Origin of the sequence: Candidatus Tisiphia endosymbiont of Myopa tessellatipennis (genome assembly GCF_964031105.1) — a bacterium.
Lineage (GTDB): Bacteria > Pseudomonadota > Alphaproteobacteria > Rickettsiales > Rickettsiaceae > Tisiphia.
Map to the genome: position 1 here is coordinate 115343 of NZ_OZ035005.1, position 57671 is coordinate 173013.

The following is a 57671-nucleotide window of genomic DNA, read 5'->3' on the forward strand; positions in this document are numbered from 1 at the left end:
TTGATGAAACCCATTTATATCAGGCTCTAGAATGGTTAGAAGAGAACCAAGAAAAGATCGAATTAAAATTATTTAAAACTTATCAAAAGAAAAATAACAAGCCGCCTGTTATGCTTTTATATGACGTCACTTCCAGCTATTTCGAAGGAACAGAGAATGAACTTGCGGAATATGGGTACAATCGGGATAAAAAGAAGGGTAAAAAGCAAATAGTGATTGGTCTATTAACTGATGATCATGGCGAACCTTTGGCTGTTAGAGTTTTTAAGGGTAATAGTGCTGATCCTTCTACCATTTATGAGCAGATTGAACTAGTAAAATCTAATTTTGGTATTAAGAATATAGTCTTTGTTGGTGATAAAGGAATGATTAAGGGGACAGGCAAAGAAGCCCTGACCAAAGAAGGGTGGGACTATATTACAACCTTAAGTAAAGTTGATATTGAAAGCTTAGAGAAAAGCGGAGTTTTGCAATATAGTTTTTTTGAAGAACAGCTATGCGAAGTAACCAGTAATGGTAAAAGATATATTTTAAGGAAAAATGGTTCTATAGCCCGAAAAGTTGAGTTTGATAGGAATACCCGAGTTGAAAAATTGGTTGCAAAGATTGAAGAGCGTAATATATATGTATCAACCCATAAGAAAGCAAAGCCAGAACTTGGTTTAAATAATATTCAAAAAATTGCCAAAGAATGGCGGATAGATAAATTTATCAACCTAAAATTAGATGGCAACCAAATAGTGGTTGAAATTGATCAAGATAAGAAAAAAGAGTTGTTTGCTCTTGATGGTTGTTATGCGATTGAAACACAGATTGAAATTAAACTGATGAGTAAAGAATTGGTTGATAAAGCTTACCATAATTTACATGAAGTAGAATCGAATTTTAGCAGTATGAAGACAGGATTACTCGAAGTAAGACCGATCTTTTTAAGGAAAAGCAACAGAACGAAGGGACATGTATTTGTTTGTATGTTGGCATTAAAAATATGGCACTATATGAAAAATAAGTTGAAACAAGGTTGCGGCGTAACCAAGGATGGTAAATATAATGTGACCATTGAGGAAGCATTAAGAGAGCTAGATAAAGTATGTTTTTTATATTACACAATCAAGGGTTGCAAAGTTATAAGATTACCAAAATTAAGCGAGTTTCAACAAAATTTATTCAATTTATTTGATTTAACGATGCCCCAAATGACAAAATCTGCAAAATGATAAAATAATGGTATGGACCTCCTGATATACAGAATGAAAAGCAGTTGCTAATCTTCTAAAGTTAATATTAAATATTAAAATAACAATCAGGAGGCTAAGATGGAAGTTACCACAATTGGTATAGATATTGCAAAAAGAATTTTCCAAATTCATGGTGTAGATAAAAATGGTAAGACGGTATTAAAGAAAAAATTAATGAGAGATCAAGTTTTAACATTTATGGCTAATTTACCAAAATGTTTGGTAGGGATGGAAGCTTGCGGCGGAGCTAGTTACTGGGCAAGAGAAATAACTAAATTGGGGCATATAGTAAAACTAATGGCTCCACAATTTGTCAAACCGTATGTTAAAACTAATAAAAACGATCAAGCTGACGCTGAAGCTATATGTGAAGCAGTAACAAGACCAAATATGAGGTTTGTACCAATTAAAACTGTAGAACAACAAGATATTTTGTCAATTCATCGGGTAAGAGAGAGATTGGTAAAAAACCGTACGGCACTTGCGAATGAAATTAGAGGATTATTACATGAATTTGGTTTTATTATTCCTCAAGGGATCAATAAGGTTGTAACAAAATTAACTGAGATTTTAGATGAAGGAAATTTGAGTCAGCTAGGTTACCAAACATTTAGTGAACTGAAAGAGGAATTTTTGGATAATGACAAAAAAATAAAAGAGATAGAAAAAAGATTAAAAATAATAGCTAGCAACTTAACTCAATATCAACGATTAACAGCTATACTTGGTCTTGGTTTAATTACTGCTACTGCTTTAATAGCATCAATAGGTAATGCTACAAGTTTTGAGAATGGTAGGCAATTATCGGCATGGCTTGGATTAGTGCCAAGGCAGCATTCCAGTGGAGGGAAAGATAAGTTGCTTGGAATTAGCAAGCGAGGTGATGTTTACTTGCGTACTCTATTGATCCAAGGAGCTAGAGCTGTACTAAATGCCAAGATAAGATTTACATCGGAAGAACAAAAATCTAAAAAAGATTTTAGCAAATTTACGCAGTGGATGTTTAATTTATCTGAGCGAAATGGACATAATAAAACAGTAGTTGCTGTAGCTAATAAACTGGCAAGAGTGGTGTTTGCAGTACTAAGGTCAGGGGATGATTATGTAGAGAGTAAAGTTTGTAGCACAGAGCTATTATAATTAACATAAAATAAAATAAATAGTGGTTTATTAATTAATAGGTAAACAAAGAATATGTAAGAGATTCCAACCCGGAATATGCGTGAGATAATAATATTGATGGTAAATAAGACAAACCTTAGCTTACAAAAAAACTGATGACTACAATGGCTCTTTGAAGCCGATAAAATGATAAGTATATAGTAAATTTGTAAGCCAGCGAATTCCATCAGGGCTGTAGGATAAATTACACATAATTTATTAACTATAAGCCGGATACATGTATGCATTTGCATTTTTGCTATTAGATGTTATTTTTTTCTTGCATTTTACAGGAGGTTCATACATGTAGTCAGTAACGAGAATTTAATTCTACACTCCACTCGTCGTATAATACTCACGTTCTATAGCATAATTTCTGCTCATATTTATCTCGAAGATGAGTCGCGATGACGATTACACAAAAAATGTAGGGTACTATGGTCATTCTCCTGCTTCGGTGCAGAGCCTAAAATAACTTAACACAACTTATCTTGGTCATTTTTTTAGATTCCGCACTGAAGCAGGAATGACAACGAAGGCTTATTAAAGGTTAAAATTTAAGCTTTGCACCAATAAGAGCAACTGTACCTTTGGTTTTTTTCTTAGGAGCTTCAATAAGGTAAACTGGCTTACCCTTAGCTTGGAAATAAGAGATTTCAGCATAAGGCAACAAGCCTGGGGTTATCTTATATTCAGTACCTAGGCTTACTGTATCCACCGTATTTTTATACTTTAGTGATTTAAAATAGGAAAGACTTGTTTTTATAGGACCTTGCCCATAGGCAATTGTACCATTATAATATTTCGTATCACGACCAACTTTATGGTAAGTTTTTGAAGTCAAACTTTTACCTAAACTACCATAAGAACCAGCACAAGAAATATTACCATAAGTTAAGACTGCACCTAAATTGTAAGCGTTTAGATCTGATAGCTTGTTGCTAGATAGTATCTTTCCATTAGGATCTAATACTATAAGTTTGCGAGCTGGTTTGGCATGTTCTCCTGTAACACCAACTTCTACTGCCATATCATCTAAAATCTCATACTTATAGGATATCCCTGCAGAAATCGCATCTTTGACATTGTAATTATAAATTACTGTATCACCTTTACCACCATCTATACCAGGTAGTTCTACTTCAGTTATACCAGTCTTTAATGTACTGCGACCCGTTTTACTATCTAAATTTTTTATATTACGATGACCACCAGTATTTGCTGAATCAGGAATATAAGAAATACCAAACTGAAAGCCTTGCATCTCTGGTGTATAATAAGATACTTTTCTAGCTGGCTCTGTTCCTTTATTTATGTCATCGAAGCCATTGGTAAATGAGTCTATGACAGAGGGTGGGACTACCTCAAATTGTGGCTTCATACCTTTATATTGCATACTGCTATCGTCTAGTGATACATACTTACTCCAACCAAAACCACAACTAGCTGCTGCAACTTTAGCACCACTAATACCCATCTTATTTGCAGCATCATAAGGAGAGCCTAGCTCTACTTTACCATAATCTGTCTCTAAGAATATGAAAGAGCCATTGACACTTGCAGAACCCTTTGGTTTAGTTGTTGGTAGTAAAACCATTTTAACTCCAGCTATTACATCATTAAATTCTTGCTTAGCAGTGGCAGAGAAAGCTGCTTCACTATAAAATCCAAGCTTTTTCTTATTATCAGTAATATATTTACTTTGTTCTGACGACAATTTGCCTTGAGTACTATAACCAGCTTGGAAACCAAAAAACCCTTCTAATTTTATTTCAGTATCTGAAGCAGCTTCAGCTGAAGGAGTAGAACTGCTAAAGGCTGTGCTAGACAAACAAGAGACACAAAGCAACATTATTAATTTTTTCATAGTAATACCAAAACTCTTTATTCATTATTCATTATGTTCTTTATTATGTTCTTTATTATGTAGTCGAGTTCATTGAACATAATACATTTCTATTTTAGAGTATTTATAGCAGAAGATAAACCATAATGTAACAAATTTTTGTAAATAACTATGATTTAGTCAGACAAATTTTATTATTTTAATGGTAAAATTACAACTAATATAACATTTTTTTTAATTGTTGCTAATATCATAAAAATATTGTATTCTAGCTTTGCGGGTTGAAATTTTTGTAAATAAAGTTGAAAAAACAAAGGTGGGGTTAACCCCACCTTTTTTATTAAAATCTTTAAATATTTATGTTGTAATGCAAACTATAGAGCAACAAATTATTGATGCGGTGCAAGATAACCTGAAAGATGTTGGTTTCGACTTAGTAAAAGTAACTTTAAAGGGTTCAACCCATAAAGTACTTGAAATATTAATAGATAGGTTGGATGGTGAAAAGGTTACTATAATAGATTGTCGGAATAGCAGTAGAATTATCTCATCCCTTTTAGATGTTGAAGATATAATTAGTGATAAATATTTTTTAGAAGTTTCTTCAGCAGGTATTGAACGCCCATTAATAAAATTTGAAGATTATACTAGATTCCTCGGTAGGGAGGCTACCATAAAATTAAAAGAATTATTAAATGGTCAAACTCGATATCAGGGAAAGATAGTTAAAGCTGAAGATAATAAAATTCATCTGAATAACCATGGTGAAGACATAGTGTTTTCATTTGATATGATAAAAAAAGCCTCTTTGGTATTAACAGATGAAATGTTTAGGAATTTAATGAATAAAAAATAGACTTCTTGGAGAATTTGCTTCTGCTAGGGAATTTGTAGGAGGATCAAAACCTCGACCCACAGCGTACTCAAATTCCGTTATGGATTCGAGTCTAGTATACTCAAATGATTTGAAGAATTGGATTTGAAAATAGACTTCCTGCAGAATTCGCTTTTGCTGAGAAATTTGTAGGAGACAGGGAATCTCGACCCGCAGCGTACTCAAATGTACGTGAGGAGCAGAGTACCGGTATCACGCACAAATTACCAGTAGCAAGTAGATGCAAGAAGTTTAACATTAAAAGGCAGTGAATTTATGATTAATATTGGTAACATAGAAATTCTGCAGATCATAGATTCTGTAGCTAGAGAAAAGAATCTTCCTAAGGAAGCACTACTTTCGGCAATGGAACAGGCTGTACAGATTGCAGGACGCAGAAAATATGGAAATGAACATAATATAAAAGCTGAGATTGATAGGAAAAATGGTAATATTAATCTTTTTAGAATCCTTGATGTAGTGGATGATGTGGAGAATTATTTTACTCAAATTTCTTTAAAGGATGCTGTTGAAAAGAAAGTCGATGCTAAAATTGGCGATGAGATTTATGAATTTTTACCGCCTATTGATCTTGGACGTGTTGCAGCTCAGGCAGCTAAGCAAATAATAATACAACGCGTTGGTGAAGCGGAAAGAGAAAAACAATATGAAGATTTTAAAGATAAGAAAGGTGAGATTTTAAACGGCACTGTTAAGAGAGTAGAGTTTAATAATATCATAGTTGACCTTGGTGGTCGTGCTGAAGCAATGATTAAAAAGGAGCAGCTCATTAGAGGAGAAAGCTTTAAGGTTAATGATCGTATTAAAGCTTATGTACAAGACGTAAGATTATCGTCTAAAGGGTCACAAATTTTTCTATCTAGAACTGACGACCAAATGCTAATAAAATTATTTGAATTAGAGATTCCAGAGATTTATGATAATATAATTGAATTGCGAGCTATAGCTCGTGATCCTGGATCAAAGGCAAAAGTTGCAGTCTTTGCTTCTGACTCCAGTGTTGATCCTATAGGTTCATGTGTAGGAATTAGAGGTAATAGGATTAAGGCTATTACTAATGAACTTAATGGCGAAAAAATAGATGTAATATTATGGAGCAAGAATATTGCCCAATTTATTATGAATGCACTTGCTCCTGCAGAAATTGCAAAAATTGTTATTGATGAAGATAAGAATATAGTTGATGTAGTTGTGTCTCAAGATAATTTGAGTCTTGCAATTGGTAGAAGAGGTCAAAATGTTCGTTTAGCCTCTAAACTTACTGGCTGGAATATTAATGTAATGACGGAAGATCAAGAATCCAAACGGAGAAATGATGAGTTTTGCTCTGCTACTGAGTTATTTATGGAGACCTTAGATGTTGAAGAAGTGATAGCACAACTGTTATCTGCACAAGGTTTTACCTCTCTAGAACAGTTAGCTTCCAGTAAAATTGAAACTTTAATGAATATTGAAGGCTTTGAAGAAGAATTAGCAACTGAGATAAGAGAACGAGCAATAAATTATGTAAATGCTAAAAATGAAAAAATTATTATTAAACTCGAAGCTTTAGGTGTTGAACAAGAATTAATTGATGTATTGGATTTACAACCAGAATTCATATTAAAATTAGCTGAGTATGGTGTAAAGACTATAGAAGATTTGGGAGAGTTGACAGTTAATGAATTTAAATCATTAGTGCCTAATTCTAACATGGTAGATGATGATATAGAATTATTGATTAGTACAGCTCGTACTCGTGAAGATGAATAAATTTAAGCAACCTCAGTATCAATCCTGACAGGGGATGCTACCACAACTGTTGAAAGTTAAAAAGCCGTCATCGCGATGAGCTTTGTAAGCCCTAAACCGTCATTGCGAGGAGTCGCTGTAAGCGACGACGTGGCAATCTTGTGAAGAAGAGCTTACTTCATGAGATCGCCACGGCGTCTATCGACGCCTCGCGATGACATTTTTTAACTTTCAACAGTTGTGGGGATGCTACCTAAACTACTTAAGTTGCCATGTGCGTAAACGAGGATCTAAAATGTTTAATTAGTTGTCAGTCAAAGCAAGAAAATTTTAAAAAATTTAGCATTAAGTATTAGTGCTAAGAATTTTATTGATATACTGAAGAACTACTAGCAAAATTAGCCATTTCTAATAACAGAAACTTGGTAATTTAATTTTGGGTAAAGAAAAAATTAACAATTCCCTTAAAAAAAATGGTATTATAGTGTAAGCATGAGATGCAAGTCAAGTGCAAGAGAAAATCTAATAGACCTCTTGCATCATTCTACTTCTACTGGTAATTTGTGTGTGATACCGGTACTCTGCTCCTCACGTACTCTAGAGTACGTTGCGGGTCAAGGTTTCGTGTCTCCTACAAATTCCCTAACAGAAGTGAATTCTACAAAAGGTCTAATGATAAATTAGAAATTTGTAAATTATTCGATATACTCAAATGATTTGAAGAATGGAGACAACAAACAAGGGGTGAGTGTACCTTACTATTCCCCACAAATATTTGCAGAAGCCAATTCTTTAAAGCAGAAGAGTATATCTGTTAATCATTAATCACATAGCAAAATTATTTAAAAAACTTTATCACAAATATAATTGCTATTTAAAGGTTTAATATTTATGACGAATAACCAAGAACCTAAACCAAAGAAACTAACACTTGGTGGTCCTAAACTATCGCTTAGTAAGCCAACCCAACCCACCAATGTTACTAGAGGTTTTGTTAGTTCTGCAAAAACAATTGTAGAAGTTAGGAAGAGTAGCACTCCAGCTAATACTTTGTCTTTTAACAAACTTTGGTCTAGTGGTTCTACTTCTCAAGGCGGCGAATCTACTGCTGGAGAAGAATTTAACAGACGCTTAACTATTTTAAAAAAAGCAGCAGAAGATGCAAAATCTCAGAGTACTGATAGTAAGATTAGCACTCTGAGTAAACTTGCAACTATCAATCAACCTGTGAAAAAAGACTATATAGACGATATTGAAGAAAATGTTCAGGATGAGTTACAAGATATCGAAAATGATTCTGAAATACCACCTACTACATTAGCACCTACATCTTCACAGGATAACAACCCATCCAAGTCTTTTGTTAGATCAACACTGATTGATTCTCAGAGTAATTTTGGCGTTGCACCTGAAGATGTTTTTGGGGTGGATAAGACTGGTGATAATAAAATAGTAGTACCAAAGGTTAAAGTTGAGGAGTCTAAAAAATTAAAAAAGGCAGATATCTTCAATATGCTTGACGCAGATGGAAGCGATAATACTGGTAGAACTAGAAGCCTTGCATCAATAAAAAGAGCTAGAGAAAAAGAAAAACGTAAAGCCGAGCAACAAACACCAAATAAAGTATACAGGGAAGTTATTATTCCGGAAGCTATTTCTGTAGGAGATCTAGCCAATAAAATGTCTGAGCGAGCCACAGATGTTATAAAAGAATTGATGAAGCTCGGTATTATGGCTACAACCATCCAAACAATTGATGCAGATACAGCAGAGCTTGTTGCTACGACCTTAGGGCATACAGTAAAAAGGGTTCAAGAGTCCGATGTTGAAAATATATTGATTAGTGAAGCTGATAAGGAAGAAGATTTAAAGCATAGGGCTCCTATTGTAACGATTATGGGACATGTCGACCACGGTAAAACTTCGTTACTTGATGCTTTAAAGTCAACTGATTTGGCAAGTCAGGAAACAGGTGGGATTACCCAGCATATTGGTGCTTATCGAGTTACCTTGGCTGATGGTAGGGCTATTACTTTCATTGATACTCCAGGACATGAAGCGTTTTCAGATATGAGAACTAGAGGGGCAAAGGTAACAGATATAGTGGTTATAGTAGTTGCTGCAGATGATGGAATAAAGCCGCAAACGATTGAAGCAATTAATCACGCTAAAGCGGCAAATGTTCCTATAATCGTTGCAATAAATAAGATAGATAAACCGGATATTAATCTTGACCGAATTAAAAATGATCTATTAATTTATGATTTAGTTAGTGAAGAGTTGGGAGGTGATACTATAATTGTACCAATTTCAGCTTTAAAGAAAACTAATTTAGATAAGTTAGAAGAGGCTATATTATTGGTTGCAGAAATGCAGGATCTTAAGGCTAACTTTAGCGGACTCACTGCTGGGGTAGTCATAGAGGCAAGAGTTGATAAAGGTAAAGGAGCGGTTGCTACTATATTGGTACAACGTGGTATTCTAAGAAATGGAGATATAGTAGTTGCTGGAACGAAATATGGTAGAATTAAGAGGATGAATAATGATAAAGGATTAGATCTTACCGAGGCAGAACCAACTTTACCAGTAGAGATTTATGGTTTAAATGAAGTTCCGCGAGCAGGAGATCAGTTTAATGTAGTGCAGAATGAAAAGCAGGCTAGAGATATTGTAGAGTATCGTGAACGCCTTGCAAAAGAAAAGAAAATTTCTGTTACCCAAAGATCAACTCTAGAAGAATTATTCCTAAAAGCCTCCGGTAATAGCGGTATGATAAAAGAGTTACCGATAATTGTTAAAGGTGATGTGCAAGGTTCAATTGAAGCAATTATCACTAGTCTATTAAAGTTGCCAAATGATGAAGTTCGTTTAAAGATTTTACATCATGCAGTAGGTGGAATATTGGAGTCAGATGTTACTTTAGCTAAAGCATCCAACGCTATTATTGTTGGTTTTAACGTTAGAACTAATAATAATGCTTTAGCTATGGCAGAAAAAGAAAAAGTGGATATTAGATATTATTCCATTATCTATAATTTGTTAGATGATATTAAATCAATAATGAGTGGTATGCTTTCACCAATTATTCGTGAACAATATATTGGTACAGCAGAGATTAGACAGCTATTCACTGTCTCAAAAGTTGGTAAAGTTGCAGGTAGTTATGTTACCAAGGGTACTATTAAAAGAGGTGTTGGAGTTCGCTTGTTACGAGATAATATTGTTATTCACGAAGGAAAACTTAAGACTCTAAAACGTTTTAAAGATGATGTCAAAGAAGTTCACGAGAATTTTGAATGTGGTATCGCTTTTGAAAATTATGATGATATAAAAGAAGGTGATATAGTAGAAGTCTTCGAAATTATTGAAGAAAAAAAACAATTATTGTAAATGCAAAAACTTTCTGATAAAGACAAGTCACAAAATAGGTCACAAAGGCAAAAAAAAGTGGCAATATTAATAAATGAAGCATTAGTGGAAGTACTAAGGCGTGGTAAGATGTTAGATGAACGTCTGATTAATTGTCCAGTAACTATTACTAAAGTCTTAGTTACTTCTGATTTAAAAGTAGCAGATTGTTACTTTTTACCATTTAATACTACTTTTAATGAGATACAACTTACTGAGTCTTTAAATAATTCGAAATATGCTATAAGAAACTTTATAACTGCTAAAATTAATTTAAAATATTCACCAGAAATTCGTTTTCATTATGATCACGGATTTGATAATGCTTACAAAGTTGAGGAGTTATTGAAGCAAGTTGAAACTAATCGAGTGAACTAGGATTACAATGAATCAAAACCTTACCCATCGCAAAGCCACAATTGCTGATTTAAGAACAATTGTTAACCTTCTTTTAGAAGATGAACTTGGACAAACAAGAGAACAGTTTTCAGCAGAATTGGATCAAGCTTATATTGATGCGTTCTACAAGTATAGATAGTGATCCAAATCAATATTTGATGATAGTTGAAATGAATAAAGAAATAGTTGGCACTTGCCATTTGACTATCATGCCATCGCTAACTTTCATAGGTTCAACTAGGATGCAAATTGAAGCTGTTCGTATCTCAGAAAAGTATAGAGGACAACATTTTGGTGAATGGATGATGAGTATTGCCATGAAATATGGCAAATCACAAAAGGTGTCTCGATTGTTCAGCTTACAACTAATAAAAAACGTCCAAGAGCCAAACAGTTCTATGAAAGACTTGGTTTTGAAGCAACACATGAAGGAATGAAATTATATAACTCTAATGAATAATAGTGTTATTATTTTAAATATTCACTTAAAAATCTCATGATTCCATAATTTTTTTAAAAACTCTTCTATTGGCAGTATATTTATTTCTCGATTATCTAGGCATATTTTCCTTGAATTATCTTCTAAGCAAACTACATATCCTTGATCCACTTGATGCTCTTCCATAAAAGATTTTATACTTTTTATTTCAGTTTTATGAACATTCGAAGATATTTTTACTTCAATTGGTAATGGCTTACCAGTAATAGTGCTAATTATAAAATCCACTTCTACGCCTGTCTTAGTACGCCAATAATTTATACGATGATCTAAATCATTTAGGTTTATATATGCTTGTAACTCAGTAAATACGTAATGTTCTAAAGCCCTTCCTGCTTCTGATCCTTTGGTATTATTAAAATGATTTTGGCTAATACTACTTGCAACGCCTACATCAAAAAAATAAAATTTAGGATTAGATGATATAATTTCTCTACTAATTTTTTTTTGATAGGGATAAACTAAATATCCTACCAAACTATCAACCAATATTTGGTAATATTCTTTAACTGTTTTAGCATCAATAGAACAATCGCGACTCATCTTCGAGATAAATATGAGCAGAAATTATGCTATAGAACGTGAGTATTATGCGACGAGTGGAGTGTAGAATTAAATTCTCGTTACTGACTACATGTATGAACCTCCTGTAAAATGCAAGAAAAAAATAACATCTAATAGCAAAAATGCAAATGCATACATGTATCCGGCTTATAGTTAATAAATTATGTGTAATTTATCCTACAGACCTGATGGAATTCGCTGGCTTACAAATTTACTATATACTTATCATTTTATCGGCTTCAAAGAGCCATTGTAGTCATCAGTTTCTTTGTAAGCTAAGGTTTGTCTTATTTACCATCAATATTATTATCTCACGCATATTCCGGGTTGGAATCTTTTACATATTCTTTGTTTACCTATTAATTAATAAACCACTATTTATTTTATTTTATGTTAATTATAATAGCTCTGTGCTACAAACTTTACTCTCTACATAATCATCCCCTGACCTTAGTACTGCAAACACCACTCTTGCCAGTTTATTAGCTACAGCAACTACTGTTTTATTATGTCCATTTCGCTCAGATAAATTAAACATCCACTGCGTAAATTTGCTAAAATCTTTTTTAGATTTTTGTTCTTCCAATGTAAATCTTATCTTGGCATTTAGTACAGCTCTAGCTCCTTGGATCAATAGAGTACGCAAGTAAACATCACCTCGCTTGCTAATTCCAAGCAACTTATCTTTCCCTCCACTGGAATGCTGCCTTGGCACTAATCCAAACCATGCCGATAATTGCCTACCATTCTCAAAACTTGTAGCATTACCTATTGATGCTATTAAAGCAGTAGCAGTAATTAAACCAAGACCAGGTATAGCTGTTAATCGTTGATATTGAGTTAAGTTGCTAGCTATTATTTTTAATCTTTTTTCTATCTCTTTTATTTTTTTGTCATTATCCAAAAATTCCTCTTTCAGTTCACTAAATGTTTGATAACCCAGCTGGCTTAAATTTCCTTCATCTGAAATCTCGGTTAATTTTGTCATAACCTTATTGATCCCTTGAGGAATAATAAAACCAAATTCATGTAGTAGACCCCTAATTTCATTAGCAAGGGCAGTACGATTTTTTACCAATCTCTCTCTTACTCGATGAATTGATAAAATATCTTGTTGTTCTACAGTTCTAATTGGTACAAACCTCATATTTGGTCTTGTTACCGCTTCACATATAGCTTCTGCATCAGCTTGATCATTTTTATTAGTTTTAACATACGGTTTGACAAATTGTGCTGCCATTAGTTTTACTGTATGCCCCAATTTAGTTATTTCTCTTGCCCAGTAACTAGCTCCGCCGCAAGCTTCCATCCCTACCAAACATTTTGGTAAATTAGCCATAAATGTTAAAACTTGATCTCTCATTAATTTTTTCTTTAATACCGTCTTACCATTTTTATCTACACCATGAATTTGGAAAATTCTTTTTGCAATATCTATACCAATTGTGGTAACTTCCATCTTAGCATCCTGATTGTTATTTTAATATTTAATATTAACTTTAGAAGATTAGCAACTGCTTTTCATTCTGTATATCAGGAGATCCATACCATTATTTTTTCACCTATGGAATTTTATAATAAAGAAATACTGATAAAAGTGTACTTTAATGACAAGAGTTTTTATTTGAAACAAAACAATGGTAATACACATAAGAAGCATTATGTTGACTAATTTTTAGTATGTCAAGTAGAAAAGTGATGTTTACATGACTACAAACTTCATGCCAAAACCACTGCAAACCTGATTCTTTAGACGTTTTAAGCACTTTTTTGTCTCGAAGATGAGTCGCGAGCTATGTTAGAATAATTCACTAGTTCGCCAGAGGAGAAAGCCGTGCTATCTATAAATCTACTAAACGCTGTAATATTTCTTACCAGTCCCTCAGCCCGAATCTCATTAGTTAAATAATCCTCAACATATGCTTTTAGTAATTTACGAGGATTATTACTGATAAAATGCGATGGAATTAAGCCATTATTAAATATTTTTAAAAGATCAAAATCCTCCTTCACCTCAGGGTATACTAATGGAAAAAAATTATATTTTATTGCTCTACCGCCTAATAAATTTGTACCATATGCTCTTAATTTTCTACTACTTGAACCACATAAAATAAAATAACTATCCGTATTTTCTATGAGCCAATGTATTTCATCAAGTAACGCTGGTACTTTTTGTATTTCATCTACTATTATAGGAAGATCAAGCTTAGCTGAGTGTAGTGCTAATACTTCTTCTCTAAAATTTGATGGTTGTTTTAGATACTTAAAATATAAGTCAGTTTTTAATAGATCATAATATATTGAATTAGGGTATAGGTTTTTTAAGTAAGTTGATTTTCCTACTTTTCTAGCTCCCCATAAGAAAGCTGTTTGCTTGTGATTTAAGTTTAATTTGAAATATCTTGTATACATATAGGTTTACTATTTAGGAGTAAAGTCCATATTTATTGATCAATCTTAATTTCTCTAATCTTTTATATCTTCCATTCTTGCAACTATACTCAAATGATTTGAAGAATTGGATTTGAAAATGAATGGTGAGAAGGCGTAGCGTACATATGGTATAGTTACGCATGCAAATCCATGATATTTTCAAAAAACAATTCGTAGGAGCAGAAGAGTATATCTGAATAATATAGTTGAATAAGACCACCGCTTTATCAAGAAACGAGCTAAACCAATGCTTGGTTTAAAATTTTTTGTTCTGCTGCGGTTACTATCACTGATATAGAAAATATTCGTATGATTCAAAAAAGACAAATTACTGGAGCTAATAATAATTTTTCTACTTTTGAAAATTTTGTTATGCTCATGGCATCATAATGTCCAAAATCTGAGGTTTTACGATTCTCGCTAGACCACGATTTACAGATGTGACAGAATCAACTGGGGTTAGTTAGTTAATGTTAATTATTTTTGTTCCTTGGTCTGTGGCGTAGTATTGCTAGAGCTAGTAAATACTTTACACTCGTCAAGTAGTGTTTTAAGATTGACATTTATGTCTTCTAACTGAAAGGTAGCATGTAATATATGATGTTCTTTCTTAACTGTACTATTAGCTAGCTCTGTACTCTTTTGATATAGAGCTACTATTTCATCTTGTGCTTTGATGTAGACGTTAGAAAAATTATTGCAAATAACCTTGATGTCACTACAGGTTGATCTGATTTGATTAAGCCATTTGACCGAGAGTAGTATTAATAATATCTGTCCGATGATTAGGCTAAATACTCCAATGACCAAGGCTAATATTTGGTAATTCATGTTCTACTTCCTTTATTTGCTAATGTTATGTTTGTCCGCATAGCCTGTTGTAAGCCTAGATAAGGTCGGCTGATTGATTGCTACTATAAATATTTATTTTAATCATTTAGTAAATCCTATTTATTACTTTACTTAATATTAGAAAAAATATTATTATAACTTTATAATCATAATTTCACGGTAAATAATAGTCTGATTTTTTACTGTGGAGTTATATACTGATGTATTAATTACTACAGTATTTTTTACGGTATTGATTTGAGTTGATTTTTTACATATTATTTATGTATAAAGTTAGTCATCCGATAATTAAAAAATAATTTTGAGGTATAATTATGGAATTTCAAGTACAGGATTTAAGAAAATGCTCTATGTCATATGCAACTGTTAGGAGTTTAATTAAAAAGTCATTCTTCTTTTTTGTTATAGTTTGGCTTGTACTTGCTTATAGTAGTGGAACATTAGCAGCAGGAAAAAATAATAATATAAAAGAATATGGGATTGTTATATTACTAGAAGAAAAATGTGTAAGAGTAGCTGAGAAACTAAATCAGGATATTGCAAAAATATTAAGTCATTTAACTAATGTTAAAAATTATTGGCATGTTACCTTATATCACGGAGCATATGAAACAAAAGATTTACAACAAATATATGACAAAATTAAAGGACTAAAACTCCAACCTTTTACCTTAAACTTTAGTAATATTTACTCTACTGCAGATAGGTGGATAGACTTAGGGGCAGAAAAAACTAAATATCTTCAGGAATTACACGCATCAATCGTTCATTTAGCTAGCCCTTTCCACAAACATCCGTTAGCTCGCTCTAAAGATGTTTATAAAGATATGTCAAATGTTCAACGTGAACAAGTCGATAATTATGGCGTTAGTGGAGTTTTGGAGTTATATAATCCTCATATGACGTTGTTTTACCAATACCCACCAAGGCTTGAATTACAGGATACTGCAAAGAGAGTAGCAGTCTCTTTCAAAGAAAATATGGTATGTAAAGCCTCCAAGATTATTATAGGAGAACTAGGATATAATGGTAATATTGAAAAAATAGTTTATAGTGTAGAGGTGTCCAACTAAGTGTCCAGCTAATTATAACAACAAAATATTCGTGTAACAAATTATGTTGAAGCCTGTCCAAGATAAAAGCTCAGTACAAAATACATCAATAATTTGTAGTAAACAAAACGATTTAAAATCTGAATTTGCTTCTATAGTAAATGTACCTAGCTTTGTTATCGCTAAAGACATCAATTCTAAGTATTCCGTTATTAGTAAAGATTATGCTCTACTACTGGGTTGGAAGAGTCCAGACCACTGCGTTGATTTAACAGATTTTGACATACCTTGTGAAGCCGTAAAAGCAGCTGAGCAATTTATAACCCTTGATCAGAAAGTTATCGAGACTGCTAAGGCAATATTAAGCGTATATATTTGCAATTATTCATCTGGCTGGAAAACCTTAATGAGTCATAAGATCCCCATACAACAAGAAGATGGGAAAATCACTGGGATATTTGGTCAAGTTATGGACATATCTAACACTAATATGTTTAATTGGTATCTAGCATTAAATCAATTTGATAAAAAATTTATAAATTCGCAGGATAAACCTATAATTTATATTTTAAATCAGGAGCATTCTCCTCTTCCTTTAAGCAAAAAACAACAAGAATGTGTATTCTTATTGTTACGTGGTAAATCCATGAAAGAAATCGCCACTATATTAAACCTGTCAGTACGTACTGTGGAATCATACTTTGCGATAATCAAATTAAAGTTAGGGTGCAGTAATAAATCTCAACTTATAGAAAAAGCAATTAATAGTGGTTTCCTACATTACATTCCAAATTAGTATTATTCTTGTGTCTAAAAAATAAGTTTCTATGAAAAAAATTGTTTTAACCTGTATGATTGGCAACGCATTGGAATGGTATGATTTTATTTTATATGCTCAGTTTGCTTATATACTAAAACAAAAATTTTTGCCAGATAGTTCTATTAGTGAAATACTGACTTTTGCAATATTTGCAGCTGGGTTTGTGGTAAGACCGCTTTGAGGAATTATTTTTGGTAATATTGGTGACAAATTTGGGAGACGTATTTCCTTGGTTATAGGTATTTTGACAATGGTAGTTCCCACTACCATAATAGGATTACTACCTAGTTATAATTCAATTGGTTTAGTTGCTCCAATAATTTTAACTATAGTACGGTTAGTTCAGGGATTTTCATTAGGTGGGGAATTTAGTGGTTGCGTTATTTACCTTACAGAACATGCACCAGCAAATAACAGGGGTATAATTGGAAGTATTGTATATATTAGTCAATGCTTAGGAATGTTGTTAGGGATAATAATTGCTTATTTACTCAGTTCCTTGTTATCAAAAGAAGATTTATGGTCTTTTGGGTGGCGATTACCTTTTATTAGTAGTTTTTTTGTTGGTATGATAGGAATGTACATAAGAAATAGCATTTCAGAAACCCCAATATATGCCAAGGTAAGAGATTGTGGACTAGTCTTACAATACCCTTTGCGAGAACTACTATTAAACTATAAGAAAAAACTTTGGTTAGCAATAGGTCTTTATATTAATGTTACAGCACCTTTCTATGCTGCAACTATTTTCATTCCAAACTACATGTTGTCCCTTGGATATAGCCAAACTGAATGCTCAACATTAGGAAGCTTAACTTTAGTTACCATGATCATTACTTTTCCTATTACTGCCTACATCTCAGATAAGATAGGACGCAAACCTGTAATTCTTTTTAGTTGCCTAGCACTTATAATACTCACCTACCCAATTTTTCTCATGATAAATACTAAATCTTATTATCTTGCAACTACAGCACAAATTTTATTTGCTGTAATAGTAGCATTTCATATGGGTGCAATACCAACGATTCTAGTGGAACTATTTCCAACTAGTGTTCGTTTTACAGGAGTAGCACTATCATGCAACATAAGTGCAGCAATATTTGGAGGGACAGTCCCTATGATTGGTGCTTGGATATATCAGGTTACAGGAGATAGATTAGCGATGTCTTATTATTTAACCTTCCTAGCTATTTTAGCTATTTTTATAATATTTTTTTACAAAGAAACATATAAAAATATAATATAAGTTTTAACGATACCGTCAAGTTAACTGAAAAACGCCAATTTTAACAAAATTTTCGGTCTGTAAGCAGCATAGTATCGTTCACAAAATACTCATTTTTTGTTAAATTCAAGTTAACTTGACGGTGGGTTCTGATACTGTCTTAAGAGTCAAGGGCTAAAATAGGATTAAAGATAGAATTATTTTTAATTATTCCAAAGACAATATGTAATAATTTACGCATAATAGCAACAATAATAACCTTAGTAGGTTTACCCTTACTAGATAGCTTTTGGGTAAATTGTTTAAATATAGGGTTATGATTTTTAGCTACTATAGCAGGAAAGTATAGTGCTTTACGTAGTTTAGCTGAACCAATCTTTGATATAGCACTTTTCCAAATACTCTATGTTTAGGTGTAAGTCCTGCATAAGTAGCAAACTCCCTAGTACTATCTAATTCTTTACTTTCATGAATTCTCACTAATAAATGATCATCAGGTATCATGCACCTTAAGCTAACTCTATCACAGCTCACACCTTCTTGATCAGATTTATAACCCTGCATCTTTACACCTGCATTTAAGCATAAAAATACATCTTATTTCTTATCTTAACTTTCTTCCACTCCTTCTTATGACTTTTTCAACAGCCCGGAGTTTAATCTTACATATTACTAACCATCATACCCTAAAACTAGACTAGAACGTTCTATGGATGGATCATCTATGGAATAGTTAGCGTTCTTGGTAACTTTGCAATTTTTACTTTTTTCCTAAAAATACCATCTGATTTAAAGCATTTCTAAAGTAACAAATTTTAAATCCATATAACAACTGTATCACTTCTTAAAACAGCCTTATGTTATGCCTTTCAACCAATAAACTAATTTTTTTAGCCAAATCCACCTATTTTGCTGAGCTATTTGGTGTTGATATATTTTGACTTGTTTGTTCTTTTAGTAGTTTACTTTTTTCTTCTATTGAATTAAGAAAGAAATAAGTGAAGGTTAGGAAAGCAACTAAAAGAGGTATAAATACAAAGAGAATTGCCTTTAGTTTCCTAGCTGATTCTTCACGATCCAGTCGTTTTTCTCTTTCTTCTTCTGTTTCAACAAATTTACTATCGGTATTTCTCCAGTATCTAAATTATCTTTTGACATTTCTATAATCTAAAAATCGCATTAGTTGTCTAGTATTATAACATAGTAGCATAATATTATTATTTTTCAAAATGTTTTCTACATTTTTTTTTGTTTATCCTAAAAAGCTGATAATATTTGTCTAGTCACTTATAGTTTATACAATATTCATCTTTTTCAAAAAAATATAATAAATTCCTAGTAATATTCTAATTTTTAGTTTAACTTATATATTTAAAATATAGAGTATGGTTTTTTTATGGAAGAAGAAGAAATCAATTATTGGGACAACTCAAAGTATGCACCTTGTCAATATGCTACTAGGTTACTGGATAAATTACGTAAGATGAATGAGGAAGTAAATAGGCCAATAGATATTGATGAGGTTAGAAAGGCTATTTATTACGCCAAGAAATATCATGGCAGCCAAATGAGGCAGTCTGGTGAGCCTTATTACTCCCATCCACTAGAGGTGGCTTATATGATTTCTGATTATCTTTTCCGCACTGACATTATTGTTACCAGCATACTGCATGATACCATCGAGGATACAGAACTTACCGAAAAGATGATTGCTTATATTTTTGGGGAGCAAGTTGCTAGTCAAGTAGAAGACTTAAGCAGGAACAAGCCTCACGACAAGATTAGCTCGGCGGAAACATTAGATATATTACTTCAACAAGAAAAATATGATGTGGCATTGATTAAATTATTTGACCGAGTTCATAACTTGCAAACTCTAGGAGTTAAATCACCTGAAAAAGCTAGGAAGATTATTGAGGAAACCATACAAGAATTTTTAGTTCTCTCTACATATTTAGGATTGTCAGAAATAAAATATCAACTTATGGAATTATGTTCTAAATACTCGACAGTTACATACCCTTCAACTTTGGATTTATATTCGTTGTTGTCTATGGATAATTTCCAGCCTCTTCTTCCAATTTTTCAAAATGATGCAGACCAAAAGTGTACCCTACAATTAATGGTATCATTATAACTAATAACCCATAATTACCAAAAGTCTTTACAAGATACACAGTGCCAAAAGATGTAACAATATACATAGAAGTATGTGCTATAGCATAGGTTACGTTGGCGTAAGTAAAGCGTTTAAAGACTGGAAAATGTTTAAAAAATATTGCCATCGCTGGTGTTTGAGAAGGCCCAAATACTATAGGTATCAATTGAATTAATAGTAGCACGAAAGGGCTTGTAATATTATTTAATAAATAAGGAGATATTAATATTGCTATAGAGAATATTATTAATTTAACTCTAAGAATTATTAATGGATATATTATGTAACTTAAATACACTAATATAAAGTAGCAAATTAATCCGACTATGGAAACAATAAAATTTTGATGAATAACTTGTTCAGCACTATAGTGAAAAGAATTTTTTAAAATATTACCACAATGTCATATAAGAAAAATAAAAACATATTGGCCATCCACATAGTGTAAAAAAATTAGCAAGAGCAGTTCGTATGTTAACTCTTTCTTGTACAAGAGTATTAGTTTTTAAAGAACCATCTAATTTATTTTTTTCTAAAATATATTTTATTTGACGTTTGGCATCCGCAAATTCCGGGGTTTCTCGAAGAGCTGTTCTTGCAAGAACACCAATCATTGCTATACCAGCACCGATCCAAAATGCCACACGCCAATTAAAACCATGCGAAGTTACAAGTGACGCAATAGCTAAAGCAAAAGTTCCTCCTGCAGTAGATAAACACCCAATTAAGGTTACAGCTGGATATTGTATTGGTGGTTTGGTTATCTCAGTAACATAAATACTAGCTCCTACTTTTTCTCCCATTGAGCTAATACCCTGCAATATTCTACATGCTGTAACTATCCAAACAGCCCTAATCCCAATTTCCTCATAAGTTGGTATACTAGCCATAATTACACAAGAGAGCGACATTAACACGGTGGTGATGATAACCGTAGATTTTCGCCCTATATGATCGCCCAACCAACCAAAAATAAAAGCACCAAGAGGTCTAAATAGATAGGTAGAACAAAAAGCAGCAGCAGATACAAACGCTGCCGTATCAGGATCAGTTTTAGGAAAAAACAGATCATTCAACAATACAGCCATATGTACATAAAGCATCAGATCAAAATACTCTAAGAATGTTCCTATTGACAGCAATCCAACGGCTTCTTTTTGTTCTCTCGTTAGACTGGTTTAGGGATGGATAACCCTGCCATCTGCTCGTACAAATTTGCTCATATTAGTATTTAAACCTTTACTTTATGTTATCAATATTTACCTATTATTACCTAACCTTTGTTGCCAAATCAATTTTTGGTTGAAAATAATTTTCTCTCTCCTTCTCCAACTTTTCAAAATGTAATAGACCGTATGCGAATCCTATATTTATAGGGATCATAATAATCAATAACCCCCAATTTCCAAAGTATCCAATAAGATAAGTGAATCCAAAAGCACTAATACCATAAACCATTGCACGTGACAGAGCATAAATAAAACTAACACTAGTGAAACGTTTGAACACTGGAAAATTTGCAAAAAAAATGGGAATAGCAGGACCATCATCATGCCAAAATAAAACAACAAAGGACTGAATTAAAAGTAACTCAAATGGAGAATGAAGATTATTCAGCAAATATGGATAAAATAAAACAAAAATAGAAAATATTACCAGCTTAATTTTAAGAATTAATAATGGGTACACCTTATAACTTATATATGTTAATAGCAACAAACCTAAAAATTGTACTATAGAAACAATAAAATTATGGTGAATAACTTCAGATGATGTATAACCAAAGTTAGTCCTAAGAATAGTGCCACAATGTACATAAATAAAATAAAAACTTACCGGTAAAGCACATTTTAATAAAAAGAGGGCTATAAATGTTTTCTTACTAACCTTTTCTTTCCAAATAGGATTTTTTTCTAATGTATTCGTATCTGTATTAGTTTTTGCAAAAACTTTTTTTAGTTGACGTTTGGCATCAGCAAATTCTGGTGTTTCTCTAAGTGTTGTTCTAGCAATAGAACCAATTAATGCCACTATTGCACCTAGCCAAAATGCTACACGCCAGTTAAAACCATAAGAAGTAACGAGTGTTGCCATACCTAAAGCAGCCATACCTCCTAAGGCAGAAAAAGCTACTATTAATTCCACACTTGCATATTGGGCTGGTGGGTTAATCGTTTCAGTTATATAAAGTTCTGCCCCTGTCACCTCTCCCATAGAAGATATACCTTGTATGATACGACAGATGGTTACTATCCAAGAAGCAGTAACCCCTATTTGAGCATAGGTAGGGAGATTAGCCATGACAAGACATGATGCAGCCATCATAAAAGTTGTGATGATAACAGTAGGCTTACGTCCTATATTATCGCCCAACCAACCAAATATTAACGCACCAACCGGCCGAAAAACAAATGTAGAGCAGAAGGCAAAAGATGTGATTAAATAGGTTGTATGAGAATCAGTGGTTTCAAAAAAAATCTCATTAAGAAGTACTGCCATATGAACATATAACATAAAGTCAAAAAATTCTAAGAAAGTACCTATCGAAAGTAACCCTATAACTTGTTTTTGTTCTCTCGTGAGACTGGTTTGAGGATAGATAACTCTGCCATCTGCTCGTACAAATTTGCTCATATTAGTGTTTAAACCTTTACTTTATGTTATTAACATTTACCTAATATTATCCAGCTTTTGTTGCCAATTTAACATTTGGCTGAGGATAATCCCCAGCCATTTTCTCCAACTTTTCAAAATGTAATAGCCCGTATGCGAAACCCACAATTATAGGAATCATAATAACCCATAATCCCCAATTGCCAAAATGGTTAACAAGATAAGTGAAGCCAAAAGCAGTAATAACATACATCGAAGCTCGAGATATAGCGAATGTCATACTAGCACAGGTAAAACGTTTAAATACCGGAAAGTTTTTGTAAAAAATTGGTATAGCAGGACCTAAGCATTCATGCAATAAAACTATAATAAATTGAATCAAAAATAACTCATAAGGAGAATGAAGATTATTCAGCCAATACGGACAAAATACTATAAAAATAGAACATATTATGAGTATAATTCTCAGGATTAATAACGGATACACCTTTAAACTTAAACGAGATAATATTAATACTGTCAAAAACTCTACTATACAGATGATAAAATTATGATGAATAACCTCGGATATTGTATAACCAAAGCTAGTTTGTAAAATATTACCACAATATAATATATAAATAAAATAAAAACATACCGGGGCAGCACATTGCAATAAAAAGAAAGCTAGTACTGTTTTTTTAGTAACTTTTATTGTCCAAATAGGATGGTTTTCTAAAGTACTGGTATCTGTATTAGTTTCTGCAAAAACTTTTTTTAGTTGACGTTTGGCATCAGCAAATTCTGGTGTTTCTCGTAACTTCGTTCTTGCAACAGAACCAATCAGTGCAATTACTGCACCTAGCCAAAATGCTAGACGCCAGTTAAAGCCATAAGAAGTAACAAGTGAGGCAATTCCTAAAGCACCTACCTCTCCTAGGGCAGCAAAAGCTCCTAATGATCCTACAGTTGCATATTGGGCTGGTGGGTTAATCGCTTCCGTTAAATAAAGTTCTGCTCCTGTCATCTCTCCCATAGAAGATATGCCTTGCACGATACGGCAGATGGTCAATATCCAAGCTGCCATACTGCCTATCTGAGCATAGGTAGGGAGATTAGCCATAACAAGACAGGATGCAGCCATCATGAAAGTTGTGATGATCACTGTTGACTTACGACCTATATTATCGCCTAACCAACCAAATATTAACGCACCAACTGGCCGAAAAACAAATGTAGAGCAGAAGGCAAAAGATGTCATTAAAGAGCTTGTATGAGAATCAGTGGTTTCAAAAAAGATCTCATTAAGAAAAGCCGCCATATGAATATATAACATCAAGTCAAAATATTCTAGGAACGTCCCGATCGACAGCAACCCAACAGCTTGTTTTTGTTCTTTAGTGAGACTGGTCTGAGTATATATAACTCTGCCGTCATCTCGTACAAATTTGCTCATATTAGTGTTTAAACCCTTAAGTTATATTGTCTAGAGTTGTATATAATTAATTGCTTACAAACTCACCTTACGCATAACCCCCACAACTGTCGAAATTTCAAAAATCGTCATTGCTAAGTGCTGTTGTAAGACTTAAATCGTCTATTAGCGAGCGAACGTACGTGAGCGTGGCAATCCATGAAGTTTGTCATATGGATTGCTTCGTCGGCTTATGCCTCCTCGCAATGACTCTAGGCTATTCTCCCTATGGCTTTTAAATGCCATGCGTAAGGTGAGTTACAAAGTAAAAACGAGGTCATTCCCGCGTAGGCGAGGATGACCTAGTATTGACCAGTTTAATACTACATAATTTCACAACATACATGCAGCTTAGTACTTCCACCTAGTGTTACATCTTCTTCCGACTCAAACGACGTATCAGGACAAGTGTCGTACGAATCATTAAGATGGGAAGAAGATGCTCCCTGATATGAATGAGATTGTTGACAATGGAATTCTAATTGTCCGTTAGCCCAAACTGTGTCTGCTGCAGAAATTTCTGCATCCTTGTTTGGATATCTTGTGGTGATGACTTGAATAGCTTTAAGCCATTTTGCAGCTTCCGAAGCAACATCTTTATGATCTCGTTGAGGCAGTAATTCTTTGCAAGATGGATCGCCTAACTTAGCCCCAATAGATACGTAAAGCTTGTCCTTATATTCACTCTTTTCTACTCCTAAGCCTTCGCGATAAAGATAAGCAAGTCCAGCCGCCGCTTCTGCTTTTCCAAAGAGTAAGGATTCATTCCAATATCTATAAACTATTTTATATATGCCAATCACTTGAGGCACTAAACCAAGCTGCTCTTTTACACTTTCTGCCTTATCAAATTGTTCAGAAGCATAATCATATAAATTATTACTCGTGCATAATATAGTTTTTTTTGAGTCTAAATAACTTTTTGAATAGTCTTGTGATTTTGCCATAATTTACCTATTATTTAATGATTACCTTTGTTTGTTATCCTTGTGTAGAGTAGTAAATTTGGGATTAGGAGTTGATACAGGTTTTAGAGGAACAGGCTTTGCCGCAGATAATCCCTTAGTAATATGCTGATCTAAGTGTTTTTCTGATACTTGATTCATTACTGCCACTTGGTCATCATATCCTAATTTTTGTATTATTTTATCCCCAAGCTTATGTGATGCGTCTTTTAGAGTTTTATTAAGATTGGTTGCTAGTGTTTTATCTTGTTCTTGGTCAATAGTTTTAGAATCTTGTGGTGTTTTATCATTTGCTACTTCAGTTAGCTTAGAGGGGGAAGATGGTGCGTTAGTTCCTGCTATTTCAGGTTCTAAATTTTCTGCATTTTTAGTTTTATCGGTAAATTCACTACGAAGTAATGTATCCTTAACTATTCCGTTGCCGGTAATAGCCTCTTCTTGATTTTTAAGCAAAGTAGTAAATTTATTTAATTTCTTATGTTTATCAGGATCTGTCTGTTGCAATTGTTTAACTAACTCATCAAAATCATCAATTTCCTTTGCATCATCTTGCTTTGCTTCTTTAATGGCAATAACCTTAGCATCCACTTCATCTTTCTGCTTTTGAGCTTGTGCCACAACTGGAGCAAAATCTGTAATTTTCTTATCCTGATGTTTTATTTTTTGTGTTACTGCTTCAAACACACTTGGTGAATGGATTTCTTTCGGTTTTTGTTTCTCTTTCTCAGCTTCCTTTTCTAACCTTACCTTCTCTGCTCTTAATTTTTTATCGTGCTTCATTACTCCATCGTAATGTTCATGTATTTCATCACGATGTTCAAGTAAATTTTTATATTCTGTATTTTGTTTTTTAATCTGATCTTCGCTTTTTACCAGCTTCTGCAGTTTACTTTCTACATCTTTGCCATCTTTAAGATCTTTAACCACATCATGCAACTGATTTGTCCAGCTTTCCCTTGCGGTTAAAAATGCATCAGCATTTTTGTTAAACTCTGTATGTTGTTCTTTTAATTTTATACTGTCTTGGTGAAATTGTGCTGACTGTTTAGCTTCTAGCCTTTCAGCCTCCTTTTCTAAAAACTCTATTTGTTCTTGCATCTTAGTTGCGGCTTCCGCTTCTTGCCTGTAAGTAATATTTTGTTCAGCACGCTGCTCTTCTTTGGCAACAGCAGCTTGTAAAGCTTCTAAACTTTTTAGTATTTCTGCTGGAAGATTACTAGCTAACAAACTGCTTATAGCACTATTGAGTCTCGCTAGCTCAGCTGGGTTAGTAGTATGCAGCTGAGATTTGATATCATTAATAACATTCTCAAACTGAGTAACATAAGCAGAGTCTTCTTTGCTCATATTCCCATCATCAAAATCATCAGCCATTTTATATTTTACCATGCTATTAGGTTGATTTACGTTGCCATAATTTAATTAGAATCAATTCTAAAATATTAGTCAACTTATTTTTAATAAAAATTAATTATTTTTTATAATATAAACAATATCCAATATTCTACTCACATAACTATATTAGTTCTGATATTTAACATCCTTTGATCTCAGCCTATATTTTTACCAATATCTCTTTTCCCCCTTCTAATTTGTTTATAGAATTGTGATATTGTTACAACCAAGATTTATTATTTCAATTTTCTATATTATTTTTTCTTGCTATCGTTCAACCAAATCATCAATAATCTATTAGTATTAATAAATATATTAAGGTGAATAAATGATAGGATATCAGCAGGAACAAAGAAGCCTAACGAAAGAGCAAAAAGAAGCGGTTGGATTGCTGTCCATAGGGACTTTTTTAGAATCTTTTGACTTGATGCTTTACATTCATATGGCAATATTGATGAATGAGTTGTTTTTTCCTCAAAGTGATCCGCATACTACAGCAATTTACTCTGCTACGGCTTTCTGTTCTAGCCTTATTTTTAGACCTGTTGGAGCGTTAATTTTTGGCTATATAGGTGATAATATAGGGCGTAAGAATACCGTTATTATAACGACTTTTATAATGGCTTTATCATGTATTACCATGGCTAATCTCCCTACTTATGCCCAAATAGGTATTACAGCCTCTTGGTTGATCACCATATGCCGTGTACTACAAGGAATGTCCGTTATGGGAGAGACAGTAGGAGCAGCACTTTATTTAACTGAATCTATAAATCCACCAGCCCAATATCCAGCTGTTTCGTCAGTTGCGATTTTTAGTACTTTAGGAGAAGTTGGCGCTTTAGGAATAGCATCTTTAGTGACCTCCTATGGATTTAATTGGCGTATAGCCTTTTGGATGGGAGCAGGCGTAGCATTGATCGGCACAGCAGCTCGAAAGAGTCTTAGAGAAACACCAGAATTTGCTGATGCCAAACGTCAACTAAAAAAAACTTTTCAGCAGCCTTCAAATGTTGGCAGCATAGATCTCAAAAAACTAGAAAATAATCCAATATGGAAGGAAAAAGCTAATAAAACAACAATTTTAGCATTGTTTTTAATAGAATGTATGTGTCCCGTATGTTTTTATTTTGCTTATATGCATTGTGGCAATCTTTTAAAAACTTCTTTTGGCTATAGTGCTGAACAGGTCATTCATCAAAATTTTATTCTCTCCATATTTTCCTTCTTAAGCACTTTGGTATTAACATATTTAAGTTATAAAATATATCCGTTAAAAATTGTAAAAACTTTGTTATTAATATTTTGTGTATTTGCTTTAGCTTGCCCTTATTTATTAAATAATGTTAATAGCTCATTTGATGTATTTTTAATTCAATTATTCGCTATGTTATTTGTACCTATCGGTCCTAACCTAGGACAGTCAATATATTATAAACATTTTCCTGTCTTTAAACGTTTTAGCTGTGCTAGTCTTACCTTTGCCATATCTCGTGCCTTAATGTATGTAGTTACCCCTTTTTCAATTGTTTACTTAACTGAATATTGGCATCATTGGGGGATAATGGGTATATTGCTTCCAGTTTGCATAGGTTTTGCATTCGGACTATTTCATTTTGAAAAGTTGGAGAAAGAGGCCGGGAATTATCCACAAAAGCATTATGTAGAGGTATAGATAAATGTTGACAACATAATGTAATAATTCGTTTTGTTACTGTTGGTATTTTTAAATGCATAGCTAAAGTTAAAAAATGTATTACAGTTTCTTCTACTATCTTTTTAGCTTTTTCTAGTGATTTAGCTCCTAGAGTTTCTAAATTATGAATTCTATCAAAAAGTTTAATCAATGCTACATCATATTTTTTTTGCTGGAATAGTAAATCTAGTGTTTCCGCCGAGCTAACCTTGCCATGAGGCTTAACCCTAGTCAGGTCTTCTACTTGACTAGCCACTTGACTGCCAAAGATGTAAGCAATCATCTTTTCGGTCAGTTGTGTATCTTCAATGGTATCGTGCAGTAACGCAGTCACAATAATGTCGGTTCTAAACAATCGTGGAATTTCTAGGGCTGTGTACTGGGCAAGCATATACGCCACTTCAATCGGATGGGAATAATACGGCTCACCAGACTGCCTCATTTGACTGCCATGATATTTTTTAGCATAGTAGATGCCCTTTTTGACTTCATACATGTCTATTGGTTGCTTTACTTTTTCATTTAGCAAAATTAACTCCTTAAGCAACCTCTCAGCATATGCACAATACTGGTATTTTGAATTATCCCAATAGTTATTAACATCTTCCATAAGAAACCATGATATTTTAATTATAATAAACTAAAATTTTGACTATTTAAAGCATTTATTGCTTTTTATTTTTAAAAAGATGCATATTTTCTAACCTATGTTGTATAAATTACAGTTTACCCGAATTCGCGTTATTGGACAATTTCATAAGATTAGTAAAAAATATCTTAAATATCTATTGTCGATGAGTTTTTTTTTGATATAATTAAAGGGATAATAATACTACTTTTGATTTGTTATTGAATAATTGTGTGATTTAATTATGAGCGAAGAACTTCTGCAACGAGATTTAATCAAGAATCCTCAAAAAATAGGGACTTGGAATTTTTATAATATTGGTGCAACAACTATTAGTGCTTTAAAACAAGCTGATATAATAAGAAGTATAGATTATGGGGATATATCAAAAAAGAGAGTTGATGCCATTATCACAAAACAAAAAGAAGTTATTGCTATTGTGGAATTTAAACTACCTGAAAACTTTAATACCAAGAATAAAAAAAATAATGCCATTTTGCAAGAAATTGAGGTTGCCAAAAAACTAAAAACAAAATTAATTATTGCAACTGATACCCAAGAAACAGTATGGATTAATGTTGCTACTGGTAATAACGTAAAAAATGAAAAAGGTGATGATTTTAAGTATCTTTTTAACTCCAAAGATACAAACTTGCAAAAAGTTATCAATGAAATAATACAATCAATAAATGAAAAGAATGATAGAATCTTACCAAAAAAACTAATCAATCCAACCGACTTAGCAAAACAAATATGGCAAGATGTTTGGAGTGTTAGTGGTGCAACCCCTGAGAATTGCTTATACACATTTGTTGAATTATTTATATTCAAATATCTAAGTGATTTAAAAATATTGCAAGGTACTTATAATTTTTATACTTTACTCAGGATGTATGAAGAAGGCAATGAAACTAACACAGTTTTGCAACATTACGCAAATATTATCAGACCACAAATAAAAGAACTGTTTCCTGAAAATGCCTTAGACAAGACCACCATAATAAATGGTAGCATATTTATCAGTAAAGAACAAAAAGCTGTTGATAGTTATGGAACAGTCTTTAGAAAAGTGTTACACAAGTTTAGAGATTATGGGAAACTTGAACATATTGACCATGATTTTAAAAGTAAGTTATTCGAAAGTTTTTTAAAAGAAAGTATCAGTAAAAAGGAATGGGGGCAGTTTTTTACTCCGATTAAAGTTGTTCGTGCTATCAACGAAATGGCAGAAGGTGAACTAAAAGATGGGATGACTATTTGTGATCCAGCATGCGTAGTGGGTAAATTTCCATTAGAATTTATAAAAGACAATCTTGATAAGCTGTTTAAAGTTGAAAACAATAAAATAATACAAAAAGTTAAAATAGTTGGTTTTGATAAAGGTTTTGACAAAGATGAACAAAAAACCATCATTTTAGCAAAAGCCAATATGCTTATTTATTTTTGTGAACTTATAAAAGGCAATATTGGACTAACTAAAGAATTTGCTAAAATATTTAATGATAGTTTCATTTTAAAAACAAACTCCATACTTGGTACGCTTTCTGAAGCAGAAGAAGAGAAATATGATTTAATTTTAACAAATCCCCCTTATGTAACAAGTGGAAGTAGTAATTTAAAAAAAGAAATATCTAAGAGTCTTACTTTAAAAAACCACTATAAAATCAATGCTATGGGTATTGAAAGGCTTTTTATGGAGTGGATCATTAAAGCTCTAAAAAAAGGTGGCAAGGCTTTTATAGTTGTACCTGACGGTATCTTTAATAGACAGAATGACAAAAAACTAAGGAAATATATTTTGGATAGTTGCTATATTGATGCAATTATTTCTTTGCCATTAAAGACATTTTTTACAACACAAAAAAAGACCTATATTTTAGCAATTACAAAAAAATCTGATATTTCTGATGTTCAAACTGATCCTGTATTCACTTATTTGGTCAGTGAAATAGGTGAAAGTAGAGATATCTACAGATTTGATATTGAGCAAGATGACTTAAAAGAAGCTGTTAATTTATATAATGCTTTTAAGGGCAATAAGAAGTATTTTGTAACTCTTAATCATGATAAGAGGTGTAAGATAGTTTTGATAAATGAATTTGACAGTGATAAAAATTGGTCTGTAGAAAGATGGTGGAGTAAAGAAGAAAAAATTGAATTAGGCATTGAAGGAATAGACCAAGTAGTTTCAATTAGTGAGTTTAGTGATATAATTAGCGATTTAGTAACGAGCTGCAATGAGTTTACTACATCTTTGCAAGATATTGGTTTTAATGTAACTCAAGAAAAAAAAGTACTTAGAAATACCTTTAAATGATTGTAGCTATTTTAAATTATTTATAGGTAAAAGAGTTTTAAAAAGGGATTTAATAAATATTAAAGCTGGCAATATACCCGCATATAGTGCAAATGTATTTAATCCAGTTGGTTTGATAAAAGATAGTAATATAAAAGATTTTGATAGTAATTTTGTTATATGGGGTATTGATGGTGATTTTAAATTTAATTTTATTAGAAAGTACATCCCATTTGCAACAACTGATCATTGTGGAACAATAAGAATATTAGAAGATACTATCTTGCCACAATATTTAATGATTGAGCTAGACAGAATTAAGGATGTTTATGGTTTAGGGGATTAAGAGCTTCTCTAAAAAATATGCAGAATATCATTATTAGATTACCTGTAGATGTCGATGGGAATCTTGATATTGACATCCAACAAGATATTATAGAAAAATATCAAGTAATCTCTGAAATTAAGCAAGAAGTTGGGGAATACAAACATAAAATAGATAAACTTGTTATCAAAATTGATGATGCAATCGAGTATTGCCAAAGTGTAAAAATAGAGGATATTTTTAATATAAAAAAAGGAATAGCAAAATACACTAAGACTTATATTAAAAAACATAAAGGTTCGTATCCTATCTACTCAGCAAACACAAAACAAGGTGGTGTTTTAGGTTATATAAATCATTTTGATCATGATGTTGAATCTATCCAGATTACTACCAATGGATATGCTGGCACAGTTTTTTATAGGTCAAAACATAAATTTAACATAAATGGAGATGCAAGATTGTATATCCCAAAATGTGATAACCTTGATTGTTTATATCTATCGTTTGAATTACAAAAAGTATTAGATAAAAATAACTTTAACTGGGAATACAAGCCAACCATAGAAAGAACAAGAAATATTGAAATCAAAATCCCAATTACTGCAACAGATGAATTTGATTTACCAAAACAAAAGGAGATAGCAGAAAAATATCGTAAAATCGAAGAAATAAAAAATAATATAAAAAGAGAACTTGAAAAAATAGAAAATATAAAAGTTGATATTGATAATTATATCAGAATCTGAATCGCAGTCTGACTCGTCATCAGTTGGAGTTGCCTCAGAGGAATTAGACCTCTTCGAAAATTCTACTTCTGCTGGTAATTTGTGCGTGATACCGGTACTCTGCTCCTCACGTACATCTGAGTCACACTACTGGACAAAAAGGTTATATTGGTTGCGCAAAGTGTAACTTAAGCAATTTTATGACTGGTGTAAAAGTAAAGACTTGATCTGACAGTTTGGAGTTGTTGGGTACGAAAATATGGAATAAAATCATACCCAGCAAATTTTAACAACCTCTTATTAAGGAGACTGTCAGATGACAACATATCAAGAAAAAATTATAAAACCAAGAATTGGTTTATTACAATTAGCAGAACAACTAGGAAACGTATAGCAAGCTTGTAAAGTAATGGGCTATAGCAGAGATACATTTTACCGCTATAAGGAACTGCATGAGCAAGGTGGAGCAGAATCTTTGTTTGAGATGACTAGAAAGAAGCCATGTTTGAAGAATCGTGTTCCATCTAATATCGAGGATGCAGTAGTTAATATAGCTGTTGAATTTCCTGCTTATGGTCAGGAACGTACTGCTAATGAATTACGTAGGAGAGGTATCGTTATCTCTGGAGGTGGAGTAAGGTCTGTTTGGCTACGTCATGATCTAGAGAATTTCAAAAAACGTCTAAAAGCATTGGATGCTAAAGTTGCAAATGATGGTATTATTTTGAGTGATGCACAACTTGCTGCACTTGAGAAAATCAAGAATAAACGTGAAGCAACTGGTGAGATTGAAACCATGCATCCTAGTTACCTTGGCTCTCAAGATACCTATTATGTTGGAAACATTAAAGGCATAGGACGTATCTACCAACAAACCTTTGTAGACACTTATTCTAGGGTAGCTATTTGTAAGCTTTATACCGAGAAAACAGCTATTACTACAGCAGACCATTTGAATGATAGGGTTATTCCATTTTTTGAAAAGTATAATATCCCTTTGCTTCGAATACTTACAGATAGAGGCACGGAATATTGTGGTAAACCTGAGAATCATGCTTATCAACTATATCTTGGTATTGAGAATATAGATCATTCTAGAACTAAAGCATATAGCCCTCAAACTAATGGTATATGTGAGCGTTTTCACAAAACTATGCAGGAAGAGTGCTATCACATTCTATTTCGTAAAAAGCTCTATAATACATTAGATGAGTTACAAGCTGATATAGATACTTGGCTTACAAATTATAATAACGAAAGGTCTCATTCAGGTAAACATTGTTTTGGTAAAACACCAATGCAAACTTTTAGAGATTCACTTTATATTGCTAAAGATAAAAATATTAGTAATATAGAGAGAATATCAGACAACTTGGCTATTACTTATCAAGCTGCCTGATTATTACTTATTGTCAGATTAAGTCGTAACTAGTACATAACTAGAAACTACCATTTCTTCTTACTATGGCAACTTTCTTTCCTCTTTCCTAACTACAATTTTTGTCAACAGAACCTAGCTCTTTCTCGAAAAAATGATAGCCTTCTTGTAATTCTTGTGTATTGTTGTAGCTATCAGTTTTCGTGCAAGAAACTATCAACGATAAAAGTTGACGAGACGTTTTACTTAATTGTTTACCACAATTATTGGTAAGATTTCGCCATTCAGGTGGGACAAAATTACCGACTATGTTATAAAAGATAATATCTTGATTTTCAACTATAGGGCGAGAAAAAGTTAACGATTCTGTCATATTTCCTTCCCTTGTAATAGGGTTAAAAATAGATTTTTTTGTAGGTTAAATTTGGGGAATTTTGCTAAAAAAACAGTATAGAAATTTTTTGAGAGAATCATAAGATTGCTGAAACGATAATATATATACGGGTGGAAGGAAATTTTTAAAACACTCTCTCTGCTCTTGCGAGGAGTGCGTAAGCACGACGAAGCAATCCAATGAATATGGATTGCCACGACCACTATGTGGTCTCGCAATGACGCCAATTTGCTATGGATAAATACTAACCTTGGTTAGCTATATAACAAATTACCAAACTGAAGGAGAGAATTTTGCAAAAAAAACATAATCTAATAAATTATGACTATAGTGCCTATAATACTTTAAGAAGGCTAATAGTTGATCATATAAAACCCTATCTAAAGCAGATCGGCATAGCAGTATTTTGTATGGTAGTTGCAGCTATGTGTGCTGCTTATAGCGTTAATTTAGTGCAACCAACTATTGATCAAATATTTTTAACAGGAAATCGTCAAATGTTATTATTTTTACCGTTAATGGTAGTAATAACATTTACTATCAAAGGGATAGCTGAATATTATTCAAATTATTTAATTAAATTTCTTGGTCAGAGGATTTTAACCGATCTGCAAATTAAGATGTATGAGCATCTATTGTTTGCCGACATTCTCTTTATTCAATCTCAATCATCGGGGCGTTTAATATCACGTTTTACTAACGATATTTCCATGATGCGTGGTGCTGTGTCAAATTTACTAGTAGGATGTGCCAAACATTTTTTAACAGTAATAGGTCTTATCATAGTGATGTTTAAGTTAGAACCTGGGTTGTCTTGTATTGTGTTTCTAGCATTTCCCCTAGCAATTTATCCAATACAGAAATTAGGGAAAAAAATTCGTAGAATATCAGGTCAAGCTCAAGAGGAATTAGCTAATTATACTTCTAGGTTAGATGAAACTTTTCAGTCAATTAAAATTGTTAAGTCTTTCTTAGGAGAGAGAATTGAAAGCAATCGAGCTTTATTGCTCTCTAGTAATATTTTACGTTTTCTAAAGAAAACTGCAAAACTGGATGCATTGGTTTCACCAATCATGGAAGTATTAAGTGGTATTACAGTTGGAGGGCTTATTTGGTATGGTGGGTTGTTAGTCATAAAAGGAGAAACTACACCAGGAGCATTTTTTGCTTTTATTACTGCATTTCTTGCAGCTTATAGACCTTTTAAAAGTTTGGTTTCTTTAAATGTAAACCTACAAGAGGGTATTGCTGCAACAAGAAGAGTTTTTAATATTCTAGATACTGAGCCTATTATTAAAGATAGTGTAAATGCTCAAAATGTTCAGTTAGTTAATCCACAAATAATTTTTAACAATGTCGAGCTAAAATTTAATAATAAAGTAGCTTTAAAGCTCATTAATCTAAAAATAATGCCAGGGAAAACTACAGCTTTTGTTGGACGTTCTGGCAGTGGAAAAACTTCGTTATCTAATTTATTAGTAAGATTTTATAACCCAACTAGCGGACAGATTTTAATTGATAATTATGATATTAAAGATATAAGGATTGACTCTTTAAGGCAGCAAATTTCTTTAGTAACTCAAGATACTACATTATTTGACACTAGTGTTGCAGAAAATATTGCTTATGGTAATCCAAATGCAACTCGTGATCAGATTATTATAGCAGCAAAATATGCTGATGCTCATCAATTTATCTCAAATCTGCCTGCAGGGTATGATACGATCATTGGTAATCAAGGTTCAACACTTTCAGGTGGACAACGTCAGCGTTTAGCGATAGCTAGAGCTTTTTTGAAATCAGCAGCAATTTTAGTTTGGGATGAAGCAACAAGTTCATTAGACCAAAATTCTGAGCGATTAATTCTAAATTCTTTAGTAAATATTCGTGAGAATAAAACCACCCTAATTATAACACATCGTTTATCGAGCATTAAGGATGTTGATCATATAGTTGTTATGAAATCTGGTATGATATTTGAACAAGGAACTCACTCACAACTTATGGACAATAAAGCGGAATATTATAAATTATATAATAAGGAATTAGAGGAGGGGGATAAGTGAACATAAAGGGAGTAGCTGTCTATTCACACAACAACAAAATACAAAAATATTCATCTTTTTTAAAAATAGATAAAAAATCCTTGGTAATAATTTATATTTTAGTTTAATCTATAAATCGAATATAAAAATATTTATGGTTTTTATGGAAGAAGATATTAATTATTGGGACAACTCAAAGTATGCACCTTGTCAATATGCTACTAGATTACTGGACAAATTACGTAAGATGAATGAGGAAATAAACCGGTCAATAGATATTGATGAGGTTAGAAAGGCTATTTATTACGCCAAGAAATATCATGGTAGCCAAATGAGGCAGTCAGGCGAGCCTTATTACTCTCATCCACTAGAGGTGGCGTATATGATCTCTGATTATCTTTTTCGTACTGACATTATTGTTACCAGCATACTACATGACACCATTGAGGATACAACACTTACCGCAAAAATGATTGCTTATATTTTTGGGGAGCAGGTTGCTAGTCAAGTAGAAGACTTAAGCAGGAACAAGCCTCACGGCAAGATTAGCTCGGCAGAAACATTAGATATATTACTTCAACAAGAAAAATATGATGTGGCATTGATTAAATTATTTGACCGAGTTCACAACTTACAAACTCTAGGAGTTAAATCACCTGAAAAAGCTAGGAAGATTATTGAAGAAACCGTAAAAAATTTTATAATCATTGCTATGCATTTAAAAATACCAACAATAACACAAGACTTAACTGCATTATGTTATAAAAATTTATCCATACAGCAGTTTGATCAACATAATCATCAAAATTCTATGGATAATTCCCCGCCACTTTCTCCAACTTTTCAAAATGTAATAGCCCGTATGCGAACCCCACAATTGTAGGGATCATAATAACCCATAATCCCCAATAGCCAAAATGGTTAACAAGATAAGTGAAACCAAAAGCAGTAATAACAGACACGAAAGCACGTGATATAGCGAATATAATGCTAGCACAGGTGAAACGTTTAAATACAGGAAAATGTTTATAAATAATTGGCATAGCAGGACCTAAACATTCGTTAAATAAAATGATAAAGAGTTGAATTAAAAATAACTCAAACGGAGAATGAAGATTATTCAAAAAATATGGACAAAATATGATAAAAATAGAACATATTATGAGTATAATTTTCATGGTTAATAGTGGATATATTTTGTAACTTAAATAAGATAATATTGATACGACCAAGAGCTGTATTAGACATAGAATAAAATTATGATGAATAACCTCAGCAATTGTATAACCAAAGTTAGTTTGTAAAATATTACTACAATATATATAAATAAAATAAAAACCTACAGGTAAAGCACATTGTAAGAAAAAAAGAGCTAATATTGTTTTTTTATTAACTTTTTCTGTCCAAATAGGATTTTTTACTAAAGTACTGGTATCTGTATTAGTTTGTGCAAAAACTTCTTTTAGTTGACGTTTGGCATCAGCAAATTCAGGCGTTTCTCGTAGCTTCGTTCTTGCAATAAAACCAATCAATGCAATTACTGCACCTATCCAAAATGCTGCACGCCAGTTAAAGCCATAAGAAGTAACAAGTGAGGCAATAGCTAAAGCACCTAATGCTCCTAGGGAAGCAGAAACTCCTAATGATCCAACAATTGCATATTGGGCTGGTGGGTGTTAATCGTTTCCGTTATATAAAGTTCAGCACCTACTATCTCTCCCATAGAAGATATACCTTGCACAATGCGGCAGATTGTTACTATCCAAGCCGCTGCAACCCCTATCTGGGTATAGGTAGGAAGATTAGCCATGACAAGACATGATACAGCCATCATAAAAGTTGTGATGATAACGGTAGATTTACGTCCTATATTATCGCCCAACCAACCAAATACTAATGCCCCAATAGGTCGAAAAACGTAGGTTGAACAAAAGGCAAAAGCCGCCATTAAAGAGGCTGTGTGAGAATCAGTGGTCTCAAAAAAAATCTCATTAAGAAGTACTGCCATATGAACGTAAAGCATTAAGTCAAAGTATTCTAAGAACGTCCCAATTGAAAGTAATCCGACGGCTTCTTTTTGTTCTCTCGTTAGGCTGGTTTGGGGATAGATAACCCTGCCATCTGCTTGTACAAATTTGCTCATATTAGTGTTTAAACCCTTAAGTTATATGTTATCTAGAGTTATATATAATTGTGTTAAAAACTCCCTATACCAATTGGCATAGGGGATGACGATTTATAGAATTGATACTACATAATTTCACAACACATATGGAGTTTAACAGTTTCAGCTAGTGCTGTATCGTCTTCCGAGTCAGATGTACTAGGGCAAGTTTCGTACGAAGCATTATGCTGGGAAGAAGATGCCCCCTGATATGAGTGAAATTGTTGACAATGCGATTCTAATTGTTTATCAGCCCAAACTGCAGCAGACACAGAAATTTCTGCATTCTTGTTAGGATATTGTAGTGATTGTCTTAATAGCATTAACCCATTGCCCCACCTCTGAAAAAACATCAGTATAGACTCGTGTAGCATCCTTCTTAAATATTCCTAAACTGCACTCTTAAACAGATCAAGACTTACCTTGTCTTCTTCCTTCCCGTTACCTTTATCCCTATCATCAAAATCATCAGCCATTTTATATTTTGCCATGCTATTAGGTTGATTTATGTTGCAATATTTTAATTAGAATCAATTCTAAAATAATAGTCAACTTAATTTTTAATAAAAAAATTAAGTAGTTTTTCATATATAAACAATATCCAATATTCTACTCGTATGCGATACGATTTTGATAATCAACATCTCGTTGATCTCAGCCTATATTTTTACCAAATATCTTTTTTCCCCCTTCTAATTTGTTCACCTTATGTATGGCATTTAAAAATTGTAGGAAAGTACAAGATGTCATTGCGAAACCACGTAGTGGTCGTGGCAATCCACATTCATTGCTTCGTCGCTGCGTTGCAGCTCCTCGCTAATAGACGCTAGGCTGTTTTTCCTATGACTTTTAAATTGCCATGGGGGTTATGCGTAAGGTGAGTAATTTGTTTATAGAACCGTGATATTGTTACAACCAAGATTTATTATTTCAATTTTCGATACTATAATTTTCTTGCTATTAATTAACCAAATCTTCAGTATTTATAAATACTAATAAATATATTTAAGGTGAATAAATGATAGGATATCAGCAGGAACAAAGAAGCCTAACGAAAGAACAAAAAGAAGCTGTTGGATTGCTTTCAATAGGGACTTTCCTAGAGTATTTTGATCTGATGCTTTATGTTCATATGGCGGTATTGTTGAATGAGTTGTTTTTTCCAAAATCTGACCCTCATACTGCAGCAATTTATGCTGCTTTTGCTTTTTGTTCTACTTATTTATTAAGACCATTTGGGGCTTTGCTATTTGGCTGGATAGGAGATAATATTGGACGTAAGGCAACTGTTATTATTACAACTTTTATGATGGCTTTATCCTGTTTTGTGATGGCTAATCTTCCAACTTATGCTGAAGTTGGACTCATTGCTACTATATTAGTTACAATATGTCGAATTCTTCAAGGCTTATCATCTATGGGAGAATTTATAGGTGCACAATTATACTTAACTGAAATAACAAAACCACCTATCCAATACCCAGTAGTAGCATTAACCTCTGTCTTTTCTATATTAGGTGGTACATTTGCATTAGCTATTGCATCTTTTACAACCTTACATAATTTAAATTGGCGTATAGCATTTTGGTTTGGAGCAGGGGTAGCTATAATAGGTGTTATAGCACGAACAACTTTAAAGGAAACTACTGATTTTGCTGACACAAAAAGACGGGTAAAAAATATTTTAGGTGACTCAAAAAAAGACTTAAAATCTAATCCTATATGGAAAGGAATTGTAGAAAAAAATAGTGATAGGAAAAACATAATAGCTTTGTTTTTTATGGATTGTGCTTGGCCAGTATGTTTTTACTTTGCTTATGTTTATTGTGGTAATATTCTTAAGCAAGATTTTGGATTCAGCTCAGAACAAATCATTCATCAAAATTTTATTGTTTCAATAATTCAATTAATAGGAATGTTAGTATTGACTTTTTTAAGTTATAAAGTTTATCCACCAAAAATCATCAAAGCTAAACTATGCTTGTTTATAATTGTTATGTTACTTACCCCAATGTTAATAACAAAAACATCTAGTCATTATACTATATTTTTTATTCAATGTTGTATAATGCTATTTACCTGTGACTATGTGCCAGCAAGACCAATAACATATACGCATATATCAATTTTCCGACGTTTTACTTATTCATCTTTTTCTTATGCTTTATCACGTGTTATAATGTATATAATAACTTCATTCGGACTGGTGTATTTAGTTGAGTTTTTTGGCTATATAGGATTATTAATTATAATGATACCTGTGGTTATAAGTTATAGTTTTGGTGTAATGCATTTTGGTAGATTAGAGAAAGCGGCTGGTAATTATTTTGATAAGAAAAATTAGTTGAATTTAAATCAATGTCTGTCAATACATTAATAGTAGTATATATGTGTATTAATTTTGATACGCTAGGTAACCCTAAATATTCTGCTAAAACTACGAAATAACGTAAGGTCTCTTCTATAATCTTTTTAGCTTTTTCCGGTGATTTAGCACTAACCGTTTGTATATTATGTAATCTGTCAAATAACTTAACTAAAAGCACATCATGTTTCTTTTCTTTATATAACATTTCGACCATTTCCGCCGAGCTAATCTTGCCATGAGACTTGACCCTAGTCAGGTCTTCTACTTGACTAGCCACTTGACTGCCAAAGATGTAAGCAATCATCTTTTCGGTAAGTTTTGTATCCTCGATGGTGTCGTGTAGTAATGCAGTCACAATCATGTCAGTTCTGAAATATTTTGGAATTTCTAGGGCTGTGTACTGGGCAAGCATATACGCCACTTCAATCGGATGAGAATAATAAGGCTCACCAGATTGTCTCATTTGACTGCCATGATATTTTTTAGCATAGTAGATGCCTTTTTTGACTTCATACATGTCTATTGGTTGCTTTACTTTTTTATTTAGCAAAATTAACTCCTTAAGCAACCTTTCAGCATATGCGCAATACTGGTATTTTGAATTATCCCAATAGTTATTAACATCTTCCATAAGAAACCATGATATTTTAATTATAAAGTTATAATAAACTAAAATTTTGACTATTTAAAGCATTTACTACTTTTTATCTTTAAAAATATGCAATATTTTCTAACCTATGTTGTATAAATTTTTTCATAAATATGCTTAGTGGGTAGGAAAAATATGATATAATTCAACTATAATGATTATATAAAAGAGGATCAGATGAGTAAAGATAAAGATGTAGCTAGCACTATGCAACTACATGTGGCAGTTAAGAGTGGAAATATTGAGGAAGTAAGAAAAATATTAGAATTGCCTAACCTTGATATTAATGCCAAAGATAAAAATGGCAGAACTCCATTACATATAGCGGCAAAAGAAGGGTTTACTGATATAATAGAGTTATTAATTGAGTCTGGTGCTACGGTAAATGTGTTAGGTTATGAAGAAAGGACAGCTTTACATGAAGCAGCATTGAACACTAAATATCAGGCAGTAGAGATATTACTTGATCACGGAGCTCAAGTGGATAGTAAGGGTTGGGGTAAAGACATTACAAGATTTTGGCTTAAGGACAAAGGAGCATTATATAATACACCATTATTTAATGTGTTGGATCTATGGGTTGCCAAATATCAAGCTCTATGTGATGCAGACCCTGACGACATACCTGATACAGACCCTAAAGTAGATTCTGATACAGAAGATAATAGTGATATTACAAAGAATTCAGAACAAAAGGAGGACTATATTAATACAGCCCATACACTAATAGATCATCATGCATCAGTAAATGTTTTTTTTAACAATGGTCACTATTATTATCACGCTATACATACTGCAATACGGGCAGGATTTTCTACTGTTGTAGAAAAGATGATAAAAAATGATCCTTCTTTAGCTAATGTACAAGAGTATTTAGATGAAAGGTGGCCTCATGATAAGCAATATCCCTTAGAAATAGCAATAGAACATGAACACCCTGAAACAGTAATGGTACTACTTAAAAATTATGCTAATGTTTGTGAGATAGAAAACGTCATGGAGAAATTAGCAAAATTTGGTGAAGAAATATTAAAAGAAGCTAGACATCTTGAAGAAGAAATAAAAAAATTTGTAGAAGCATTTCGTTATGTTTCTGAACACAAAGAATTACCTAATGATTGGGATAAAGATGAATTTTGTCGTATTTTCCATATATTAGATAACCCTTCTATACTCTTTAACTGGGACGAAGACCACTTTCCATTCATGGATGGACTAGATGCCTCGGAACAACTGACAAAAAAAATGAAAATTTCTGTAAGAAGTTTTGTTAACAATTTATCATTTGAAACACCTATTTCTAATCCAAGAACTGGTTTGACAGATGAAATAATTCACCAAGATCATATAATGAAACCATTAGGTGATTCTAATCATCATGACCAATGAAATTACTCATATGTATTATATAATATACTACTCGTAACCTCAGTTTTGGATTAAAATTAAAAATTTTAATCCAAAACTGGCTAGAATATTCAGAAAAATGCATTCTTGAAGCGGTTCTACGAATGCATTTTAATCTATTATCGCTAATAATCTTATTTTTATTGGTATAAAAATAAGATTATTAGCAAATGAAATATTTAACAATCAGGCGTCAAACCGCTTTAAGCCTGATTGTTTACATTCTCATTCCAATTTCGGATTAATGAAATTAATCCGAAATTGAGGTTCGTAAATGAAGAGTTGGTAGACGATAGTATAACTTCAAGAAGAGCTAGGCAGTAGCAAAGTCGAGCTGCTAGGCGTACATTAGTACGTGAGCAGCTTCGATCTTTGGTCGTGGGAACGCCAATTCTTGAAGTTCTACCTGAGTATACCATTAATTCTTTACATCATTTGAGTATAGATGATTTAAGCGGATGATGATCTAAAGCCTGTTTTAGATGCTTTGTTTGTATATGTGTGTAAATTTGGGTAGTACTAATATCAGCATGTCCAAGTAGTTCTTGAATTACCCTAAGATCTGCACCGCCTTCTAGCAAATGGCTTGCAAAACTGTGACGTAAAGTATGTGGGGAGATATTACTTGGGTCTAGCCCAGCCTTAATAGATGCTTGTTTTAACAGAATTGCAAAATTCTGCCTAGTCATATGACCACTAGCTGAAGAAGAACAAAATAAATAAATTTGACTTTTAGGGTGTTTTTTGCTTATAAATTTACTACGAATAGTTAAATAATCAGACAAACTCATGGTAGCCTGTTCGTTGATTATCACCATTCTTTCTTTATTACCTTTACCGATTATTGAAAATATTTTTCTAATATTTTGGGACATTTGATTTACTAAAATATCAGTTAACCTTATACTGACAAACTCAGAAACACGTAACCCACTTGCATATAATAAATGAATCATTGCTTTTATGCGTATGGAATCAGGATTTTTGTCTTGATTGCAATAGAAAAGTAAATCTTTGATTTTATCAATTGATAATGTAGAAGGAAGTTTAGTTTGATATCTTGGTAAATCTACCATCAAAGCAGGATTATAATTGGTATGCTTTTCGCTAATTAAAAATTCATAATAGTTTTTTATAGTGGATATTTTCCGGTTGATTGATCTTGCCTGCAAGCCATTTCCTGATAAATATTCTATCCAGTCTCTAATATTTTCAGCTTTAATATTCAGCTCTAACAAGTTATTCTGTGATAAAAATTTCTGAAAATCTAACAGATCACCTTTGTAGCCAAGTACGGAATTATTAGCTACACCACGCTCCGCTATCATCATTTCTAGGAATTGTTCGATAAACTCTACCATATTATGTACAGTTTGTTTTAATGGAGGCTAGGGCCGGAATCGAACCGGCGCATTGAGGATTTGCAGTCCACGGCATTACCACTTTGCTACCTAGCCTAAAGGCTTTGAATACTAACCAATATTAGAGCAAAAGGCAACTTATTTTTCTTTTGTTTTAGGCAGGGTAACCTCAGTTCGATATAAGAATTAATAATTCTTATATCGAACTGGCTTTGTTATAAGGAAAAATGCACTCTTAAAGCGGTTCTGCGAGTGCATTTTAACTTTTTTCATCATTCAACATGTGATTTTAATTATTAAAATCACATGTTGAATGGAGTGTTATATTTTAACAATCAGGTGTAGAACCGCTTCAAACCTGATTGTTTCTATATATAATACTGAATTCGATGTAACTTGTTACATCGAATTCAGGTTAGGGTAATATTTTTTTATAACTTATACTTTGTTATCCTTCTAAACTTATACTTTGTTATCCTTCTAAAATATGCTATACTACCACAGAGTAAAATTAGTCTGTATTGTATACTAATTCTGTTTCGAAGAATTATTATTTGAAAATATCAAGGACTCCCGTACCATAATGTACGTCTAGTGTGTTCTTTCCTCATTTTCAAATTTAATTCGGAGTCACATTCAAGTATATTTAGGGAGTGTTATCTTTAGTATTGTGATTTGCAAAATATCTATAGTTAGGATTTAATTATTTGCAACTCACTGACACAAATTCAAATCAATTGACCATGGTCTAAGTTTTTATAATGGAAAGGAGTAAGCATGTCAACATCGTCTGAATTTAAAGTAGGAGAAAGAATTGTATATCCATCTCATGGAGTTGGAGAGATAGTAAATGTAGAACACCAAATCATAGCTGGTGCTGATATTAAGGTTTATGTAATATCGTTCCCTCAAGACAAAATGACTTTGAAAGTACCGGTAAACAGAGCTGCTATTTCGGGTCTTAGAAAACTTGTTAGTAAAACTGATTTAGCTTTAATATATTCAACACTTCAGGGTAAAGCTAAGCAAGGTAATAGGATGTGGAGTAGAAGAGCACAAGAATATGAGGGTAAAATAAATTCTGGTAATGTAGTATCTGTAGCAGAAGTGGTACGAGATCTCTATAAGAATGTTGATAGTGATCGATCTTATAGTGAAAGGACTATTTATGAATCAGCCTTAAATAGGCTAGCTGGGGAGCTTGCAATTCTTGAGAATATAAATCCTGACGAAGCAATTAATAAATTAATTGAAGTATTGAGAGATAAGCTCGCTGCGTAAATTGGAAACTCATTTTCCCAAGGTGATACACTGCTATAATTTCAAGAGTTGATAGACGATAATATAACTTCAAGAAGAGCTAGGCAGTAGCAAAGTCGAGCAGCGTAACGTACATGAGTAACGGAGTAGTTTCGATCTTCAGGTCGCGGGAATCTTAATTCTTGAAGTTCTACCTAAATATAACGAATTTATTTAAACATTACCTCCAGTAATTCGTACTATATTTGCCCCGCAACTGGTTAGTTTTTTCTCCAATGTTTGGTATCCACGGTCTAAGTGGTAGATTCGGTGTATTCTTGTTGTATCGTTGGCGGCAAGTCCAGCTAATACTAAGGATACTGATGCTCTGAGGTCGCTTGCCATTACTTCTGCTCCTGTCAAAAAAGGTACACCCCGTATTATAGCACTCTTTCCGTTAACTGTTATATTTGCACCCATTCTGCATAATTCAGGAACATGCATAAAGCGATTCTCAAAAATGTTTTCTGTAATTATAGAAGAACCTTTGCAAAGAGTCATAAGGCTCATAAACTGAGCTTGTAAGTCTGTTGCAAACCCTGGATATGGGTTTGTATGGATGTCCACAGGGTTTAATTTACCTACGTAAGAAACTCTTAAACCATTATCAATAGGTAAAATTTCTATACCAGCTTCAATAAGCTTTAATACTATATTTTCAACGATATTATTGCTGATTCCATAAATGTTTAAATTGCCTTTAGTAATAGCAGCAGCAATCATGTAAGTACCAGCTTCAATACGATCCGGCATAATTGAATAATTGACATTTTTTAAATGAGATCTACCAATTATTCTTATTTCATTTGTAGCAATTCCATCTATTTCTGCACCCATTTTGCTAAGACAATGGCACAGATCAATGATTTCTGGTTCTCTAGCACAGTTAAATAATATTGTTTCTCCTTCAGCCAAAGTAGCAGCCATTATGGCATTAATTGTTGCTCCAACAGATATTTTATTAAAAACAAAATGTACAGCTTTTAATCTACCTTTAATTGCAGCATTAATATAACCATGATCGACGTCAACATTTGCTCCCATAGCTTGTAGAACTGCTACATGTAGATCAACTTGTCGAGCACCTATAGCACATCCTCCAGGTAAGGAAACCTTAGCTTTAGAAAATCTAGAAAGTAGAGGTCCTAGAACCCAAATAGAAGCACGCATTTTACGTACTATATCATATGGTGCAGTAAAATTATTAATATTGCTGCTGTCGATATCCATACTCAATCGATCTTGATGATCAGTTAAAGTAACAACACTACCTAAATTCTCAAGTAATTTTTTCATTGTGAGAATATCAGTAAGCTTTGGAACATTGTTAATACTAAGCTTATCTGTAAGTAGTGCTGCAGTCATAATTGGTAGGGTCGAATTTTTAGCCCCACTAATGCTAATACTACCTTCAAGAGGGATACCGCCTTTAATTATCAAACTGTCCATGGGAAAATCCTATATTACTTACAAAAACTTGAAAAGTGGTAACCAATTTGCAAATTTTTAGGTAAAAATTGAGTAGCAAAATTGAAGTAAAGACCTTCGATTTTGCTACAAAACAATAATAGATATCTTTGGCAAACTCTACTTCTGCTGGTAATACCATTTCCCAAAACTAAATTGCTACTCGGAGTACGAGTGTCGGCTACCTTCGCGTACAACTAGTACGTGAGGAGCGGAGATCATGAAGTACGACGACGTGATGATTAGTTTTCGGAAATGGTATAACTTATTCGTGCTACCGGCTACTGCTGCTCCTCACGTACATCATCGTCCGCTGCGGGTCGATATTCCGTGGCTTCTTTAAATTCCTCAGCATAAGCGAGTTTGCCAAAGATATCTAATAAATATCAAGTTTTACCGTTCTTGTCTCCTTTATTGTCAAGAGCTGTTCCAAGTATGTCCCCTAGACTAGCAGCACTATCAGCAGAACCATATTCTTTGATAGCTTTTTCTCTCTTTTCTATTTCAAGTGCTTTTATTGACAAAGTAACTTTACGAGATGCCTTATCAATGGTAATGATTTTTGCATCAATTCTGTCATTAGGGACAAATCTTTCAGTTTTTTGTTCAGCTTTTTCACTAGAAAGATCAGCTTTTTTGATGAAGCCCGGTATTTTGTCGTCTAAAATAACTTCTATCCCATCATCTTTAACTTCAGTAACTGAGCAAGTAACGACCATATTTTTTTTGTACATGTCAAATTCATCTTGCTGGGGGTCAAAACTTAGTTGTTTAATACCTAAGCTTATACGTTCCTTTTCAATATCAATTGATAAGACTTTACACTCTATTTGATCATTCTTTTTATATGTTTTTAACAGCTCAGTACCATTGCCTTCCCAACTTATATCTGTTTCATGAATCATACCATCAATGTTGTCATTAAGTGCTACAAACATACCAAAGTCAGTGATATTTCGTATTGGTGCTTTAATTATACTACCTATTGGATGACTATGTGCAAACCCAATAATTGGGTTATCTTGACACTGTTTAATACTTAAAGATATTCTATGTTTATCGGTATCAACTTCTAGAATTGTGAATTGAACTTCTTGACCAATAGTAAGCATTTTCTTAGGATGTTGATTTGATTTTACCCAGCTAATTTCACTTGAATGAACGAGTCCTTCAATACCATCTTTTAATTCAATAAATACCCCATAATCAGCAATATTTGTTACTTTGCCAGTCATTACTTTGCCAACTGGGAATTCTTCTTTTATACTTTGCCATGGATTATGATCAAGTTGCTTCATACCAAGTGAAATTCTCTTAGTTTCTTCATTAAATTTTATAACTATAACCCTAACCTTTTGATCTAGAGATAAAACTTCAGAAGGGTGATTTATTCTGCTCCATGAAATATCAGTAACGTGCAATAGACCGTCTACATTACCTGAATTACCTAAAGCAATAAACGCACCGTAATCAGTGATATTTTTTACTGTACCATCTAATATTATTCCTTCCTTAATTTTCGATAACATTTCGTCTCTAGCCTCAGATCTTGATTCTTCAAGTATGGCTCTTCTAGAAACTACGATATTACCAAGTTTCTTATCCATCTTTAAAATTTGGAATGGCTGCTTGATACCCATTAACAAAGCAATATCTTTTATTGGTCTAACATCTACCTGACTTCCAGGTAAGAAGGCAACAACCCCTGATACGTCAACAGTAAATCCACCTTTAACACGTCCGAATATTATACCATCAACAAACTGTTTATTGGCACATGCAATTTCTAAATGTCCCCATGATTCTTCTCTAATGGCCTTTTCACGACTTAATATAGTTCTACCGTTACGTCCTTCAATTTTCTCAATATATACATCAACTATCTCGCCAACTTCTGGTAAAGGTTGATTACTAGCCAGAGCAAATTCTTCTATAGGAACTCTGCCTTCATTCTTTAATCCAACATCAACTATGATAATGCCTTTAGCAATCCCTACTACTTGACCTTTGACAACAGTACCTTCTTTTACGTGACTAGTACTTACGGCTTCAAGCATTTGTGCAAAATCTTCGTGAGATTGAATGCTAATTTCAGCAAGTTGAGAAACAAATTTTTTCTTAAATTTTTGCATATTATTCTCTAATACTAGTTGTGCCGTCTAGTATAAAAATTATAGTTAATTGACCTGAATTTACATAAGCAAGTTGTTCTTCGCCTTAAGTAATCAAATTCAACTAAATTAACTATGAATGGTTAATAAAATGTAGATAAAACAACCTATGGCACATAAAATATGTTGATGTTACCTAACTACCCCCATTCGGGATAAGAATTTGTCAATTCTTATCCCGAATGGGCTTTAATATAAGGAAAAATGCATTCTTAAAGCAGTTTTGCGAATGCATTTTAAACCTTTCTAAAGCTAAAAACATGATTTTAATCTTTTAAAATCATGTTTTTAGCAAAATATTAATTTAACAATCAGATGCAGAGCCGTCTCAAATCTGATTGTTTCTATAATTTTACCGAATTTGGGATAAGAATTGGCAAATTCTTATCCCGAATTCGCGTTAACTGAAATAAACTCCATGATCTTATCAATCACTTCTTTTGGTGATAGATAAGAAGTATCAATTTCTAAAGCTCCTTGTGGAGGAAGAGTTGGAGCAATATCACGCTCTATATCTCGTTTGTCTCTTATTTTTAGTTGTTCCAAAACTGTATCAAATATATATTCTCCTCCTTTTTCTTGCAACTCTTTATATCTTCTCTTTGCTCTAATAACAATATCTGCTCTGATAAAAATCTTTAAGTCAGCATTTGGAGCCACTACTGTTCCAATATCTCTACCTTCCATTATAATTCTAGGAGTTGTTTTTATTAATTTTCCTAGATATTTCCCTAGGTTATTTCTTACTTCCGGTATAATAGCAATTTTTGATGCTACATTACCTACAATCTCACTATCAAGTTCTGAATTTTGTACATATTCCGTAGATTTGGATAATTCAATTATTCCATTTATGTCAGTAAGATCAATTTTTTGGTTTATACAAGAAATAGCAAGGCTTCTATATACAATACTTGATTGAAAGTAAGTAAGCTTAAGTTTTTGTGCTAACATTTGCCCAATTGTACTCTTACCCGATGCTGCTGGACCATCCAGTGCCACTACAAAATTATTGCTAATATTAAAAGCTTGAGATTTTAAGGTCATTTACTTATAATTTTATGCTGAATTCTAGCTGAATATTTAAAATAATGCAAATAAAACTTGAAATTGAAGCTATTATAGATTAGACATGTTACCATGAAAACTTGATATATATTTCAAATGATTTGAAGAATTGGGACAATAAACAAGGGGTAACCGGACTAGGTGTACATCTGCTACGTGAGTACGAGATAGACTCTGCAAGTATTTGAAAAAGCAATTCTTTAAAGCAGAAGAGTATACTTTGTTGTTTTAAGTATAAAATTAAATCAGAAAAGCAAGGGCGGTTAGCTCAGTTGGTTAGAGCATTACGTTGACATCGTAAAGGTCGGTGGTTCGAATCCACTATCGCCCACCAAATTTTTATTATATATTAATATCAATTTGTATTTAGGTTGTTTTTGGCGACAGAACCTAAATACAAATTGATGTTAAATATTGTTAAAAAAAGATCTAGGTGGTATTAGTGGTCAGGTATTTTTGTGTTATACTGTTGTTAGTTGCTAACTTCAATAGTTATGCCATAGAAACTATAGTTATAGAGCGAGGACATGTTGATCCAATGCCGATAGCTATTAATAAATTTGATGCAGATGATAGTGCGAATAGTGTAATTGGTGCTGATATAATTAGTGTAGTATCTAATGACCTAAAGAGTTCTGGCATGTTTCGCCCAATTTCTACGGCTTCTTTTATAGAACAAATTTTAGGGGTAAAACATAAGCCTCTTTTTGCTGCTTGGCGACAAATTAATGCTAATCTGCTAATTAATGGTGAGGTTACTAAGCTATCTTCTGGCAAGCTAAAGGTTAGTTTTATATTATGGGATGTAAGCTTAGAAAAAGATCTTATAGGTGAGATTTTTGAAATAGCACCACATTTATGGCGTAGAGTAGCACATAAAATAGCTGATAAAATTTATGAGAAAATTACTGGAGATTCGGGTTATTTTGATACAAAAATAGTATATGTGTCAGAAAGTGGACCTTATCTAAAACGGGTAAAGAAAATAGCTATGATGGATCATGATGGTGCTAATCATAAATATCTGTCAGACGGTAAAAATCTAGTTCTTACCCCAAGATTTTCTCCGCAAGCAGATAAGATTATGTATTTATCGTATGTACGAAAGCAAAAACCACATGTTTACATTCGTGATCTTAAAACAGGTAAAGAAAAACTAGTTGGTAATTTTCTTGGCATGTCCTTTGCCCCAAGATTCTCACCTCAAGGGGACAAGGCTATAATGTCAATAGCAAGAAATGGAGCTACTCATATTTTTGAAATTGATCTGAATAATATGGCGACTAAGCAGTTGACCCATGGTGTTGGTATTAATACCTCTCCTAGCTATTCACCGGATGGCAGTAAAATAGTTTTTAATTCTGATCGAAGTGGTTCAAGACAATTATATATTATGAATTCTGATGGTTCAAATGTGGAACGTATCAGTTTTGGCGGGGGAATGTATACTGCACCAAGTTGGTCACCTAGAGGAGATTATATAGCCTTTACTAAACTTTCTAAAGGAGAGGGTTTTACCATTGGAGTGATGAAAGCACTTTCCTATGGTGATGAGAATAGTGAAAGAATTATAACTAGTGGCTATCTAGTTGAAGGTCCGTGTTGGTCACCCAATGGTAGGATAATTATGTTTGCTAAAGGTTGGCCTTCTAGAAACAAAACAGCTGGTAGAAATCGTATATATTCCATTGACTTAACCGGTTATAACGAAAGAGAGATTCTTACTCCTCAAGATGCTTCTGATCCTGAGTGGTCAAGAATGTTAAATTGACTAGGTTCTTATATCTTAAAAACATATTATAACCTCAGTTCGATATAAGAATTAATAATTCTTATATCGAACTGGCTTTATTATAAGGAAAAATGCACTCTTGAAGCGGTTCTGCGGGTGCATTTTAACTTTTTTCATCATTCAATATGTGATTTTAATTATTAAAATCACATATTGAATGGAGTATTATATTTTAACAATCAGGTGTAGAACCGCTTCAAACCTGATTGTTTCTATATATAATACCGAATTCGATGTAACTTGTTACATCGAATTCAGGTTATTATACCATTTCCCAAAACTAAATTGCTACTCGGAGTACGAGTGTCGGCTACCTTCGCGTACAACTAGTACGTGAGGAGCGGAGATCATGAAGTACGACAACGTGATGATTAGTTTTCAGAAATGGTATTAGACTTCTTTCGAAACTCGCTTATGCTGAGGGATTTGAAGGAGACTCGGAACCTCGACCCGCAGCGTACTCTAATGTACGTGAGGATTCGAGTACCGCATCGACGTACAAATCACCAGCAGAAGTAGAGTTTCGAAAGAAGTCTATTATAAGAACCTAGGTCTAACCTATTGCCGGTATAGCTCAGCTGGCAGAGCGACGCATTCGTAACGCGTAGGTCGGGGGTTCAATTCCCTCTATCGGCACCATAAATATTATATCTTTTTGGCAAACTCGCTTATGCTGAGGAATTTAAAGAAGACACGGAATCTCGACCCGCAGCGGACGATGATGTACGTGAGCAGCAGCAGTAGCCGGTATCACGCACAAATTACCGACAAAAGTAGAGTTTGCTGAAGATATCTATTGTAACACAATAACATCACCTTATTAACCTCAATTTCGGATTAATTTCATTAGACTTCTTTCGAAACTCGCTTATGCTGAGGGATTTGAAGGAGACTCGGAACCTCGACCCGCAGCGTACTCTAATGTACGTGAGGATTCGAGTACCGCATCGACGTACAAATCACCAGCAGAAGTAGAGTTTCGAAAGAAGTCTAATGAAATTAATCCGAAATTGAGGTTAAATAATACGATATATACAATTCAACTTTCAAGCTGTTGGATTATCTAAGCTAAAAACCTTTTTATTATCATCATAGGAGAAGATTTCTGCATATCTTCCTAAACCTATTATAGACTTTAAAGTTATAGTGGCATCTTCACTAGATAATGTATCCTCAAGCTGTGTCTTAAAACGTGAAAGAGGTGCTTTATGATCTAAACGTTGATGTAAAATTTCACAAATGTAGGATGCAAGAGGAATATTGTCAAGTAAATGCTGAGCAAGCATTTTTTTTCTATCTTCTAAACTACTTGTGAAAAAAAGCTTGCCATGTTTATTTAATTTTATACTCTCAGAAGTAACATTAGCAAAATTTAATATTTGTAAAGCTCCAACAATATGTAAAATTTCCCCCATATTGTTAATGTGAAAAATCTTAGATAATTCTGATAAATTTGCAGAACCTTTATATGGCGATGCAGAAAGTGCCTCAATGCTACCGATCAGTTCATTTACCGACAAATGAATTTTTTGATCGATGTTGCCAACAATAGCTTTCTGTTTATTACTAACAGGCAAAGGTGGTTTTTCATAGGCTGATACCATGAGAGCATAAATTTTATCTACCATAGTACGAAATTCCATACTTTGAACATCACGTAAACGAGGGAGGGTAATTGCTAATTCTGATACAATACGCCCAGGATTAGATGAAAGTATTAACACTTTGTCAGCCATAGTTACTGCTTCTTCAATCGAATGAGTTACCAATACCACCGACTGCATTTGAGTTTTTCCACTACTCCACAGATCAAGAAAATCATTCTTTAAGGTATTAGCAGTTAGAACATCAAGAGCAGAAAAAGCTTCATCCATAAGTAGAATTTCTGGTCTGAGAACTAATGCTCTAGCAAAACCTACTCGTTGCTTCATACCACCTGATAATTCTTTTGGATATGCTGACTCAAAACCATCAAGTCCTATCATATCTATGACCTCTAATGCACGTTTACGACGTTCATACTCAGAAATATTGAAACTTTTTAAACCTAGCTCAACATTCTCAAAAACAGTCAACCATGGAAAAAGTGCAAATGTTTGGAAAATCATACTAATATCACAACGATCACGAAAAGCAGGTTTTTTATTTAGTATTACTTTACCTTTAACTGGTTTTGTAAAACCTGCGATAATTCTTAGTAATGTTGATTTTCCAGATCCAGATTTTCCTAGTATCGCAACTATCTCATTAGGTTTTAGTTTTAGAGTAACATTATCTAGTATTTTTTGCGTACTATGATCATCTTTTGTAAAACTTTGTGTAATTGATATTAATTCAAGTAAATTATTATTCATAGGTCTTACTCTTTTTGTAAAATGGTCAACTTGAATGATAAAAAAAGTTAAAATGCACCCGCGTCAGCCTCTTCAAGAATGCATTTTTCTGAATATTCTAGCCAGTTTTGGATTAAAATTAAAAATTTTAATCCAAAACTGAAGTTAACTAATAGACTTCCTGCAGAATTCGCTTTTGCTGAGGAATTTGCAGGAGACACGGAACCTCGACCCGCAGCGTACTCAAATGTACGTGAGGAGCAGAGTACCGGTATCACGCACAAATTACCAGCAAAAGTAGAATTATGCAGGAAGTCTAATGATAATAAAGTAAATATTCTTTGCTAAATCCATTACAATTGTGCTACATTCCGTAGTGTGCGAATTTGGGATAAGAATTTGTCAATTCTTATCCCAAATTCGGTAAAATTATCGAAACAATCAGATTTGAGACGGCTCTGCATCTGATTGTTAAATTAATATTTTGCTAAAAACATGATTTTAAAAGATTAAAATCGTGTTTTTAGCTTTAGAAAGGTTTAAAATGCATTCGCAAAACCACTTTAAGAATGCATTTTTCCTTGTATTAAAGCCAATTCGGGATAAGAATTAACTAATTCTTATCCCGAATTGGGGTGTAGTGCATTTCTCAATTACTATAAAATCATAGTTTTGAGATAACCTAACGTAAGAAAATTATTGATGGAATTAATTTCTTTGATTATTAATTATTTTCTAATAATCTAAAATATAGTATAATTTACAAGAAAATTAAGTAAAAATGTTTAACATTGCATCAAAAGATAAACAACTAGATAGAACTACAGTATCTAGTGTTTTTTATAAATTAGGACAAAAAGAAAAAAAAGAAAAGACTAGAATTAGTGAGTTATTAGTTGATTTTCATGAAAATGGTCTTCTATTAACGATACTTTTTTTTGCAATACCAGTTGCAATTCCGCTGCCGTATCCTCCAGGTTTTACTACTATAGTAGGTATTCCTTTGATGATTCTATCTATGCAGATGTTGCTTGGCTTTAGACAAGTTTCTTTACCATCCAAAATTAATAATTATCAAATTAGCAATGATATACTTATTAATATAAGTGACAAGATTGTACCAAAGATTAAATTTGTAGAAAAATATATACGACCAAGATTTAGTTTCGCAGCCTCTATATATTGTGAACAATTTATTGGTTTAATATCACTGATTTGCTCTATTGCTATATCAATACCTTTACCTCTAACTAACGCCATACCTGCACTGGGCATTACAATAATGGCATTAGGTCTTTTAAACCGAGATGGATTAACTATAGTTCTTGGATTTATTACCTCTATAGTTGGACTTATTATAGCTTTTATAGCAATCTCTGCTAGCTGGATTAGTATTAAATATTTATTTAATCTATTCTTCTGATATAATAAATATTAAATTTGTACAAAAGGTGAAAGCCGCTACTATAGAATCTTTTTCAAATGAAACAAAAGTTATATCAAGGATCAAGTAAAGCTCTTTATCAGTCACAAGAAGATTTTGCTTTTATTATGGCGTTTACTGACAAAATTACTTTAGAAAACGGAGAGATTTTTGATATTTCGGGTAAAGGGGTGCTGAATAATAATATTTCGTCCTTCATAATGAGCAGACTTGATATGGTAGGAATAGATAACCACCTAATTGAAAAAATTAACATGCGTGAGCAATTAATACAATCTGTAGATATTTTCCCCATTCAAATATTGGTTTCTACAGTAGCTTGCGGTAGGTTTGTAAAAGAATTCTCTATGGAAGAAGGATACGTGTTTGATCATCCAATTATCGATTTTAGAGTTAGAAGTAGTGAGTTAAAACATCCTATAATTAATGAACACCAAATACTAAATTTTGGTTGGTTAAGTAAACAAGAAATTGATGAAGTAAAACATAAAGCCATAAGAACATACGATTTTTTAAGTGGATTATTTACAGGTATTGGTATAAGGCTTGTTGAATGCAAACTAGAATTTGGCAGAGTGTTTAATGGTGAGGAATTTATGGTAATGTTGGCTGATGAAATTAGCCCTGATAATTGTCGTTTATGGAATATGAATAATAATGAGAAACTTGGAGCAGAAATGATTGCCAGTGATCCAGAAAAAGCTCTGAAATCTTATCAGGCAATAGCTGATTTATTAAAAGATAGAACTTATATAAGTTAAGTAGTATACCTAAAACCTTCTCTAGGAAGAAAAAAATAAATTGTAAACATGCTTAGTGCTACAAATTTTTGGTGTATAATAAAATGAGAATAATTAGTTATCTAAAGTCTTTTTTTTTATTTGAAATAATCTCAGGGCTTAGTCTAACTTTGAAGTATTTCTTCAAACCTAAAGTAACTATAAATTATCCCTATGAGAAGGGAAGGATAAGCCCAAGATTTAAAGGTGAGCATGCATTAAGACGTTACGCTAATGGTGAGGAACGTTGTATTGCTTGTAAGCTTTGTGAAGCAATTTGTCCGGCTCAAGCTATTATTATTGAAGCAGAAGAAAGAGAAGATGGTAGTAGGCGTACCACTAGGTACGATATTGATATGACTAAATGCATTTATTGTGGTTTATGTCAGGAGGCGTGTCCAGTTGATGCTATAGTGGAAGGCCCTAATTTTGAATTTGCTACTATTACCCATGAAGAATTGCTTTATGACAAAGAAAAATTGCTGAAAAATGGTGATATGTGGGAACAAGAATTAGCAATTAAGCTACATGATGATTATAAATATAGATAATTATGGAGATATTTTTTTATTTATTTGCAGGGTTAATGGTTATAAGTAGTTGTTTGGTAGTCATCAGTAAAAACCCTGTTTATTCTGTCTTATGGTTGATCTTTACTTTCTGTAACGGTTCGGGGCTAATGGTTTTGCTAGGAGCAGAATTTTTAGCAATGATATTGATTGTTATATATGTTGGGGCAGTAGCAGTATTATTTTTGTTTGTTATAATGATGTTGAATATTCGTTTTACCGATGTTATTGTACAATTTAAAAGAAACTTATTTATAAGTATTGCTGTTGCACTTATTATGTTTGCTGATCTTGTCCTGATAATTTGGTTAGGTACTAAAAATATAATTTTAGATAATAGCCAATTTGAGATAAAATCAGGTATCACTAATACTCATGCCATTGGACGAGTATTATATACCGATTATATCTTACCTTTCCAAATTTCGGGTATTATTCTATTTGTGGCAATGATATCTTGTATTACCTTAACTATTCGACATCGCAGCGGAGTTAAAAGGCAGGATATTGCTAAGCAGCATGCTAAAAATAAAGATAATTCCATATTAATGGTCAAACCACATTTAAATGAGGGAATAGAAGGACTCAAATATGATT

The 57671-nt window shown here is 32.9% G+C and carries 54 protein-coding genes, 3 tRNA genes and 2 pseudogenes (3 of these 59 only partly in view); 33 read left to right on the forward strand and 26 right to left on the reverse strand.

The window, feature by feature from the left end:
• Both AAHN03_RS00590 and AAHN03_RS00595 read left to right on the forward strand, forming a co-directional pair.
• Positions 1-1217, forward strand: partial view of an IS1634 family transposase gene (locus AAHN03_RS00590; protein WP_342278647.1) — the 3' portion only. It extends 391 nt beyond the left edge of the window; the window shows 1217 of its 1608 coding nt (coding positions 392-1608); the start codon falls outside the window, past its left edge; it ends in the stop codon at positions 1215-1217.
• A 99-nt stretch (positions 1218-1316) separates the two neighbouring features.
• Positions 1317-2378, forward strand: coding sequence for an IS110 family transposase (locus tag AAHN03_RS00595; protein WP_342278589.1), 1062 nt, complete (start codon positions 1317-1319; stop codon positions 2376-2378).
• Between the two features lie 571 nt (positions 2379-2949).
• Here the strand turns inward: AAHN03_RS00595 and AAHN03_RS00600 are convergent.
• A complete protein-coding gene (locus AAHN03_RS00600; RefSeq protein ID WP_342278761.1) occupies positions 2950-4266 on the reverse strand; it encodes a porin in 1317 nt (438 codons plus the stop codon).
• Positions 4267-4612: 346 nt separating this feature from the next.
• On the opposite strand from AAHN03_RS00600, the gene rimP reads away from it, so the two are divergent.
• From rimP to AAHN03_RS00630, 6 genes are all read left to right on the forward strand, one after another.
• Positions 4613-5101 (forward strand): ribosome maturation factor RimP, encoded by a 489-nt coding sequence (rimP, locus tag AAHN03_RS00605; protein ID WP_342279221.1) that lies wholly within the window; start codon positions 4613-4615, stop codon positions 5099-5101.
• A 294-nt stretch (positions 5102-5395) separates the two neighbouring features.
• The gene (nusA, locus tag AAHN03_RS00610; RefSeq protein ID WP_342278762.1) at positions 5396-6892 is read left to right on the forward strand and encodes a transcription termination factor NusA; all 1497 of its coding nucleotides are present in this window, start codon (positions 5396-5398) and stop codon (positions 6890-6892) included.
• 870 nt (positions 6893-7762) lie between these two features.
• Positions 7763-10261, forward strand: a complete 2499-nt coding sequence (infB, locus tag AAHN03_RS00615; RefSeq protein WP_342278763.1) for a translation initiation factor IF-2 — start codon at positions 7763-7765, stop codon at positions 10259-10261.
• Positions 10262-10657 (forward strand): 30S ribosome-binding factor RbfA, encoded by a 396-nt coding sequence (gene rbfA, locus AAHN03_RS00620; protein WP_341763196.1) that lies wholly within the window; start codon positions 10262-10264, stop codon positions 10655-10657.
• Positions 10658-10664: 7 nt separating this feature from the next.
• Positions 10665-10817: a hypothetical protein gene (locus tag AAHN03_RS00625; RefSeq protein ID WP_342278764.1), complete on the forward strand. Its 153-nt coding sequence runs from the start codon at positions 10665-10667 to the stop codon at positions 10815-10817.
• Positions 10795-11115, forward strand: coding sequence for a GNAT family N-acetyltransferase (locus AAHN03_RS00630; protein WP_342278765.1), 321 nt, complete (start codon positions 10795-10797; stop codon positions 11113-11115). Before AAHN03_RS00625 ends, AAHN03_RS00630 begins: the two co-directional genes overlap by 23 nt.
• Positions 11116-11159: 44 nt before the next feature.
• Here the strand turns inward: AAHN03_RS00630 and AAHN03_RS00635 are convergent, their stop codons facing one another.
• From AAHN03_RS00635 to AAHN03_RS00650, 4 genes are all read right to left on the reverse strand, one after another.
• The gene (locus tag AAHN03_RS00635) at positions 11160-11720 is read right to left on the reverse strand and encodes a DUF4143 domain-containing protein (protein ID WP_342278766.1); all 561 of its coding nucleotides are present in this window, start codon (positions 11718-11720) and stop codon (positions 11160-11162) included.
• 418 nt (positions 11721-12138) lie between these two features.
• A complete protein-coding gene (locus AAHN03_RS00640) occupies positions 12139-13200 on the reverse strand; it encodes an IS110 family transposase (RefSeq protein WP_342278767.1) in 1062 nt (353 codons plus the stop codon).
• Positions 13201-13345: 145 nt separating this feature from the next.
• Positions 13346-13507, reverse strand: a complete 162-nt coding sequence (locus AAHN03_RS00645) for a hypothetical protein (RefSeq protein WP_341761148.1) — start codon at positions 13505-13507, stop codon at positions 13346-13348.
• Positions 13500-14156 (reverse strand): AAA family ATPase, encoded by a 657-nt coding sequence (locus AAHN03_RS00650; protein WP_342278768.1) that lies wholly within the window; start codon positions 14154-14156, stop codon positions 13500-13502. The genes AAHN03_RS00645 and AAHN03_RS00650 overlap by 8 nt, the downstream gene beginning before the upstream one ends.
• A gap of 211 nt (positions 14157-14367) precedes the next feature.
• On the opposite strand from AAHN03_RS00650, the pseudogene AAHN03_RS00655 reads away from it, so the two are divergent.
• Positions 14368-14567: pseudogene (locus AAHN03_RS00655) on the forward strand (DDE-type integrase/transposase/recombinase); the annotation flags it as partial.
• Positions 14568-14654: 87 nt separating this feature from the next.
• Here the strand turns inward: AAHN03_RS00655 and AAHN03_RS00660 are convergent.
• On the reverse strand, positions 14655-15008 hold the full coding sequence (locus AAHN03_RS00660; RefSeq protein WP_341762149.1) for a hypothetical protein: 354 nt from the start codon (positions 15006-15008) through the stop codon (positions 14655-14657).
• A 335-nt stretch (positions 15009-15343) separates the two neighbouring features.
• On the opposite strand from AAHN03_RS00660, the gene AAHN03_RS00665 reads away from it, so the two are divergent.
• From AAHN03_RS00665 to AAHN03_RS00680, 4 genes are all read left to right on the forward strand, one after another.
• Positions 15344-16102: a hypothetical protein gene (locus AAHN03_RS00665; RefSeq protein WP_342278769.1), complete on the forward strand. Its 759-nt coding sequence runs from the start codon at positions 15344-15346 to the stop codon at positions 16100-16102.
• A 43-nt stretch (positions 16103-16145) separates the two neighbouring features.
• On the forward strand, positions 16146-16877 hold the full coding sequence (locus AAHN03_RS00670) for a LuxR C-terminal-related transcriptional regulator (protein ID WP_342278770.1): 732 nt from the start codon (positions 16146-16148) through the stop codon (positions 16875-16877).
• Positions 16878-16908: 31 nt separating this feature from the next.
• A complete protein-coding gene (locus tag AAHN03_RS00675) occupies positions 16909-17082 on the forward strand; it encodes a hypothetical protein (RefSeq protein ID WP_342278771.1) in 174 nt (57 codons plus the stop codon).
• A gap of 63 nt (positions 17083-17145) precedes the next feature.
• Positions 17146-18150 carry an MFS transporter gene (locus tag AAHN03_RS00680; protein ID WP_342278772.1) on the forward strand — a complete coding sequence of 335 codons (1005 nt, stop codon included), beginning with the start codon at positions 17146-17148 and terminating at the stop codon, positions 18148-18150.
• A 139-nt stretch (positions 18151-18289) separates the two neighbouring features.
• Here AAHN03_RS00680 and AAHN03_RS07615 read toward each other — a convergent pair whose 3' ends face one another.
• Positions 18290-18529 (reverse strand): transposase, encoded by a 240-nt coding sequence (locus tag AAHN03_RS07615; protein WP_410521366.1) that lies wholly within the window; start codon positions 18527-18529, stop codon positions 18290-18292.
• A complete protein-coding gene (locus tag AAHN03_RS00685; RefSeq protein WP_342278773.1) occupies positions 18460-18693 on the reverse strand; it encodes a hypothetical protein in 234 nt (77 codons plus the stop codon). Before AAHN03_RS00685 ends, AAHN03_RS07615 begins: the two co-directional genes overlap by 70 nt.
• A gap of 832 nt (positions 18694-19525) precedes the next feature.
• Between AAHN03_RS00685 and AAHN03_RS00690 the strand changes: the two genes are divergently transcribed.
• Positions 19526-20266, forward strand: coding sequence for an HD domain-containing protein (locus AAHN03_RS00690; protein ID WP_342278774.1), 741 nt, complete (start codon positions 19526-19528; stop codon positions 20264-20266).
• A gap of 413 nt (positions 20267-20679) precedes the next feature.
• Here AAHN03_RS00690 and AAHN03_RS00695 read toward each other — a convergent pair whose 3' ends face one another.
• The 5 genes from AAHN03_RS00695 to AAHN03_RS00715 all read right to left on the reverse strand — a co-directional run bounded on the left by AAHN03_RS00695 (position 20680) and on the right by AAHN03_RS00715 (position 26707).
• Positions 20680-21429 (reverse strand): MFS transporter, encoded by a 750-nt coding sequence (locus AAHN03_RS00695; protein WP_342278775.1) that lies wholly within the window; start codon positions 21427-21429, stop codon positions 20680-20682.
• Positions 21430-21556: 127 nt separating this feature from the next.
• Positions 21557-22921, reverse strand: a complete 1365-nt coding sequence (locus AAHN03_RS00700) for an MFS transporter (protein WP_342278776.1) — start codon at positions 22919-22921, stop codon at positions 21557-21559.
• A gap of 46 nt (positions 22922-22967) precedes the next feature.
• On the reverse strand, positions 22968-24335 hold the full coding sequence (locus AAHN03_RS00705) for an MFS transporter (RefSeq protein WP_342278777.1): 1368 nt from the start codon (positions 24333-24335) through the stop codon (positions 22968-22970).
• A gap of 341 nt (positions 24336-24676) precedes the next feature.
• Positions 24677-25300: a hypothetical protein gene (locus AAHN03_RS00710; protein ID WP_342278778.1), complete on the reverse strand. Its 624-nt coding sequence runs from the start codon at positions 25298-25300 to the stop codon at positions 24677-24679.
• 21 nt (positions 25301-25321) lie between these two features.
• Positions 25322-26707: a hypothetical protein gene (locus tag AAHN03_RS00715; RefSeq protein WP_342278779.1), complete on the reverse strand. Its 1386-nt coding sequence runs from the start codon at positions 26705-26707 to the stop codon at positions 25322-25324.
• A gap of 334 nt (positions 26708-27041) precedes the next feature.
• Between AAHN03_RS00715 and AAHN03_RS00720 the strand changes: the two genes are divergently transcribed.
• Positions 27042-28388 (forward strand): MFS transporter, encoded by a 1347-nt coding sequence (locus AAHN03_RS00720; protein WP_410521337.1) that lies wholly within the window; start codon positions 27042-27044, stop codon positions 28386-28388.
• A 13-nt stretch (positions 28389-28401) separates the two neighbouring features.
• Here the strand turns inward: AAHN03_RS00720 and AAHN03_RS00725 are convergent.
• Positions 28402-29019, reverse strand: a pseudogene (locus AAHN03_RS00725) (HD domain-containing protein); the annotation flags it as partial.
• A gap of 262 nt (positions 29020-29281) precedes the next feature.
• Here AAHN03_RS00725 and AAHN03_RS00730 point away from each other — a divergent pair.
• From AAHN03_RS00730 to AAHN03_RS00745, 4 genes are all read left to right on the forward strand, one after another.
• Entirely contained in the window at positions 29282-31354 is a 2073-nt protein-coding gene (locus AAHN03_RS00730; RefSeq protein ID WP_342278781.1) for a class I SAM-dependent DNA methyltransferase, read from the forward strand.
• Positions 31355-31466: 112 nt separating this feature from the next.
• Entirely contained in the window at positions 31467-31679 is a 213-nt protein-coding gene (locus AAHN03_RS00735) for a hypothetical protein (protein WP_342278782.1), read from the forward strand.
• A 17-nt stretch (positions 31680-31696) separates the two neighbouring features.
• On the forward strand, positions 31697-32407 hold the full coding sequence (locus tag AAHN03_RS00740) for a restriction endonuclease subunit S (protein WP_342278783.1): 711 nt from the start codon (positions 31697-31699) through the stop codon (positions 32405-32407).
• 388 nt (positions 32408-32795) lie between these two features.
• Entirely contained in the window at positions 32796-33785 is a 990-nt protein-coding gene (locus AAHN03_RS00745) for an IS481 family transposase (RefSeq protein WP_342278413.1), read from the forward strand.
• A gap of 88 nt (positions 33786-33873) precedes the next feature.
• Here the strand turns inward: AAHN03_RS00745 and AAHN03_RS00750 are convergent, their stop codons facing one another.
• Entirely contained in the window at positions 33874-34137 is a 264-nt protein-coding gene (locus tag AAHN03_RS00750) for a hypothetical protein (RefSeq protein WP_342278784.1), read from the reverse strand.
• A gap of 314 nt (positions 34138-34451) precedes the next feature.
• On the opposite strand from AAHN03_RS00750, the gene AAHN03_RS00755 reads away from it, so the two are divergent.
• On the forward strand, positions 34452-36224 hold the full coding sequence (locus AAHN03_RS00755; RefSeq protein ID WP_342278785.1) for an ABC transporter ATP-binding protein: 1773 nt from the start codon (positions 34452-34454) through the stop codon (positions 36222-36224).
• Between the two features lie 142 nt (positions 36225-36366).
• The gene (locus tag AAHN03_RS00760) at positions 36367-37086 is read left to right on the forward strand and encodes an HD domain-containing protein (RefSeq protein ID WP_342278786.1); all 720 of its coding nucleotides are present in this window, start codon (positions 36367-36369) and stop codon (positions 37084-37086) included.
• Here AAHN03_RS00760 and AAHN03_RS00765 read toward each other — a convergent pair.
• The 3 genes from AAHN03_RS00765 to AAHN03_RS00775 form a co-directional block, all read right to left on the reverse strand.
• On the reverse strand, positions 37013-37858 hold the full coding sequence (locus AAHN03_RS00765) for an MFS transporter (protein ID WP_342279222.1): 846 nt from the start codon (positions 37856-37858) through the stop codon (positions 37013-37015). The genes AAHN03_RS00760 and AAHN03_RS00765 overlap by 74 nt on opposite strands.
• Positions 37843-38211, reverse strand: coding sequence for an MFS transporter (locus AAHN03_RS00770; protein ID WP_342278787.1), 369 nt, complete (start codon positions 38209-38211; stop codon positions 37843-37845). The genes AAHN03_RS00765 and AAHN03_RS00770 overlap by 16 nt, the downstream gene beginning before the upstream one ends.
• Positions 38212-38453: 242 nt before the next feature.
• Complete coding sequence (locus tag AAHN03_RS00775; RefSeq protein ID WP_341763156.1) at positions 38454-38741, reverse strand: hypothetical protein; 288 nt, start codon at positions 38739-38741, stop codon at positions 38454-38456.
• 644 nt (positions 38742-39385) lie between these two features.
• Here AAHN03_RS00775 and AAHN03_RS00780 point away from each other — a divergent pair.
• A complete protein-coding gene (locus tag AAHN03_RS00780) occupies positions 39386-40711 on the forward strand; it encodes an MFS transporter (protein WP_342278788.1) in 1326 nt (441 codons plus the stop codon).
• Here the strand turns inward: AAHN03_RS00780 and AAHN03_RS00785 are convergent.
• Positions 40632-41366 (reverse strand): HD domain-containing protein, encoded by a 735-nt coding sequence (locus AAHN03_RS00785; protein ID WP_342278789.1) that lies wholly within the window; start codon positions 41364-41366, stop codon positions 40632-40634. The genes AAHN03_RS00780 and AAHN03_RS00785 overlap by 80 nt on opposite strands.
• 195 nt (positions 41367-41561) lie before the next feature.
• Here AAHN03_RS00785 and AAHN03_RS00790 point away from each other — a divergent pair, with 195 nt between their 5' ends.
• Positions 41562-42773, forward strand: a complete 1212-nt coding sequence (locus tag AAHN03_RS00790; protein WP_342278790.1) for an ankyrin repeat domain-containing protein — start codon at positions 41562-41564, stop codon at positions 42771-42773.
• Positions 42774-43222: 449 nt separating this feature from the next.
• Here AAHN03_RS00790 and AAHN03_RS00795 read toward each other — a convergent pair whose 3' ends face one another.
• Both AAHN03_RS00795 and AAHN03_RS00800 read right to left on the reverse strand, forming a co-directional pair.
• Positions 43223-44152, reverse strand: a complete 930-nt coding sequence (locus AAHN03_RS00795; protein ID WP_342278791.1) for a site-specific tyrosine recombinase XerD — start codon at positions 44150-44152, stop codon at positions 43223-43225.
• A 21-nt stretch (positions 44153-44173) separates the two neighbouring features.
• Positions 44174-44248, reverse strand: a tRNA-Cys gene (locus tag AAHN03_RS00800).
• 681 nt (positions 44249-44929) lie between these two features.
• On the opposite strand from AAHN03_RS00800, the gene AAHN03_RS00805 reads away from it, so the two are divergent.
• Entirely contained in the window at positions 44930-45433 is a 504-nt protein-coding gene (locus tag AAHN03_RS00805) for a CarD family transcriptional regulator (RefSeq protein ID WP_341762124.1), read from the forward strand.
• A 192-nt stretch (positions 45434-45625) separates the two neighbouring features.
• Here AAHN03_RS00805 and murA read toward each other — a convergent pair whose 3' ends face one another.
• The 4 genes from murA to cmk all read right to left on the reverse strand — a co-directional run bounded on the left by murA (position 45626) and on the right by cmk (position 50136).
• Complete coding sequence (gene murA, locus AAHN03_RS00810) at positions 45626-46900, reverse strand: UDP-N-acetylglucosamine 1-carboxyvinyltransferase (protein ID WP_342278792.1); 1275 nt, start codon at positions 46898-46900, stop codon at positions 45626-45628.
• On the reverse strand, positions 46881-47060 hold the full coding sequence (locus tag AAHN03_RS00815; RefSeq protein WP_341762122.1) for a hypothetical protein: 180 nt from the start codon (positions 47058-47060) through the stop codon (positions 46881-46883). The genes murA and AAHN03_RS00815 overlap by 20 nt, the downstream gene beginning before the upstream one ends.
• 244 nt (positions 47061-47304) lie before the next feature.
• Positions 47305-49050, reverse strand: coding sequence for a 30S ribosomal protein S1 (locus AAHN03_RS00820; RefSeq protein ID WP_342278793.1), 1746 nt, complete (start codon positions 49048-49050; stop codon positions 47305-47307).
• A gap of 423 nt (positions 49051-49473) precedes the next feature.
• Complete coding sequence (gene cmk / locus AAHN03_RS00825; protein WP_341763148.1) at positions 49474-50136, reverse strand: (d)CMP kinase; 663 nt, start codon at positions 50134-50136, stop codon at positions 49474-49476.
• A gap of 278 nt (positions 50137-50414) precedes the next feature.
• On the opposite strand from cmk, the gene AAHN03_RS00830 reads away from it, so the two are divergent.
• From AAHN03_RS00830 to AAHN03_RS00845, 3 genes are all read left to right on the forward strand, one after another.
• Positions 50415-50491, forward strand: a tRNA-Val gene (locus AAHN03_RS00830).
• 204 nt (positions 50492-50695) lie between these two features.
• Positions 50696-51928, forward strand: coding sequence for a Tol-Pal system beta propeller repeat protein TolB (gene tolB / locus AAHN03_RS00835; RefSeq protein WP_342279223.1), 1233 nt, complete (start codon positions 50696-50698; stop codon positions 51926-51928).
• A 584-nt stretch (positions 51929-52512) separates the two neighbouring features.
• Positions 52513-52588: transfer RNA gene (locus AAHN03_RS00845), tRNA-Thr, on the forward strand.
• 407 nt (positions 52589-52995) lie between these two features.
• Here AAHN03_RS00845 and AAHN03_RS00855 read toward each other — a convergent pair.
• Positions 52996-54303, reverse strand: coding sequence for a nitrate/sulfonate/bicarbonate ABC transporter ATP-binding protein (locus tag AAHN03_RS00855; protein ID WP_342278794.1), 1308 nt, complete (start codon positions 54301-54303; stop codon positions 52996-52998).
• Positions 54304-54381: 78 nt separating this feature from the next.
• Here AAHN03_RS00855 and AAHN03_RS00860 point away from each other — a divergent pair, with 78 nt between their 5' ends.
• Positions 54382-54630 carry a palindromic element RPE1 domain-containing protein gene (locus AAHN03_RS00860; RefSeq protein ID WP_342278795.1) on the forward strand — a complete coding sequence of 83 codons (249 nt, stop codon included), beginning with the start codon at positions 54382-54384 and terminating at the stop codon, positions 54628-54630.
• Positions 54631-55063: 433 nt separating this feature from the next.
• A complete protein-coding gene (locus tag AAHN03_RS00865; protein ID WP_341762117.1) occupies positions 55064-55705 on the forward strand; it encodes an exopolysaccharide biosynthesis protein in 642 nt (213 codons plus the stop codon).
• Positions 55706-55764: 59 nt separating this feature from the next.
• Positions 55765-56487 carry a phosphoribosylaminoimidazolesuccinocarboxamide synthase gene (locus AAHN03_RS00870; protein WP_341763145.1) on the forward strand — a complete coding sequence of 241 codons (723 nt, stop codon included), beginning with the start codon at positions 55765-55767 and terminating at the stop codon, positions 56485-56487.
• Positions 56488-56576: 89 nt separating this feature from the next.
• On the forward strand, positions 56577-57056 hold the full coding sequence (gene nuoI / locus AAHN03_RS00875) for an NADH-quinone oxidoreductase subunit NuoI (RefSeq protein WP_341754835.1): 480 nt from the start codon (positions 56577-56579) through the stop codon (positions 57054-57056).
• 2 nt (positions 57057-57058) lie between these two features.
• A protein-coding gene (locus tag AAHN03_RS00880) for an NADH-quinone oxidoreductase subunit J (protein ID WP_342278796.1) crosses the window boundary here: on the forward strand, positions 57059-57671 show its 5' portion. Its footprint extends 2 nt past the window's final position; the window shows 613 of its 615 coding nt (coding positions 1-613); the start codon lies at positions 57059-57061; only part of the stop codon is in view: it crosses the right edge, with 1 base visible at position 57671.
• On the forward strand, positions 57666-57671 hold the beginning of the coding sequence (nuoK, locus tag AAHN03_RS00885) for an NADH-quinone oxidoreductase subunit NuoK (RefSeq protein ID WP_341757565.1). It continues 309 nt past the right edge of the window; only the first 6 of its 315 coding nucleotides appear in the window; its start codon is at positions 57666-57668; the stop codon falls past the right edge of the window. Before AAHN03_RS00880 ends, nuoK begins: the two co-directional genes overlap by 8 nt.

What these genes read in the sequence shown, in the direction of transcription:
- AAHN03_RS00820 (WP_342278793.1), bottom strand. Translation starts at nt 49,050, where the DNA reads ATGCAAAAATTTAAGAAAAAATTTGTTTCTCAACTTGCTGAAATTAGC.
- AAHN03_RS00705 (WP_342278777.1), bottom strand. Translation starts at nt 24,335, where the DNA reads ATGAGCAAATTTGTACGAGATGACGGCAGAGTTATATATACTCAGACC.
- AAHN03_RS00625 (WP_342278764.1), top strand. Translation starts at nt 10,665, where the DNA reads ATGAATCAAAACCTTACCCATCGCAAAGCCACAATTGCTGATTTAAGA.
- tolB (WP_342279223.1), top strand. Translation starts at nt 50,696, where the DNA reads ATGCCGATAGCTATTAATAAATTTGATGCAGATGATAGTGCGAATAGT.
- AAHN03_RS00855 (WP_342278794.1), bottom strand. Translation starts at nt 54,303, where the DNA reads ATGAATAATAATTTACTTGAATTAATATCAATTACACAAAGTTTTACA.
- AAHN03_RS00865 (WP_341762117.1), top strand. Translation starts at nt 55,064, where the DNA reads ATGTTTAACATTGCATCAAAAGATAAACAACTAGATAGAACTACAGTA.
- rbfA (WP_341763196.1), top strand. Translation starts at nt 10,262, where the DNA reads ATGCAAAAACTTTCTGATAAAGACAAGTCACAAAATAGGTCACAAAGG.
- AAHN03_RS00775 (WP_341763156.1), bottom strand. Translation starts at nt 38,741, where the DNA reads ATGCTACACGAGTCTATACTGATGTTTTTTCAGAGGTGGGGCAATGGG.
- murA (WP_342278792.1), bottom strand. Translation starts at nt 46,900, where the DNA reads ATGGACAGTTTGATAATTAAAGGCGGTATCCCTCTTGAAGGTAGTATT.
- AAHN03_RS00780 (WP_342278788.1), top strand. Translation starts at nt 39,386, where the DNA reads ATGATAGGATATCAGCAGGAACAAAGAAGCCTAACGAAAGAACAAAAA.
- AAHN03_RS00795 (WP_342278791.1), bottom strand. Translation starts at nt 44,152, where the DNA reads ATGGTAGAGTTTATCGAACAATTCCTAGAAATGATGATAGCGGAGCGT.
- AAHN03_RS00745 (WP_342278413.1), top strand. Translation starts at nt 32,796, where the DNA reads ATGGGCTATAGCAGAGATACATTTTACCGCTATAAGGAACTGCATGAG.
- AAHN03_RS00730 (WP_342278781.1), top strand. Translation starts at nt 29,282, where the DNA reads ATGAGCGAAGAACTTCTGCAACGAGATTTAATCAAGAATCCTCAAAAA.
- AAHN03_RS00760 (WP_342278786.1), top strand. Translation starts at nt 36,367, where the DNA reads ATGGAAGAAGATATTAATTATTGGGACAACTCAAAGTATGCACCTTGT.
- AAHN03_RS00660 (WP_341762149.1), bottom strand. Translation starts at nt 15,008, where the DNA reads ATGAATTACCAAATATTAGCCTTGGTCATTGGAGTATTTAGCCTAATC.
- AAHN03_RS00665 (WP_342278769.1), top strand. Translation starts at nt 15,344, where the DNA reads ATGGAATTTCAAGTACAGGATTTAAGAAAATGCTCTATGTCATATGCA.
- AAHN03_RS00675 (WP_342278771.1), top strand. Translation starts at nt 16,909, where the DNA reads ATGAAAAAAATTGTTTTAACCTGTATGATTGGCAACGCATTGGAATGG.
- AAHN03_RS00750 (WP_342278784.1), bottom strand. Translation starts at nt 34,137, where the DNA reads ATGACAGAATCGTTAACTTTTTCTCGCCCTATAGTTGAAAATCAAGAT.
- AAHN03_RS00770 (WP_342278787.1), bottom strand. Translation starts at nt 38,211, where the DNA reads ATGGCAGTACTTCTTAATGAGATTTTTTTTGAGACCACTGATTCTCAC.
- AAHN03_RS00640 (WP_342278767.1), bottom strand. Translation starts at nt 13,200, where the DNA reads ATGGAAGTTACCACAATTGGTATAGATATTGCAAAAAGAATTTTCCAA.
- cmk (WP_341763148.1), bottom strand. Translation starts at nt 50,136, where the DNA reads ATGACCTTAAAATCTCAAGCTTTTAATATTAGCAATAATTTTGTAGTG.
- AAHN03_RS00635 (WP_342278766.1), bottom strand. Translation starts at nt 11,720, where the DNA reads ATGAGTCGCGATTGTTCTATTGATGCTAAAACAGTTAAAGAATATTAC.
- AAHN03_RS00710 (WP_342278778.1), bottom strand. Translation starts at nt 25,300, where the DNA reads ATGGCAAAATCACAAGACTATTCAAAAAGTTATTTAGACTCAAAAAAA.
- AAHN03_RS00790 (WP_342278790.1), top strand. Translation starts at nt 41,562, where the DNA reads ATGAGTAAAGATAAAGATGTAGCTAGCACTATGCAACTACATGTGGCA.
- AAHN03_RS00685 (WP_342278773.1), bottom strand. Translation starts at nt 18,693, where the DNA reads ATGCAGGGTTATAAATCTGATCAAGAAGGTGTGAGCTGTGATAGAGTT.
- AAHN03_RS00600 (WP_342278761.1), bottom strand. Translation starts at nt 4,266, where the DNA reads ATGAAAAAATTAATAATGTTGCTTTGTGTCTCTTGTTTGTCTAGCACA.
- AAHN03_RS00595 (WP_342278589.1), top strand. Translation starts at nt 1,317, where the DNA reads ATGGAAGTTACCACAATTGGTATAGATATTGCAAAAAGAATTTTCCAA.
- AAHN03_RS00650 (WP_342278768.1), bottom strand. Translation starts at nt 14,156, where the DNA reads ATGTATACAAGATATTTCAAATTAAACTTAAATCACAAGCAAACAGCT.
- AAHN03_RS00700 (WP_342278776.1), bottom strand. Translation starts at nt 22,921, where the DNA reads ATGAGCAAATTTGTACGAGCAGATGGCAGAGTTATCTATCCTCAAACC.
- AAHN03_RS00870 (WP_341763145.1), top strand. Translation starts at nt 55,765, where the DNA reads ATGAAACAAAAGTTATATCAAGGATCAAGTAAAGCTCTTTATCAGTCA.
- infB (WP_342278763.1), top strand. Translation starts at nt 7,763, where the DNA reads ATGACGAATAACCAAGAACCTAAACCAAAGAAACTAACACTTGGTGGT.
- AAHN03_RS00690 (WP_342278774.1), top strand. Translation starts at nt 19,526, where the DNA reads ATGGAAGAAGAAGAAATCAATTATTGGGACAACTCAAAGTATGCACCT.
- rimP (WP_342279221.1), top strand. Translation starts at nt 4,613, where the DNA reads ATGCAAACTATAGAGCAACAAATTATTGATGCGGTGCAAGATAACCTG.
- AAHN03_RS00715 (WP_342278779.1), bottom strand. Translation starts at nt 26,707, where the DNA reads ATGGTAAAATATAAAATGGCTGATGATTTTGATGATGGGAATATGAGC.
- AAHN03_RS00815 (WP_341762122.1), bottom strand. Translation starts at nt 47,060, where the DNA reads ATGGTATTACCAGCAGAAGTAGAGTTTGCCAAAGATATCTATTATTGT.
- nusA (WP_342278762.1), top strand. Translation starts at nt 5,396, where the DNA reads ATGATTAATATTGGTAACATAGAAATTCTGCAGATCATAGATTCTGTA.
- AAHN03_RS00740 (WP_342278783.1), top strand. Translation starts at nt 31,697, where the DNA reads ATGCAGAATATCATTATTAGATTACCTGTAGATGTCGATGGGAATCTT.
- AAHN03_RS00720 (WP_410521337.1), top strand. Translation starts at nt 27,042, where the DNA reads ATGATAGGATATCAGCAGGAACAAAGAAGCCTAACGAAAGAGCAAAAA.
- AAHN03_RS00630 (WP_342278765.1), top strand. Translation starts at nt 10,795, where the DNA reads ATGCGTTCTACAAGTATAGATAGTGATCCAAATCAATATTTGATGATA.
- AAHN03_RS00785 (WP_342278789.1), bottom strand. Translation starts at nt 41,366, where the DNA reads ATGGAAGATGTTAATAACTATTGGGATAATTCAAAATACCAGTATTGC.
- AAHN03_RS00860 (WP_342278795.1), top strand. Translation starts at nt 54,382, where the DNA reads ATGCATTTTTCTGAATATTCTAGCCAGTTTTGGATTAAAATTAAAAAT.
- AAHN03_RS00670 (WP_342278770.1), top strand. Translation starts at nt 16,146, where the DNA reads ATGTTGAAGCCTGTCCAAGATAAAAGCTCAGTACAAAATACATCAATA.
- AAHN03_RS00805 (WP_341762124.1), top strand. Translation starts at nt 44,930, where the DNA reads ATGTCAACATCGTCTGAATTTAAAGTAGGAGAAAGAATTGTATATCCA.